The organism is Jeotgalicoccus sp. S0W5, from assembly GCF_011634875.1.
In the GTDB taxonomy this organism is placed as follows: domain Bacteria; phylum Bacillota; class Bacilli; order Staphylococcales; family Salinicoccaceae; genus Jeotgalicoccus; species Jeotgalicoccus marinus.
This window is the reverse complement of record NZ_SIRQ01000006.1, coordinates 57,672-115,342: the sequence shown is the minus strand read 5'-3', so window position 1 is coordinate 115,342 and position 57,671 is coordinate 57,672. Positions and strand designations below refer to the sequence as shown.

General features: G+C 37.3%; 64 protein-coding genes (2 of these 64 cut by a window edge). 54 read left to right on the top strand and 10 right to left on the bottom strand.

The window, feature by feature from the left end; genetic code table 11:
- Positions 1-955, top strand: partial view of a metal-dependent hydrolase family protein gene (locus tag EYB29_RS08720; RefSeq protein WP_026866781.1) — the 3' portion only. 272 nt of this gene lie to the left of the window's left edge; 955 of the gene's 1,227 nt are visible here — the last part of the coding sequence; its start codon lies beyond the left edge, outside the window; its stop codon occupies positions 953-955.
- 100 nt (positions 956-1,055) lie between these two features.
- Positions 1,056-1,949, top strand: coding sequence for a YitT family protein (locus EYB29_RS08715; RefSeq protein ID WP_084145747.1), 894 nt, complete (start codon positions 1,056-1,058; stop codon positions 1,947-1,949).
- Positions 1,950-2,018: 69 nt separating this feature from the next.
- Here the strand turns inward: EYB29_RS08715 and EYB29_RS08710 are convergent, their stop codons facing one another.
- Positions 2,019-2,447 (bottom strand): N-acetyltransferase, encoded by a 429-nt coding sequence (locus tag EYB29_RS08710; RefSeq protein ID WP_026866783.1) that lies wholly within the window; start codon positions 2,445-2,447, stop codon positions 2,019-2,021.
- 143 nt (positions 2,448-2,590) lie between these two features.
- On the opposite strand from EYB29_RS08710, the gene EYB29_RS08705 reads away from it, so the two are divergent.
- The 22 genes from EYB29_RS08705 to EYB29_RS08600 all read left to right on the top strand — a co-directional run bounded on the left by EYB29_RS08705 (position 2,591) and on the right by EYB29_RS08600 (position 23,706).
- Entirely contained in the window at positions 2,591-3,025 is a 435-nt protein-coding gene (locus EYB29_RS08705; protein ID WP_026866784.1) for a hypothetical protein, read from the top strand.
- A gap of 7 nt (positions 3,026-3,032) precedes the next feature.
- A complete protein-coding gene (gene pxpB / locus EYB29_RS08700) occupies positions 3,033-3,761 on the top strand; it encodes a 5-oxoprolinase subunit PxpB (RefSeq protein WP_026866785.1) in 729 nt (242 codons plus the stop codon).
- A complete protein-coding gene (locus tag EYB29_RS08695; RefSeq protein ID WP_156889152.1) occupies positions 3,706-4,746 on the top strand; it encodes a 5-oxoprolinase subunit C family protein in 1,041 nt (346 codons plus the stop codon). The genes pxpB and EYB29_RS08695 overlap by 56 nt, the downstream gene beginning before the upstream one ends.
- A gap of 3 nt (positions 4,747-4,749) precedes the next feature.
- Positions 4,750-5,178, top strand: coding sequence for an acetyl-CoA carboxylase biotin carboxyl carrier protein (locus EYB29_RS08690; RefSeq protein ID WP_026866787.1), 429 nt, complete (start codon positions 4,750-4,752; stop codon positions 5,176-5,178).
- Positions 5,179-5,181: 3 nt separating this feature from the next.
- Positions 5,182-6,528: an acetyl-CoA carboxylase biotin carboxylase subunit gene (locus tag EYB29_RS08685; protein WP_026866788.1), complete on the top strand. Its 1,347-nt coding sequence runs from the start codon at positions 5,182-5,184 to the stop codon at positions 6,526-6,528.
- A gap of 11 nt (positions 6,529-6,539) precedes the next feature.
- Positions 6,540-7,304, top strand: a complete 765-nt coding sequence (locus tag EYB29_RS08680; RefSeq protein WP_035856243.1) for a LamB/YcsF family protein — start codon at positions 6,540-6,542, stop codon at positions 7,302-7,304.
- Between the two features lie 14 nt (positions 7,305-7,318).
- Positions 7,319-8,530, top strand: coding sequence for an NRAMP family divalent metal transporter (locus EYB29_RS08675; RefSeq protein WP_026866790.1), 1,212 nt, complete (start codon positions 7,319-7,321; stop codon positions 8,528-8,530).
- Between the two features lie 8 nt (positions 8,531-8,538).
- Positions 8,539-9,306 (top strand): putative hydro-lyase, encoded by a 768-nt coding sequence (locus EYB29_RS08670; protein ID WP_166627068.1) that lies wholly within the window; start codon positions 8,539-8,541, stop codon positions 9,304-9,306.
- A 223-nt stretch (positions 9,307-9,529) separates the two neighbouring features.
- Positions 9,530-10,012, top strand: coding sequence for a 5-(carboxyamino)imidazole ribonucleotide mutase (purE, locus tag EYB29_RS08665; RefSeq protein ID WP_026866792.1), 483 nt, complete (start codon positions 9,530-9,532; stop codon positions 10,010-10,012).
- Positions 9,999-11,120 (top strand): 5-(carboxyamino)imidazole ribonucleotide synthase, encoded by a 1,122-nt coding sequence (gene purK / locus EYB29_RS08660; protein ID WP_026866793.1) that lies wholly within the window; start codon positions 9,999-10,001, stop codon positions 11,118-11,120. The genes purE and purK overlap by 14 nt, the downstream gene beginning before the upstream one ends.
- 4 nt (positions 11,121-11,124) lie before the next feature.
- Positions 11,125-11,841: a phosphoribosylaminoimidazolesuccinocarboxamide synthase gene (gene purC / locus EYB29_RS08655; RefSeq protein ID WP_026866794.1), complete on the top strand. Its 717-nt coding sequence runs from the start codon at positions 11,125-11,127 to the stop codon at positions 11,839-11,841.
- Positions 11,828-12,085 carry a phosphoribosylformylglycinamidine synthase subunit PurS gene (gene purS / locus EYB29_RS08650; protein WP_026866795.1) on the top strand — a complete coding sequence of 86 codons (258 nt, stop codon included), beginning with the start codon at positions 11,828-11,830 and terminating at the stop codon, positions 12,083-12,085. Before purC ends, purS begins: the two co-directional genes overlap by 14 nt.
- Positions 12,086-12,748: a phosphoribosylformylglycinamidine synthase subunit PurQ gene (purQ, locus tag EYB29_RS08645; RefSeq protein ID WP_026866796.1), complete on the top strand. Its 663-nt coding sequence runs from the start codon at positions 12,086-12,088 to the stop codon at positions 12,746-12,748.
- Position 12,749: 1 nt separating this feature from the next.
- Entirely contained in the window at positions 12,750-14,927 is a 2,178-nt protein-coding gene (purL, locus tag EYB29_RS08640) for a phosphoribosylformylglycinamidine synthase subunit PurL (RefSeq protein WP_035856246.1), read from the top strand.
- Positions 14,906-16,324: an amidophosphoribosyltransferase gene (gene purF, locus EYB29_RS08635; protein WP_026866798.1), complete on the top strand. Its 1,419-nt coding sequence runs from the start codon at positions 14,906-14,908 to the stop codon at positions 16,322-16,324. The genes purL and purF overlap by 22 nt, the downstream gene beginning before the upstream one ends.
- Positions 16,325-16,326: 2 nt before the next feature.
- Complete coding sequence (gene purM, locus EYB29_RS08630; protein ID WP_026866799.1) at positions 16,327-17,346, top strand: phosphoribosylformylglycinamidine cyclo-ligase; 1,020 nt, start codon at positions 16,327-16,329, stop codon at positions 17,344-17,346.
- Positions 17,339-17,908, top strand: a complete 570-nt coding sequence (gene purN, locus EYB29_RS08625) for a phosphoribosylglycinamide formyltransferase (protein WP_026866800.1) — start codon at positions 17,339-17,341, stop codon at positions 17,906-17,908. Before purM ends, purN begins: the two co-directional genes overlap by 8 nt.
- A 2-nt stretch (positions 17,909-17,910) precedes the next feature.
- Positions 17,911-19,386 (top strand): bifunctional phosphoribosylaminoimidazolecarboxamide formyltransferase/IMP cyclohydrolase, encoded by a 1,476-nt coding sequence (gene purH / locus EYB29_RS08620; RefSeq protein WP_026866801.1) that lies wholly within the window; start codon positions 17,911-17,913, stop codon positions 19,384-19,386.
- A gap of 11 nt (positions 19,387-19,397) precedes the next feature.
- Positions 19,398-20,648, top strand: a complete 1,251-nt coding sequence (gene purD / locus EYB29_RS08615) for a phosphoribosylamine--glycine ligase (RefSeq protein WP_026866802.1) — start codon at positions 19,398-19,400, stop codon at positions 20,646-20,648.
- Positions 20,649-20,758: 110 nt separating this feature from the next.
- The gene (locus EYB29_RS08610; protein WP_166627067.1) at positions 20,759-22,336 is read left to right on the top strand and encodes a glutathione ABC transporter substrate-binding protein; all 1,578 of its coding nucleotides are present in this window, start codon (positions 20,759-20,761) and stop codon (positions 22,334-22,336) included.
- A gap of 130 nt (positions 22,337-22,466) precedes the next feature.
- On the top strand, positions 22,467-22,967 hold the full coding sequence (locus EYB29_RS08605; RefSeq protein ID WP_026866804.1) for a GNAT family N-acetyltransferase: 501 nt from the start codon (positions 22,467-22,469) through the stop codon (positions 22,965-22,967).
- 247 nt (positions 22,968-23,214) lie between these two features.
- Positions 23,215-23,706, top strand: coding sequence for an FAD-dependent oxidoreductase (locus EYB29_RS08600; protein WP_026866805.1), 492 nt, complete (start codon positions 23,215-23,217; stop codon positions 23,704-23,706).
- A 407-nt stretch (positions 23,707-24,113) separates the two neighbouring features.
- On the opposite strand, the gene EYB29_RS08595 is transcribed toward EYB29_RS08600, so the two are convergent.
- Together EYB29_RS08595 and EYB29_RS08590 are read right to left on the bottom strand one after the other, a co-directional pair.
- A complete protein-coding gene (locus EYB29_RS08595; RefSeq protein ID WP_026866806.1) occupies positions 24,114-25,583 on the bottom strand; it encodes a sensor histidine kinase in 1,470 nt (489 codons plus the stop codon).
- A complete protein-coding gene (locus EYB29_RS08590; RefSeq protein WP_026866807.1) occupies positions 25,576-26,247 on the bottom strand; it encodes a response regulator transcription factor in 672 nt (223 codons plus the stop codon). Before EYB29_RS08590 ends, EYB29_RS08595 begins: the two co-directional genes overlap by 8 nt.
- Before the next feature lie 136 nt (positions 26,248-26,383).
- Between EYB29_RS08590 and EYB29_RS08585 the strand changes: the two genes are divergently transcribed.
- From EYB29_RS08585 to EYB29_RS08570, 4 genes are all read left to right on the top strand, one after another.
- Positions 26,384-27,583: a DUF418 domain-containing protein gene (locus EYB29_RS08585; RefSeq protein ID WP_026866808.1), complete on the top strand. Its 1,200-nt coding sequence runs from the start codon at positions 26,384-26,386 to the stop codon at positions 27,581-27,583.
- Positions 27,584-27,676: 93 nt separating this feature from the next.
- Entirely contained in the window at positions 27,677-28,282 is a 606-nt protein-coding gene (locus EYB29_RS08580) for a pyroglutamyl-peptidase I (RefSeq protein WP_026866809.1), read from the top strand.
- Between the two features lie 9 nt (positions 28,283-28,291).
- A complete protein-coding gene (nagB, locus tag EYB29_RS08575) occupies positions 28,292-29,011 on the top strand; it encodes a glucosamine-6-phosphate deaminase (protein WP_026866810.1) in 720 nt (239 codons plus the stop codon).
- A 50-nt stretch (positions 29,012-29,061) separates the two neighbouring features.
- Entirely contained in the window at positions 29,062-29,247 is a 186-nt protein-coding gene (locus EYB29_RS08570) for a hypothetical protein (protein WP_026866811.1), read from the top strand.
- Positions 29,248-29,430: 183 nt separating this feature from the next.
- Here EYB29_RS08570 and EYB29_RS08565 read toward each other — a convergent pair whose 3' ends face one another.
- The 3 genes from EYB29_RS08565 to EYB29_RS08555 all read right to left on the bottom strand — a co-directional run bounded on the left by EYB29_RS08565 (position 29,431) and on the right by EYB29_RS08555 (position 32,052).
- Complete coding sequence (locus EYB29_RS08565) at positions 29,431-29,799, bottom strand: DUF6176 family protein (protein WP_026867165.1); 369 nt, start codon at positions 29,797-29,799, stop codon at positions 29,431-29,433.
- Positions 29,800-29,963: 164 nt separating this feature from the next.
- Entirely contained in the window at positions 29,964-31,160 is a 1,197-nt protein-coding gene (locus tag EYB29_RS08560; protein WP_026867164.1) for an ABC transporter permease, read from the bottom strand.
- The gene (locus tag EYB29_RS08555) at positions 31,153-32,052 is read right to left on the bottom strand and encodes an ABC transporter ATP-binding protein (RefSeq protein ID WP_166627066.1); all 900 of its coding nucleotides are present in this window, start codon (positions 32,050-32,052) and stop codon (positions 31,153-31,155) included. The genes EYB29_RS08560 and EYB29_RS08555 overlap by 8 nt, the downstream gene beginning before the upstream one ends.
- A gap of 142 nt (positions 32,053-32,194) precedes the next feature.
- On the opposite strand from EYB29_RS08555, the gene EYB29_RS08550 reads away from it, so the two are divergent.
- The 6 genes from EYB29_RS08550 (at position 32,195) to EYB29_RS08525 (ending at position 37,911) form a co-directional block, all read left to right on the top strand.
- Positions 32,195-33,892, top strand: coding sequence for an ABC transporter ATP-binding protein (locus EYB29_RS08550; protein ID WP_035856786.1), 1,698 nt, complete (start codon positions 32,195-32,197; stop codon positions 33,890-33,892).
- Positions 33,893-33,906: 14 nt separating this feature from the next.
- On the top strand, positions 33,907-34,455 hold the full coding sequence (locus tag EYB29_RS08545) for a VanZ family protein (protein ID WP_026867162.1): 549 nt from the start codon (positions 33,907-33,909) through the stop codon (positions 34,453-34,455).
- Positions 34,456-34,487: 32 nt separating this feature from the next.
- Positions 34,488-34,865 carry a PH domain-containing protein gene (locus EYB29_RS08540; protein ID WP_051220546.1) on the top strand — a complete coding sequence of 126 codons (378 nt, stop codon included), beginning with the start codon at positions 34,488-34,490 and terminating at the stop codon, positions 34,863-34,865.
- A 135-nt stretch (positions 34,866-35,000) separates the two neighbouring features.
- Positions 35,001-35,933 (top strand): ABC transporter substrate-binding protein, encoded by a 933-nt coding sequence (locus tag EYB29_RS08535; protein WP_026867161.1) that lies wholly within the window; start codon positions 35,001-35,003, stop codon positions 35,931-35,933.
- Positions 35,934-35,936: 3 nt separating this feature from the next.
- Positions 35,937-36,791 carry a M23 family metallopeptidase gene (locus EYB29_RS08530; RefSeq protein ID WP_026867160.1) on the top strand — a complete coding sequence of 285 codons (855 nt, stop codon included), beginning with the start codon at positions 35,937-35,939 and terminating at the stop codon, positions 36,789-36,791.
- 1 nt (position 36,792) lies between these two features.
- Positions 36,793-37,911 (top strand): CapA family protein, encoded by a 1,119-nt coding sequence (locus EYB29_RS08525; RefSeq protein WP_026867159.1) that lies wholly within the window; start codon positions 36,793-36,795, stop codon positions 37,909-37,911.
- On the opposite strand, the gene EYB29_RS08520 is transcribed toward EYB29_RS08525, so the two are convergent.
- Entirely contained in the window at positions 37,908-38,087 is a 180-nt protein-coding gene (locus EYB29_RS08520) for a hypothetical protein (protein ID WP_026867158.1), read from the bottom strand. The two genes, EYB29_RS08525 and EYB29_RS08520, sit on opposite strands and share 4 nt — an antisense overlap.
- A gap of 80 nt (positions 38,088-38,167) precedes the next feature.
- Between EYB29_RS08520 and EYB29_RS08515 the strand changes: the two genes are divergently transcribed.
- From EYB29_RS08515 to EYB29_RS08495, 5 genes are all read left to right on the top strand, one after another.
- Entirely contained in the window at positions 38,168-38,473 is a 306-nt protein-coding gene (locus tag EYB29_RS08515; RefSeq protein WP_026867157.1) for a thiamine-binding protein, read from the top strand.
- Between the two features lie 64 nt (positions 38,474-38,537).
- A complete protein-coding gene (locus EYB29_RS08510) occupies positions 38,538-38,852 on the top strand; it encodes a TIGR04104 family putative zinc finger protein (RefSeq protein WP_084145796.1) in 315 nt (104 codons plus the stop codon).
- 17 nt (positions 38,853-38,869) lie between these two features.
- Positions 38,870-39,976, top strand: a complete 1,107-nt coding sequence (locus EYB29_RS08505; protein WP_026867156.1) for an iron-containing alcohol dehydrogenase — start codon at positions 38,870-38,872, stop codon at positions 39,974-39,976.
- Positions 39,977-39,986: 10 nt separating this feature from the next.
- The gene (locus EYB29_RS08500) at positions 39,987-40,403 is read left to right on the top strand and encodes a (deoxy)nucleoside triphosphate pyrophosphohydrolase (protein ID WP_026867155.1); all 417 of its coding nucleotides are present in this window, start codon (positions 39,987-39,989) and stop codon (positions 40,401-40,403) included.
- Between the two features lie 20 nt (positions 40,404-40,423).
- Positions 40,424-40,594, top strand: a complete 171-nt coding sequence (locus tag EYB29_RS08495) for a hypothetical protein (RefSeq protein WP_166627065.1) — start codon at positions 40,424-40,426, stop codon at positions 40,592-40,594.
- Positions 40,595-40,624: 30 nt separating this feature from the next.
- Here the strand turns inward: EYB29_RS08495 and EYB29_RS08490 are convergent, their stop codons facing one another.
- Positions 40,625-41,560, bottom strand: coding sequence for a metal ABC transporter solute-binding protein, Zn/Mn family (locus tag EYB29_RS08490; RefSeq protein ID WP_051220545.1), 936 nt, complete (start codon positions 41,558-41,560; stop codon positions 40,625-40,627).
- Positions 41,561-41,799: 239 nt separating this feature from the next.
- Here EYB29_RS08490 and rpmG point away from each other — a divergent pair, with 239 nt between their 5' ends.
- Both rpmG and EYB29_RS08480 read left to right on the top strand, forming a co-directional pair.
- Entirely contained in the window at positions 41,800-41,949 is a 150-nt protein-coding gene (gene rpmG / locus EYB29_RS08485; protein WP_035811226.1) for a 50S ribosomal protein L33, read from the top strand.
- Positions 41,950-42,061: 112 nt separating this feature from the next.
- Positions 42,062-42,943: a bifunctional 5,10-methylenetetrahydrofolate dehydrogenase/5,10-methenyltetrahydrofolate cyclohydrolase gene (locus EYB29_RS08480; protein WP_026867153.1), complete on the top strand. Its 882-nt coding sequence runs from the start codon at positions 42,062-42,064 to the stop codon at positions 42,941-42,943.
- Here the strand turns inward: EYB29_RS08480 and EYB29_RS08475 are convergent.
- The gene (locus tag EYB29_RS08475) at positions 42,940-43,326 is read right to left on the bottom strand and encodes a YolD-like family protein (protein ID WP_026867152.1); all 387 of its coding nucleotides are present in this window, start codon (positions 43,324-43,326) and stop codon (positions 42,940-42,942) included. The two genes, EYB29_RS08480 and EYB29_RS08475, sit on opposite strands and share 4 nt — an antisense overlap.
- Positions 43,327-43,441: 115 nt before the next feature.
- Here EYB29_RS08475 and EYB29_RS08470 point away from each other — a divergent pair, with 115 nt between their 5' ends.
- Positions 43,442-43,726, top strand: a complete 285-nt coding sequence (locus EYB29_RS08470; RefSeq protein WP_026867151.1) for a hypothetical protein — start codon at positions 43,442-43,444, stop codon at positions 43,724-43,726.
- A gap of 221 nt (positions 43,727-43,947) precedes the next feature.
- Here the strand turns inward: EYB29_RS08470 and EYB29_RS08465 are convergent, their stop codons facing one another.
- Complete coding sequence (locus EYB29_RS08465; RefSeq protein ID WP_026867150.1) at positions 43,948-44,871, bottom strand: manganese-dependent inorganic pyrophosphatase; 924 nt, start codon at positions 44,869-44,871, stop codon at positions 43,948-43,950.
- A 174-nt stretch (positions 44,872-45,045) separates the two neighbouring features.
- Here EYB29_RS08465 and EYB29_RS08460 point away from each other — a divergent pair, with 174 nt between their 5' ends.
- The 12 genes from EYB29_RS08460 to gatA all read left to right on the top strand — a co-directional run.
- Entirely contained in the window at positions 45,046-46,497 is a 1,452-nt protein-coding gene (locus tag EYB29_RS08460; RefSeq protein WP_026867149.1) for a nicotinate phosphoribosyltransferase, read from the top strand.
- A gap of 5 nt (positions 46,498-46,502) precedes the next feature.
- Complete coding sequence (gene nadE / locus EYB29_RS08455) at positions 46,503-47,321, top strand: ammonia-dependent NAD(+) synthetase (RefSeq protein ID WP_026867148.1); 819 nt, start codon at positions 46,503-46,505, stop codon at positions 47,319-47,321.
- A gap of 27 nt (positions 47,322-47,348) precedes the next feature.
- Positions 47,349-48,002, top strand: a complete 654-nt coding sequence (locus EYB29_RS08450) for a DUF2179 domain-containing protein (protein WP_026867147.1) — start codon at positions 47,349-47,351, stop codon at positions 48,000-48,002.
- Complete coding sequence (locus EYB29_RS08445) at positions 47,968-48,162, top strand: NETI motif-containing protein (RefSeq protein WP_026867146.1); 195 nt, start codon at positions 47,968-47,970, stop codon at positions 48,160-48,162. Before EYB29_RS08450 ends, EYB29_RS08445 begins: the two co-directional genes overlap by 35 nt.
- A 16-nt stretch (positions 48,163-48,178) precedes the next feature.
- Entirely contained in the window at positions 48,179-49,474 is a 1,296-nt protein-coding gene (gene purB, locus EYB29_RS08440) for an adenylosuccinate lyase (protein ID WP_026867145.1), read from the top strand.
- Complete coding sequence (locus EYB29_RS08435; protein WP_026867144.1) at positions 49,475-50,152, top strand: M15 family metallopeptidase; 678 nt, start codon at positions 49,475-49,477, stop codon at positions 50,150-50,152.
- A gap of 98 nt (positions 50,153-50,250) precedes the next feature.
- A complete protein-coding gene (locus EYB29_RS08430) occupies positions 50,251-50,922 on the top strand; it encodes a geranylgeranylglyceryl/heptaprenylglyceryl phosphate synthase (protein WP_026867143.1) in 672 nt (223 codons plus the stop codon).
- An 18-nt stretch (positions 50,923-50,940) separates the two neighbouring features.
- The gene (gene pcrA / locus EYB29_RS08425) at positions 50,941-53,112 is read left to right on the top strand and encodes a DNA helicase PcrA (RefSeq protein WP_035856705.1); all 2,172 of its coding nucleotides are present in this window, start codon (positions 50,941-50,943) and stop codon (positions 53,110-53,112) included.
- A gap of 6 nt (positions 53,113-53,118) precedes the next feature.
- The gene (gene ligA, locus EYB29_RS08420; protein ID WP_026867141.1) at positions 53,119-55,089 is read left to right on the top strand and encodes an NAD-dependent DNA ligase LigA; all 1,971 of its coding nucleotides are present in this window, start codon (positions 53,119-53,121) and stop codon (positions 55,087-55,089) included.
- 2 nt (positions 55,090-55,091) lie between these two features.
- Complete coding sequence (locus EYB29_RS08415) at positions 55,092-56,297, top strand: CamS family sex pheromone protein (protein ID WP_026867140.1); 1,206 nt, start codon at positions 55,092-55,094, stop codon at positions 56,295-56,297.
- 71 nt (positions 56,298-56,368) lie between these two features.
- Positions 56,369-56,659 carry an Asp-tRNA(Asn)/Glu-tRNA(Gln) amidotransferase subunit GatC gene (gene gatC, locus EYB29_RS08410; RefSeq protein WP_026867139.1) on the top strand — a complete coding sequence of 97 codons (291 nt, stop codon included), beginning with the start codon at positions 56,369-56,371 and terminating at the stop codon, positions 56,657-56,659.
- 16 nt (positions 56,660-56,675) lie between these two features.
- Positions 56,676-57,671: the 5' portion of an Asp-tRNA(Asn)/Glu-tRNA(Gln) amidotransferase subunit GatA gene (gene gatA / locus EYB29_RS08405; RefSeq protein WP_026867138.1), read on the top strand. Its footprint extends 483 nt past the window's final position; only the first 996 of its 1,479 coding nucleotides appear in the window; it begins with the start codon at positions 56,676-56,678; its stop codon lies beyond the right edge, outside the window.

Below are 57,671 nucleotides of genomic sequence, written 5' to 3'. Positions count from 1 at the left end.
TGAAAGAACAATTGATGCGGGAGTGACAACAGTTAGAGACGCCCTAGGCAGTCCGCTTGGTTTTAAACAAGCAATCAATGATGGGCTGGTTCGTGGGCCACGCATGCAAGTGTCTATTAATGCCTTATCTATTACAGGTGGTCATGGTGATGGATTAAACTATTCTGGTATTGATTTAAGTTTGGTAAGACCTTATGAAGGTATGCCGGACGGTATTGCAGATGGAGTGGAAGAAGTAAGAAAACGTACAAGAGAAATGCTAAGAGCTGGAGCAGATGTCATCAAAGTCATGGCAACTGGAGGCGTATCAAGTCCAACAGATCACCCTAAATTTACTCAGTATTCTCTAGAAGAACTAAAGGTCATTGTTGAAGAAGCAAAGTTTAGAAATGGTGTCAAAGTTATGGCGCATGCTCAAGGTTTAGAAGGAATTAAAAACTGTGTTGAAGCAGGTATTCATTCTATTGAACATGGTATTTATTTAGATGATGAAGTGATTGAAAAGATGAAAGAAAAAGGCACGTATCTCGTACCAACATTACTTGCACCAGTATCAGTTATTGAGTTCGCAGATGAGTTAGGTATTTCAGAAGTTGGACTTAAAAAGTCTAAGGAAGTAATGGATGCCCATAGAGCAAGCTTTAAAAAAGCTTATGATGCAGGGGTGAATATTGCTATGGGTACAGACGCAGGTGTGTTCAAACATGGTACGAACTTAAGAGAGCTTGAGCTGATGGTTGAAGCTGGAGCCACTCCGATGGACGCAATTGTTATTTCGACAAAAAATGCAGCAGAATGTATGGAAATAGAAAATCTTGGACTTGTTCAAGAAGGATACATTGCTGACTTTATTCTGACAGACGGTAATCCACTTGAAGATATTGGACTTCTTAAAGATAATGACCGAATTAAAGTTGTTGCCAAGGATGGGAAAATCCTTAAAAAAATTGTATAAAGATTCAAATAGCCGCCCTTGGCGGCTTTTTTGTTGCGTTGAAAAGTCGGGTGAGTTGCTATAACATAGTAAAAGTATAGTAGCAGAAGGGGGAGAAGGTATGAAACTTAGAAACACTTTGAAAAATATTCAGTTTGAAAAAATTCGTTTATCTTTGAATTCAAAGTTCACCGTGCAAACTTTAATTAATGTATTAACCATTATTGTCGGTTCGTTTTTATTTTCCATAGGTGTAAATAGTTTTATGATTGCCGGTAATTTAGGTGAAGGTGGATTTATTGGTATTTCTATTATTTTATACTACGCATTTGGTCTACCGACAGCCCTAACAAACTTAATTATGAACTTTGTGATTTTGATTATTGGTTTTAAGTTTTTAGGTAAACGTGCCATGTATTACACGATTTTTACCATACCAATGACCTCCCTCGCACTTTGGATAACAGAAACCTGGCAAATTCAAACTGATGAAATACTGATCAATACTGTCTTTGGTGGGCTCTTTATAGGGACAGGAATTGGGTTGATTATTCGTGTCGGGTCTACAACGGCAGGTACGACAATCTTAGCCAAGATGGCGAATAAGTTTTTAGATGTCAACGTATCTTATGCCTTACTGTTCTTTGATTTAATTGTTATCACGATTGGTTTAACTGTGATGAGCATTGAGCAAGTCTTGTTAACAGTAATCGCTTTATATGTAGCAACAAAAGTGATGGACTTCATTATAGAAGGTATGAATCCGAAAAAAGCAGTTACGATTATTTCTCAAAAACCGGATGTTGTGGCGAACTTAATCAATACAAAAATCAACCGTGGAGTGACGATTTTAGATGGTCGTGGATACTATTCTAAAGAAGATAAAGACATTCTGTTTGTAGTCATCAACAAATCACAGCTCAATAGACTAAAACGTCTAATTAAAGCGAATGATGATCAAGCCTTCGTTGTGGTGCATGATGTAAACAGTGTATTAGGTAACTACTTAATTTAGACGCATATTATTTTAAAATAAATGTATAAAAAATCGTCCGCAAACGTTTGCGGACGATTTTTATGTCATTTAGTACTTTAAATGACGATCGTACAAATAGACAATGACGTTCTCATTTTCAGCAATGATGCTGAAGCCTTTATACTGTAGCCAAGTTTTCGAAAACGTTGTGCGATAGTAAACGTGGGAAAGTATATAAATCTTACTGACTTCATGGGTACATTCTAAATATTTATCAATTAGCTTTGAACCAAATCCCTGGTTAGGTAATGCGGCATGGAGAATGATTTCGGATATGTATTGATTATTTGTACCATCGCCATTCGACCTCATAAGGGCAACAAGTTTACCTTTTTGTCGTAGTGTAATGACAAAATCTGAGTTTATAATGTCTGCTCTGAGTTTATTATAATCACTATATAAATCACCACCACCAGAAGTGTACAGTTCCCTAACATCATCTAGTGTGATCAGTTTATCAGTTGATATCGTATCCATATTCTTCACCTCTAAATTATCAATAATACAGCTGATTTGAGAATGTTCTAATATTGAAAGAAATCAGCTGGTTGTTTATAATCATAACTGTATGCGGTTACATTTAAAAGAAAAATTAAATTATTCAGAAAAAGGTGAGCGATTTGGAACTTCAGCTACAGTTGTATTTTTACCATAAAGAGATTGAACAATCTCCAGAGTACGTGTTTAGCGTTCTAAAAGACGATCAAGAAATCATTGACAGAGTACAAAAACTAACAGCAATTACTTATAATTCAGACGTTACAAATCAAAGATCAGTCGGAACAGAGGGAATATTAGTATACAATGAGGCTAATATTAATACAGAAGTAATATTTTACACAGATAATCGTCGACTTGAGTTTGAATCATACGTCCCAGCGGGTAGATTATGGACAATGGTTAATATTGTACCGGTTGAAGGTCGCTCTGAGTTAACCATTTCGACGAAACTTATTACGGATTCTCCAGTAAGTTTTGCACTTTATGCCTTAAAGATTCCTAGAGTTAAGAAACAATTCAATGACATTGTAGGACGTTTAGAAGCGGGGGAATAATTGTACTATGAGAGTTCAGCAGTATGCAGAGGATGCTTTAACAGTTACGTTTGGTCAAGATATTGACGAGACCATCAATACTCAGCTTGTGCAGCTAAAAGAAAAATTTGTTGAGCTAGATTTTGAAGGGGTTCTGGATATTGTTATATCCTATACCAGTTTAATTATTTATTTTGATGTTTTACGAGCGGATGTTAAGGCGATGAAATCAGCCTTAGAAGAAATGAAGCAAGAAGAATTATCGACCACACCATCAAGTTATAAGGTCGTTGAGATACCTGTGTGTTATGGCGGTAAATTTGGTCCTGATATCAAAAAATTTGAAAAATCTGGATTGTCTGAAACTGACGTCATAGAACTACATAGCAACAAAGAGTATTTAGTATATATGCTCGGTTTTATGCCGGGCTTTCCTTATTTAGGTGGCCTAGACAAAAGGCTTTATAAAGATCGATTGGATTCACCTAGAACACGTATTCCAGCAGGTTCTGTTGGTATTGGTGGGCAACAGACAGGAATGTATCCATTTACTTCACCAGGAGGCTGGAACTTATTGGGACGTACCCCAATTCCCCTCTACGATAAAAACCGAGATCACGCTATATTGTATGAAGCAGGGGATCGTATTGTCTATAAGGCGATTGATGAAGACGAATATTATCGGTTAGAACAGGCCTATTATGATGGGGCGTACGAAGTTAAAGTTATCGACAGAGGTGAAGCAAATGACGATTAAGATTACTGAGCCAGGACTGTTTACAACAGTGCAAGATTTAGGTAGAAGAGGCTATGAGTCTTATGGTTTTTCTCCAGCAGGCGCTATGGATTATAGAAGTTACTGTCTAGCAAATGCTTTAGTTGGTAACGATTTTACAAAAGCGACTATAGAGATGACTTTCCAAGGTATACAATTTACTGTACTTAAGAAAACAACAATCGCAACTGCCGGCGCCTCGATGAACCTAACAGTAAATAATCAGCCGTACAGAATTGGTACGATTATCGACTTGGATAAAGGAGACCAAGTCGTTTTTGGTAGTGTGGAAAGTGGCGTTAGAACTTATGTCGCTTTTACAGGTGGATTAGATTTACCTAGTGAACTTGGTAGTTATGCGACACATACGAGAAGTGGAATTGGTGGATACAAGGGACGAGTCCTTCAATCAGGTGATATCCTAAAAACTATTGGCGGTCATGCTGACATTCCTTTGTTAGAAGTAGATGAAGCAATAGAGACGCATGAAGTTGAAGAAATACGTGTCATACTCGGCCAAGAAAGTGAACGCTTTAATACCGAATACCAAAATTTGTTTAAGTCATCTGAGTATACGGTTTCTAAAGATACGGACCGTATGGGTGCGAGGTTAGAAGGTCCAGCTATCAAATCGGATAATGGGCACGATATTTTAAGTGCACCGACCCAATTTGGTAGCATTCAAATCCCTAAAAATGGACAGCCGATCATTCTTCTAGCAGACAGACAAACAGCAGGTGGATACACTAAAATTGCCACCGTTGCTAAAGTCGATCTACCCAAAATTGCTCAGAAGCAACCTGGGGATAAAATTCGTTTTAAAGAGATTAGCATCGAAAGTGCAAGTGCGCTCTACAAGGAAAGTTTAGAGCAGTTACAAAACAAGGTCGATTTAGTACCATCAAAAGATTTTGAAGCAGTAAGAAGAACAGATGCCAATAGCGTGTCGAAATTAATTGGAGGATAAGTCATGAATTATAAAGATATAAAGAAATTAGTGAAACTCTTAAAAGAGGAAGATTTATCAGTTTTAAGTTTTTCAGATGAAAGTACTTCTATTCATCTAGAAAGAAATATGAGTAATGGTGTGGTTAGTGCAACTAGCACATCTGCTTCAACTGACACGAGTGCAAATGAAGAAAGTTCTGATTTACTAGAAATCAAAGCGTCGCAACTTGGCACATTTTTCATTAACAAAGATGAGAACAGCGAGGAAACATTTGTTGCTGTTGGTGATACAGTACAAAAAGGTGATCAAGTTGGCTTTATAGAAGCAATGAAAGTATTTAATGACGTGAAAAGTGATGTTGCTGGTACCGTTGAAGAAATTTTAGTATCCAATGGAGATACTGTTGAATTTGGTGATGTGTTGATTCGCTTACGTCCAGAAGGAGCATGAGTTATGAGAAAAGTGTTAATTGCTAACCGCGGAGAAATTGCAGTTCGTATTATAAGAACTTTAAAAGAAATGAATATTAAGAGTGTCGCGATTTACTCAGACGGTGACCGAGATAGCTTGCATGTTGCCTTGGCAGACGAAGCATATTGCATCGGTGGACCAAAGAGTGCTGATAGCTACTTGAACATTGACCGTATTTTACAAGCTGCGACGGTCAGTGAATCAGATGCGATTCATCCTGGTTACGGGTTTTTATCGGAAACACCTGAATTCGCAAAACGTGCTGAGGAAGCGGGGTTCATTTTCATTGGGCCTGATGCGTCGACGATGGAAAAAATGGGTGATAAGGCGATGGCTCGTCAGACAATGGATGAGGCTGGAGTGCCTGTCATACCGGGTAGTGAGGGTGTCGTAGATTCGATTGAGTCGGTAAAAGCTATTGCTAACGAAGTGACATACCCAATTGTAATCAAGGCCGTATCCGGCGGTGGCGGTAAAGGCATGCGTTTTGCTTTTAATGATGATGATGTCGATAAATTGTACAATCAAGCGAAGAAGGAAGCTAAAAGTTCTTTTAATGATGACCGGTTATATGTTGAAAAATATATTCCAAAAGCGAGACACATTGAAATTCAGGTTATCGGTGATGGTAAAGGTGAAGCGGTGCATTTATTTGAAAGAGATTGCTCGATTCAAAGAAATAATCAGAAGCTTCTAGAAGAGGCGCCAGCGACAATATTAAGTGAAAAAGAGCGAGCTGACATTACGGAAACTACACGTCAAGCAATCGCAAAACTGAAATACCGTGGAGCTGGAACGATTGAATACTTATATGTACCAGAAGAGAAGCGTTTTTACTTCATTGAGATGAATACGAGAGTTCAAGTGGAACATACCGTATCTGAAGCGGTGACAGGCATCGATATCATTAAGTCACAGATTAACGTGGCATTCGATGGAGAAATTGGTTTTACTCAAGATGAAGTGCAGTTGTCTGGTCACGCTATTGAAGCACGAATTAATGCAGAAGACCCGGCTAACAATTTCTTGCCTTCGCCTGGTAAAATCGAAAAACTTCACTATGGCATGGGTCGGAATGTCAGAGTGGACAGTCACATCTATTCGGGTTATGTGATTCCACCTTTTTACGATTCGATGATTGCAAAAATAATTGTAACTGCAAATAATCGTACTGATGCTCTAGATAAGTTGAAGTTAGTCTTAGGTGAAACAGTAATTGAACCAATTAAAACAAATTTGAATTTACAGTATTTCTTGGCTGGACATCCGAAAGTGCATGCCAACGACTACGATATTAAATTTATTCATAAGGAGAACATCATTGATTAAGGAGGATTCACATGTCTGAGTTAACAATAGATTTAAATGCTGATTTAGGTGAAAGTTATGGTAATTACAAGATCGGCAATGACGCTGAAATTATTCCTTTGATTTCATCTGCTAACGTCGCTTGTGGCTTTCATGCAGGAGATCCGAGTGTGATGATTGAGACAATTAAACGCATTAAAGAATCTGGGACAACTGGAATTGGAGCCCATCCTGGTTATTTAGATTTGATGGGCTTTGGTCGTCGATTTATGAAATTATCTGACGATGAAGTGCATGCCTTGGTACTTTATCAATTATCTGCACTGGATGGTTTAGCGAAGACTTATGGCATGGAACTAAATCATGTGAAACCTCACGGCGCGCTTTACAATGCAACGTTTACAGATGCACACCTCGCTGATGTGATTGCTGGTGCAGTTAATGACTTTAATCCTAATTTAAAATTAATGGGCTTAGCGAATAATAACCTAGTGAAAAGTGGAGAAAAGCTTGGTTTAAATGTTGTGCATGAGGTATTTGCAGACAGAGCCTACAAGGATGACGGTACATTAGTGTCACGTTCAAAAGAAGGTGCAATGATTACAGATAGTGAAAGCGCAGTCTCTAGGGTGCTACGCATGATTACTGAAGGTAAGGTTGAAAGCATCAATGGCAAAGACATAGATATTAAAGCAGATAGTATCTGTGTCCATGGTGATGGTGCCAAAGCATTAGAATTTGTTAAAGAGATAAGAAAACAATTACAGGAGAAAGGTGTTACTATCGATACGATGTAAGAAGAGGTGAAATTATGGAGAATAAACCTAAGATAACTGCTGCTCAGCGCAGGTTATTATTTGGTGCAGTGTTCTTGATGGCAACATCATCAATTGGGCCTGCATTTTTAACGCAAACAACAGTGTTTACCCAACAATTTATGGCAAGTTTCGCATTTGCAATTGTTGCGTCAATTGTGATTGATATTGGTGCACAGTTAAATATTTGGAGAGTTTTATCAGTTAGTGGAAAACGTGGACAAGATGTCGCCAATGAGGTATTACCAGGACTTGGTTCGGTTGTTGCCGTATTAATTGTTATCGGTGGCTTAGCATTTAATATTGGTAACGTCGCGGGTGCAGGGCTCGGTTTTAATGCCATTTTTGGATGGGATGTTAGAATTGGAGCAGCAATTACAGGTATTTTTGCAATTATTATTTTCTTAGTAAAAAATGGACGTGCGGTCATGGATATCGTGACACAAATACTCGGGGTGCTCATGATAGGTATCATTGCCTACGTCATGATTATTTCAGAACCGCCTGTTGCAGAAGCAGCGAAACGCGTAATTTTACCAGAAGAGCCTATTGCGATGCTCTTACCAATTATCACGCTGGTTGGGGGAACAGTTGGTGGTTATATCACTTTCGCTGGTGCCCACCGTTTAATCGAAGCGGGAATGACTGGTGAGAGAAACCTACGCTTTGTGAGTCACGCAGCAAACTGGGGTATTTTAACAACAGGTTTAATGCGCGTGCTGTTATTCTTAGCAGTACTTGGTGTCTTAGCTCAAGGTGCAGTATTAGATTCTGAAAACCCTCCAGCATCCGTTTTCCAATTTGCTTTAGGTGATATCGGTATGAAGATCTTTGGTGTTGTGCTCCTAGCAGCAGCATTATCTTCAGTTATTGGAGCGGCTTATACAAGTGCAAGCTTCATGCGCTCGTTTAATAAGGTTTTCGATAAGTATAATAATATTGTAATTGTGGTCTTCATCCTTACATCGACACTTATTTTCCTATTCGTTGGAAGACCAGTCACATTACTTATTCTTGCAGGTTCATTTAACGGTTTAATTTTACCAATAACACTGGGTGCGATTCTATTGGCTTCACGTAAGAAGAGCATTGTCGGTAACTATCATCACCCGACTTGGATGATCATATTCGGTATCATTGCAGTCATTGTAACCTTGATTGCAGGATTTATGTCGCTACAAGGACTCGCGGATCTTTGGAATAGATAGGTGATTAAATGAATACAGAAGAAATTAGACAGCGTATTAGAACTGGTGAACATACAGGGCCGACTTCAGGAATTTCTGGTGATAAAGTCCAAGCAAACTTGGCTATCTTACCTAAAAAATATGCCTTTGATTTTCTCTTATTTGCTATGAGAAACCATAAACCTGTACCGATTATTGAAGTGTTAGAAGCAGGTGAGTTTGTCAGTCGCTACGCTAAAAACTCAGACATTCGAACAGATGTCCCGCTCTATAATATTTATAGAGACGGTGAGCTTGTAGATACAGTAGATGATATTAGACCTTACTGGTCAGATGATCTTGTCACTTTTTTGATCGGTTGTAGTTTTACTTTCGAACAGGCAATTTTAGATGAAGGTATTCCGATTAAACATATAGACCAAGGTGTTAACGTTGCTATGTATAAGACAAATATAAATACAGAACCTGCTGGAATTTTCCACGGGGAAACAGTGGTATCTATGAGACCATTTAAACAGTCAGTCGTAGATGATGTCATCAGAATCACGAACGAATTCCCTAGCATGCACGGCGGACCCGTACATGCAGGAGATCCAGAAATGATTGGTATTAAAGATATCAATCAGCCTGACTACGGTGATCCGATTGATATTGCCGAAAACGAAGTGCCCGTATTTTGGGCGTGTGGTGTGACACCTCAGAATGTGGTGTTAAATGCAAAACCTGAGATTTTGATTTCACATGCACCAGGTCACATGTTCATTACAGATATTAATAATGAAGAATACAAAAACTAAGTTTCATATAGACTCAAGAATCTCTTAATCGAGGTTTTTGAGTCTTTTTTTGTTTTGAATGGATGGGCTTCAAAAATAAACTAAGCTCATCATAGCAGCAATCTCAGTAAAAATTACTTAAAAAACGTACATTAAAATAAAATAATCAATTGTTGACATTTAAAATACGCACATTATAATTATAAATATAAACAATGTTCGTTAAATTAGGAGTGTTATTGAAATGACTGTCGGAATAATTATGGGAAGTTCATCAGACTGGGAAACGATGAAACATAGTGCTGACTTGCTTGATTACTTTGGAATTAAGTATGAGAAGAAAGTAGTTAGCGCGCATCGTACTCCAGAAATGATGTTGGATTATGCTAAGGAAGCAAAGTCTAATGGTATTGATATCATCATTGCGGGTGCTGGGGGTGCTGCACATCTTCCTGGCATGGTTGCATCTTCGACTCACGTGCCTGTAATCGGGGTGCCTATTCAATCTAAGGCACTAAGCGGTATGGATTCTCTATTATCTATAGTGCAGATGCCGGCGGGCATACCTGTTGCCACACAAGCGATTGGTGATGCGGGGGCTAAAAATGCTGCGATTCTTGCTGCACGAATTTTAGCTGTAAATTCTAAAGAAATATACGAAAAGTTAGAAGCTTATCAAAAATCCTTGGAAGAAAAAGTGGAGGCTATGCAAAATGACCTTAAGTAAACGTCTATATCCTGGCAGCTCCATCGGTATTATAGGTGGCGGTCAACTTGGTAAGATGCTTGCACAAAGTGCTTTAAGAATGGGCTATAAGGTAATTGTTCTAGATCCCTCTCCAGATGCCCCTGCAAGCTCAACATGCCACACCTTTATACAGGCAGATTTTAGTGATCAAGAAGCGATGGAAAAATTAGCGAGTTTGTCTGATGTGGTGACTTATGAATTTGAAAATATTGATGCTCATATTCTTCACTCACTAACAGATAACTTTTATGTTCCACAAGGTGCTGAAACAGTGCTCACGCTTCAGAATAGAAGTTCTGAAAAAGATGCTATTAAAGCAACGGGTGCTAAGGTTGTACCTTTTGAAAATGTTCAGAGTAAATCGGAAATTGAAGCTTTTGCAAATACACATGGCTATCCCTTAATCGTTAAAACAAAAACGGGCGGTTACGACGGTAAAGGTCAGTATTACTTAAACAGTCAAGCAGCCTTAGAAAGTGAAGAGATTCCTTTTGACCAAGTTGATTTTATTGCAGAGAAATACATTGACCTAGAAGCGGAAGTCTCGCTCACCATCGCAAGAAATACAGACTCCAAATGTATCTATTTCCCACTGCAGGAGAATTTACATAGAGATCAAATTTTGTACAGAACCATTGCACCGTCTAGATTTGATTACTTTGAACAGGCTAAAAGCGAAGCGGAAAAAATAATGACACATCTCCATTTTGTTGGTGTCTTTACGATTGAGTATTTCATTTCTAAAGACGGTGAACTTTATGTCAATGAAATTGCGCCAAGACCACATAATTCTGGACATCATTCAATTGAATCTTGTAATATCTCACAATTTGATGCCCATATCTTAGCCATTACTGGTGCACCGATGCCTGAAGTTTATCAGCATCAAGATGCAATTATGATGAACTTACTTGGTCAAGATTTAGATCGCTTAGAAGGTGATTTATTTTATTATCCACATTGGAATGTTCATTTGTACGGAAAAAGTAAAAGTCTGCCAGCTCGTAAAATGGGACATGTAACTCTATTAACAAACGATATCGAAGCATCACTTAAGACTTTAAAAACAGACTTTGAAAAGGAGTGAAAATATGTCGTTATTGTATGAAGGTAAGGCAAAATCAGTATACACAACAGCTGAGTCGGAAGTTCTTTTAATAGAGTATAAAGATGAGGTTACAGCGGGTAATGGCGAAAAACATGACTTTGTACCAGGTAAAGGGCGCTTAAATAACTTAATTTCAGCCAGTATTTTCAAACATCTGAAAGCACACGATATTAAATCTCATTTTATAGAAGAGACTGGAGAAACTAGTCAGCTTGTAAAAAAGGTCACGATTATTCCACTAGAAGTCGTTGTTAGAAATATTGCTGCTGGCAATATTGTTAAAAGACTGGGATTTAAAGAAGGTCATGTTTTTGACACACCTCTAGTTGAGTTTTACTTAAAAGAAGACGATTTAAAAGATCCACTCGTTACAGAAGATCATATTCATCATCTTAAAATTGCGACATCAGATGAATTATCAGAACTGAAGAATCAAGCACTTAAAATTAATTCAGCACTGACACATCTTATGGATGAAATGAATTTAAAGCTTGTCGATTTTAAAATTGAGTTCGGTCGAGACGACCAAGGTAACATTCTATTAGCGGACGAGATTTCACCAGACACCTGTAGATTATGGGATAAAACCACTAATAAAAACTTAGATAAGGATGTTTACAGAAATAATACCGGATCATTAATTGAGACATATAATATTTTTTATAACAAGTTGGAGGAAATTAAAAATGAAAAAAATTGAACTTATTATAACTTTACAACCCCAAGTGTTAGATACTCAAGGCGAAGCTTTAGATAGAGCGGTTAAGGAACTCGGTACGGGTCAGGTTGAGAATATTAGAGTAGGTAAAGTATTGTACTTTGATATTGATGAAACTGATCATAAGAAGATTGAAGAGATCGTCCGTCAACTCTCTGAAAAATTATTTACCAATACAGTCATTGAAACTTACGAATATAAAATCTTAGACGAGGAGACAGTATAAATGAAGTTTGCAGTTATTCGTTTTCCAGGGTCAAACTGTGACCGTGATTTATACAATGCCGTTGTAAAAAGTGGTGCTAAAGCAGATTACGTGGATTATAGAGAAACTGATTTAACTAACTATGATGGCGTTTTAATACCTGGTGGATTTTCATTTGGGGATTACTTACGGTCTGGAGCTATGGCAAGTGTGGCCCCAGTGACTGTTGAGATTAAAAAACTAGCTGCAAGAGGTAAGCCTGTTCTTGGCATCTGTAATGGCTTCCAAATTTTAACTGAGATTGGGCTTTTACCCGGTGCACTTATACATAACGACAACCATAGTTTTGTCTCTAGAAATGAATCTTTAAAAATCGTTAACAATCAAACGAAATATACAGAACTTTATAACGATGGAGAAGATGTTATCTTTCCAATCGCACATGGTGAAGGCCACTACTATTGCTCAGATGACATATACGATCAACTCGTTAAAAATAAGCAAATTATCTTAACTTACAATGACAACCCGAATGGCTCAAGAAACGACATTGCTGGCCTTGTTAATGAAGATGGAAATGTGTGTGGTATGATGCCGCACCCAGAACGTGCCATTGATCTTTTACTCGGTAGTAAAGATGGTTTTAGAGTTTTTGAGAGTCTAACAAATTGGGAGGGCAATTAAGATGAGATTTATTGAGCCGACTAGTAAGGATATCAGAGAACAAAAACTGTATCAGGAAATGGGTCTGACTGATGATGAATACAAGAAAGTTGTTGAAATTTTATCGAGAGAGCCTAACTATACTGAAATCGGAATTTTTTCTGTCATGTGGAGTGAACATTGCTCTTATAAGCATTCGAAACCATTTTTAAAACAGTTCCCAACAACAGGCGAACACGTTTTAATGGGGCCTGGTGAGGGTGCAGGAGTTGTCGATATCGGTGACAACCAAGCTGTCGTATTTAAAGTAGAATCACACAATCACCCATCAGCTGTTGAGCCTTATCAAGGGGCTGCTACGGGTGTCGGTGGTATCATTCGTGACATCGTATCCATCGGTGCACGTCCGATTGGGCTATTGAATTCACTTAGATTCGGTGAACTAACTAAAGCCAATAATCGCCGTCTATTAAGAGGTGTCGTTAAAGGAATTGGAGGTTACGGTAACTGCATTGGGATTCCGACAGTTTCAGGGGAGGTTGAATTCGATCCGTCATATGACGGCAATCCACTTGTGAACGCTATGTGTGTCGGTATTATTGAACACGATAAAATCCAAAAAGGCACTGCAACAGGCAAGGGAAATAAAGTCATCTATGTTGGACTAAAGACAGGACGCGATGGCATTCACGGTGCGACATTTGCATCTGAAGAACTAGATGAAGAAGCGGATGCAAAACGACCATCTGTTCAAATTGGTGATCCATTTACAGGGAAGAAGTTAATGGAAGCAACATTAGCTGCAATTGAAATGCCAGAACTCGTCGGTATTCAAGATATGGGTGCAGCAGGATTAACTTCTTCAAGCTCTGAAATGGCCGCTAAAGGTCAATCAGGCATGACGCTATATTTAGATAGGGTCCCTGTTCGTGAAGCAGGTATTTCACCATACGAAATGATGCTTTCAGAAACTCAAGAACGAATGCTTCTTGTTGTGGAAGATGGTTCAGAAGATAAGTTCCTTAAATTGTTTGATGAACATGAGCTAGACTCAGCTGTTATAGGGGAAGTGACGGATTCAAAACGTTTACTACTTTACTTTCTTGATGAACTCTACGCGGACATTCCAGTCTTACCACTTTCAGAAGAAGCACCAGAGTATATTTTAGAAGGTCAAGAAAGTGAACAGGATGAAGCGCGTGAAGACTACTCAAATGAAGATCTAGAAGATGTATTTATGAAGTTGATTAGCCATCCAACTCACGGCGATAAGTCGTTTATCTTTGATCAGTACGACAGTCAAGTAGGTGCGAATACGGTACAACAATCTGGCTTCGGACCTGGGGTAGTCCGTGTTGAAGGGACCAACAAAGCAATCTCTATGGCAATCGATGGAAAGAGCCGCTATGTTTATAGCGACCCTTACAACGGTGGTAAGGAAGTCGTCGCACAAACCTTTAGAAATATTATAGCTACTGGTGCAACACCACTTGCGATGACGGATTGTCTGAACTACGGTTCACCTGTCAAACCATTAATCTACAATCAATTAAGTGAATCAACCAAAGGTATGGCAGAGGCTTGTAAAGCATTATCAACGCCTGTTGTATCAGGAAATGTTAGCCTCTATAACGAGAATAGCCAAGGATCGATTTTACCAACACCAGTGGTTGGAATGGTCGGCTTAATAGAAGATGTAAACTTCATGAAAGATTTAAAAGTGAGTGAAGGAGATGTGCTTTATCTTGTTGGAGAACTCACTCCTTCTTTTGCAGGAAGCCAAATAGAAAAAATATTAGAGAATACAATTCGTAAAACTACAAGATATATTGATTTAGGTGTGGAATATAAAAGAGGAATGTACCTAAAAGAAAAACTTGTAAAAGGTGAAATAAACAAAATTGCACCACTCGGCCGAGGCGGCTTGATTACTAAAATCGCACAACTTTCAAGTTTTTATCAACTTGGTGTAGATGTGAATATGGATATTCCTCCAGACTTACTTTTTAGTGAAGGTGGATCAAACTACCTGGTTGTTGCTAAAGGTGGTCTAGATATAGAAGATGCTGTTGAAATCGGTAGGCTAGTGGGTGAAACATTTAAAGTTACCGCACAAGATTTTGAAATAAAGAAAAAAGTAAAAGAAATAAAAGCTGAATGGGAAGGGGCAATCCCGACATGTATGAACTCCGTGGACTAAATGAAGAATGTGGAGTGTTTGGAATTTGGGGCCATAAAGAAGCAACGGAATTGACTTATATTGCCTTACACAGTCTTCAGCATCGTGGGCAAGAAGGGGCAGGAATCGTTGCTTCAAATAAAGAATATCTATTTGGTGCTCGTGGCATGGGCCTCTTAACTGAAGCCTTGTCTAAGACCCAATTAGAATCTTTAAGAAACTTTCCTTGTGCTATTGGTCACGTCCGTTACGCAACAACAGGGGGTAGTGAACTTTCCAACGTCCAACCCTTTCTTTTTAAAAGTCATATCGGGGATCTCGGGCTTGCACATAACGGAAATCTAGTGAATGCTATTCAACTAAGAAAAGCATTAGAAGACGAAGGGGCAATCTTTCAGACATCTTCAGATTCTGAAGTTTTCGCCCATCTCTTAAGACGTGCTAAAGGTCCTTCTAGAAAGGCGAGAATTAAGACAGCATTACAGCAATTAAAAGGGGCCTTTGCCTACGTGATTTTACATGAGGATGAACTCACAGTTGCCTTAGATGATCACGGGGTGAGACCGCTGATGTTAGGTGAGGTCGACGGGGCATACTGTGTTGCGAGTGAGACCTGTGCCTTTAGTGCAATCGGGGCAACTTACATCAGAGATATCGAGCCTGGTGAACTGATTACTATTAATGATAAGGGCATCGACTTTGATCGTTATTCAGATTACGAAAATCCGAATTTATGTTCCATGGAATATATTTATTTTGCCCGTGCAGATTCTGAGTTTAGAGGCACGTCAACCTATACAATTCGTAAAGCACTCGGTGAAGCCTTAGCAAAAGAGATGACAGTGGATGCCGATATCGTCATCGGTGTGCCGGACTCAAGCTTGGCCGCTGCAAAAGGATTCAGTGATTACAGTGCTATACCGAGTGAGCAGGGACTCTTGAAGAATCGTTATGTTGGTCGTACTTTTATTGCATCAGGTCAAGAGGCTCGAGAACGAGCGGTCAGAATGAAGCTTTCACCAGTGAGGGATATTGTGGAAGGGAAACGTGTCATTGTTATCGATGATTCCATTGTCCGGGGTACAACGAGTAAGTATATTGTGAAGGCTTTAAAAGATGCTGGTGCAAAAGAGGTGCATATGGGTGTGTCATCACCACCATTAAAGAATCCTTGTTTTTACGGTATTGATGTCTCTACACATGCGGAAATAATTGCTTCATCGAAGTCAACAACTGAAGTATGTGAAGAAATTGGTGCTGATTCACTGACCTACTTATCTGTCGATAAAATGCACGAGGTCTATTATAAATTCGGATCTAGAGGACAATGTGATGCTTGTTTTACAGGACAATACCCGATTGAAAACTTAGATGGTTTAATGCCTCAAGAAAAAGATGCTAAAAAGAAAGGGGTTTAATCATGTCGAAACAATATAAAAATGCTGGTGTAGATATTGAAGCTGGTTATGAAGCGGTTGAACAAATGAAAAGACATGTTAGAAAGACACTAAGACCCGAAGTCATTGGTGGAATCGGTGGCTTTGGTGCTGTCTTTGATTTGTCGACGTTGAATTTACAACAGCCTGTCTTGGTTTCAGGTACAGATGGAGTAGGCACGAAATTAAAGCTTGCGATCGATCATAATCGTCATGACACGATAGGAATAGATGCCGTGGCCATGTGTGTCAACGATATTATTACGACTGGTGCAGAACCACTTTACTTTCTAGACTATATTGCCGTCAATAAGGTGGTTCCGGAACATGTTGCTGAAGTTGTAAAGGGGATTTCAGAAGGCTGTAAACAATCAGATTGCGCCTTGATTGGTGGGGAAACCGCTGAAATGGGTGAAATGTATGCAAAAGGAGAGTATGATTTAGCTGGCTTTGCCGTTGGTGCTGTTGAAAAAGAGCAGTATATTGATGGTTCGACTGTTAAAAGTGGCGATAAGGTTATTGGTTTAACTTCAAGCGGTATTCATTCGAATGGCTACAGTTTAGTCAGAAAGATTTTAGTAGATCATAATATTGATGTTAATGATGAACTTGATGGAGATAAGCTGCTGGACCTATTAATTGAGCCAACAAGAATTTACACGAAAGCAGTCAAAAAAGTTAAGGATAAAATTAACATTAAAGCAATGAGCCATATCACTGGTGGCGGCTTCTATGAAAATATCCCAAGAGCAATCCCAGACCATCTAGGTGTTGATATTAATACAAAAGATATTCAAACACCAAAAATTATCTCTTGGTTAATTGAAATATCTGGTTTAGATAAGAAGGAAGCATATAATGTATTTAATATGGGCATTGGCTTTATTATGATTGTGGATAAAGATGATGTTGATGAGACACTTAGCTTATTAAAAGAAGTAAATTATGAAGCGACTATGATTGGTGAAATTACGTCTCAAGAAGGACTTGTCATCAATGACTAAAAGCGTCGTAATATTTGCCTCTGGTGGCGGTTCAAATTTTGAGAATCTTGTCCTGAAATCAAAAGATATTGGCATGGAAGTCTCAAGCCTAATTGTTGATCAAGCTAATGCTTATGCGATTGAAAGAGCGAAACTTCTAAACGTTCCATATCATGTGATTAATAGAAAAGACTACCAATCAAAAGAAGAATTTGAGGACAAAATAAAAGGAACCATAACTGTTGAAGAACCAGATTATTTAATTTTAGCCGGTTTCATGAGAATTTTATCGGAAGCATTTGTTGAACAATATGATAGAAAAATAATCAATATTCATCCATCATTACTGCCGGCTTTCAAGGGTGCTAATGCAATTCATGATGCCTATAATTATGGAGTGAAAGTAAGTGGTGTGACGATTCATTATGTAGATAGTGGCGTCGATACTGGTGAGATTATTGCTCAAGAGCCAATAATTATAGATGATAATGACAGTTTAGATATATTTGAAGAAAAAATACATCTGCTTGAATACGACTTGTATCCGAGTACTTTAAAAAAGTTATTTAAAGGAGACGTTTAAGAATGAAAGCCTTACTTAGTGTTTCAAATAAAACAGGTATAGAGGATTTTGCCAAATCACTTGTTAAAGAAGGCTATGAATTATACTCCACGGGTGGTACTTACCAGACTTTATTGGATGCTAATATTGAAGTTAAATCAGTGAGTGACTTAACTAATTTTAGTGAAATCATGGATGGACGTGTCAAAACTTTACATCCTGCAGTTCATGGTGGAATCTTGGCAGATCGAGATAATCCGAAGCATCTAGAAGAACTAAAAGAAAATAACATCGAGACAATTGACCTTGTAGTTGTTAATTTATATCCGTTTAAAGAAACTGTTAGGAAAGCTAACGTGACTGAAGACGAAGCAATTGAAAATATCGATATTGGTGGACCGACTATGCTTAGAGCAGCAGCGAAAAACTTTAAGCATGTGACGACGGTTGTTGATCCGTTTGATTATGACGAAGTCATTGAACGTATCCAAAATAATAATTTAGATGAAGCTTATAGAAAGTCGCTTATGATTAAGGTGTTTCGTCATACCAATGACTATGATCAAGCGATTGTGAACCATTTTTCTCAAAATGAAGACATCTTAAGATATGGTGAAAATCCACATCAAACTGCACGTTCAGTTAAAACAAGTGATGATAAGAATACACTGTTAAATGCTGAAATTTTACATGGTAAGGCTCTGAGCTATAACAATTTAAGAGATGCTGATAGTGCACTTAGCTTGGTAAGAAAATTTGATGACCCTGCTGCAGTTGCTGTCAAGCATATGAACCCTTGTGGGGTGGGTACTGGAAAAAATCTAGCGGAGGCCTTTCAAAATGCCTTTGATGCGGATAGTCAGTCTATCTTTGGTGGCATAGTTGCCTTGAACAAAACTGTAGATCAAGAGACTGCTGAAAAATTAAGTAAGGTCTTTTTAGAAGTGATTATTGCACCTAACTATACTCATGAAGCCATGGAAATACTAACAGTCAAAAAGAATATTCGATTGTTAAAAATGGATTTTACAGATGAGGTTCAAAGCGAAGAAATGGTGAGTGTATCAGGTGGATATTTAGTGCAATCAAAAGACCGAGGCAAACTTGACATGAGTCAGTTGGAGTTTGTGACTGAAAAACAACCGAGTAATGCTGAATTAAAAGCTCTGGCACTTGCTTGGGAAGTATCAAAACATGTGAAATCCAATGCAATTGTCTTAGCGAATTCTAAACAAACAACCGGTATTGGTGCAGGCCAGATGAATAGAGTAGGTGCCTTAAAGATTGCTGCAGAACGTTCAATTGATTCTGATGAAGAAGTTGTACTCGCAAGTGATGGCTTCTTGCCAATGCCAGATACAGTAGAACTTGCCTATGAACATGGGATTAAGGCAATTATACAACCAGGTGGCTCTAAGCGTGACCAGGAGTCCATAGATTTCTGCAACGAGCATGGTATGGCAATGGTGTTTACAGGCATGCGTCATTTCAAACATTAAGGAGATGTCTTATGAAGGTCTTAGTAGTAGGTAGTGGCGGTAGAGAACATGCGCTTGTAAAAAAGCTAAGTGAGTCAAAATATGTTGATGAAATTCATGCCGTCCCAGGGAATGATAGTATGAAACAGTATGCTGAAATTTACCCTGAAATCTCAGACGTTGATACAGAAAAAATCTCAGAAAAATGTAGAGCACTTGAAATTACTTGGGCAATTATCGGGCCAGAGGCTCCGCTTAATATTGGTCTTAGTGATGTTTTAGAAGAAGCTGGAGTTAAGGTTTTTGGACCAAGAAAATTAGAAGCTCAACTTGAATCATCTAAGGAATTTGCTAAGAAGATTATGCAGAAATATGATATTCCAACCGCAGACTACCAAGTTTTCTATAATAAAGATGAAGCTAGGGCATACATTGAACATAAAGGAGCACCTATAGTACTTAAAAAAGATGGCCTTGCTGCGGGTAAAGGTGTCTTTGTTGCTATGACTATGGATGAGGCACTTCAAGCGCTTGACTACATTTCTGATGAATCTTCAGAAGAAGGACTCGTAATTGAAGAATTTTTAGAAGGTGAAGAATTTAGTTTGATGGTGCTAGTCAACGAAGATTATATTATACCTTTTGATATTATTGCTCAAGATCATAAACGTGCCTATGATAATGATCAAGGTCCTAACACAGGCGGTATGGGTGCCTATGCGCCAGTCCATCACTTGGGTGATTCAGTGATTGAAGAAGCGGTAGAGACTATTGTTCAGCCTATGGCAGATGCGATGGTTAAAGAAGGTTTGAAGTATTTTGGTGTTATGTACCTTGGCGCTATCATTACTAAAGATGGTATTAAGGTCATTGAATTTAATGCACGTTTTGGTGATCCAGAGGCTCAAATTCTTTTATCATTATTAGATTCAGACTTAATTGAAGTGCTAGAAGCGGTTAAAGCGAAAGAGAAATATCAGTTAAACTTCTCTAAGGATTATATGCTTGGAGTTATCTTAGCGTCTAAAGGCTATCCTGAATCATCTACTAAAGGATTAAAGGTGAAGATACCAACTGAACTTAATGATCAGGTGTTTAATAGTGGTCTAAAACAAGTCGATGATGATATTTTTGAAACTAACGGTGGACGTGTCTTGTTGGTCACTGCTAGAGGTGAGAATTTAGAAGTAGCTAAAAACTTAGCTTACGATAATCTCAAAAAAGTAGACTTTCATGGTGATGATCTATTCTATAGAACGGATATTGGGACTAGGGGATTATAAAAAACCTTTCACATCAAAAAAGATGTGAAAGGTTTTTATCGTTAAATTGATATAGCAAAAATTTTAAAATCATAGTATAATAATAGGGATTAATATTAGGAGGCGTCAGAATGAAAAAGTACATATTACCAATTATTGCTCTATTTGTTCTCGTACTTGCTGCTTGTACATCTGATAGCGAGGTTGACGAGGAATTAACAGAAGGTGAGGGAGAAGGTGAAGAGACTACTGGAGAAGCGATTGATTTCAGTATCATGTCGCTACCAAACTCTCTAGACCCACATGCTGCTAATGATGGCTATTCATTATATGTTATGACAAACATTTATGAAACTTTAGTAAAACTGAATCAAGACTTGGAATTAGAACCAGGACTTGCTGAAAGTTATGAGCAAATTTCAGATACAACTTGGGAATTTAAGCTCAGAGAAGGGATCAAATTCCATGATAGTAGTGATTTTAATGCAGAAGTCGTTAAAGCGAACTTAGACCGTGTACGTGATGAGGAAGTTGCATCACCATTATCTTTCTTGTTTACAGAAATTGATGAAGTTGAAGTTGTAGATGACTACACTGTTCAAATTCACACGAAACAACCATTTGCTGCCTTACCTGCTCACTTAGCACATCCAGGTGGACACATGATTAGTAAAGAAGTTATTGATGCGGATTATGCTCAAATGGAAGAGGGCGGTAATCCTTTAACAGAAGTAAACCGTACACCAGTAGGCACAGGTTTCTTTAAATTTGAAGATATTAAAGAAGGCGAAGAAATTACTTTAGTTCGTAACGAAGAATATTGGGGAGATTTAGCTAAGCCTGAATCTATCACTTTTAGAGCAGTTCCAGAAGATCAGTCAAGAATCGCTGAATTAACTTCAGGTACAGCAGACATCATCTATCCGATGGACCCGAATGATGTTGAACAAGTGGATTCTAATGAAGGTAGTGAAGTGCAACAACGTCCAAGTGCGAATATGACTTACTTAGGATTTAATACTGAAAAAGAACCATTTAATGATGAAAATGTGAGACTTGCGATTGCTTCAGCTATTGATAAAAACTCAATCATTGAAAATATTCTTGTCGGTATTCACGAGGTGGCAGAAACACCGTTAAACCCAACTGTTTTTGGCTATAGTGAAAACTTAGACCCAATTGAATATGATCTTGACCAGGCGAAAGAATATCTTGCAGAAAGTGATTATCCAGATGGTTTTTCAGCAGAAGTTGTACTAAACTCAAGAACGCATCAAGATGTTGCAACGTATATTCAAGAAGTACTAAAAGAATTAAATATAGACCTAGAAATTTCCTTGATGGAAGCGGGAGCATATCAGGAATATACTGCCAACGGTGACCATGAAATGTTCATGGGTGGCTGGGGAACAGTAACCTTAGATGCAGACTATGGTCTATATCCTATGTTCCACTCTGATAATATCGGAGCTGCAGGAAATAGAACACGTTACTCTAACTCAGAAGTTGATGAACTGCTTGATAATGCCCGTGTTGAGCTAGATGAAGAAACACGTCTACAAATGTATGAAGACGCTCAACAAATTATTATCGATGAAGAACCATTAATTCCGATCTTCCATACTAAATTGTTAACAGGAATTAACTCTGATTTAGATGGCTATTATCAATACCCAAGTAGTTTCCCTTATTTAAAAGACTTGCATTAAAAAAAGCTTCTACTCAAAAATTACATTTTGAGTAGAAGCTTTTTGCATGTATTTACAAGTAACTAAGCAAATTTTATACTTTAATTAACAAAGAACGAATAAGTATTAAGACTATATAAGGAGAATAAAAATGAAAATAAGAGCACTAGAAGAAACTGACTTAAACTTTATTCATACATTGAATAACAGATACTCTACTATGGCATATTGGTTTGAAGAACCATATGAATCATTAGGCGAATTAAAATCGCTTTACCAGAAGCATATCTTAGATGAATCCGAGAGGAGATTTATCATAGAAGATGAGAATGAGAAGGTAGGCATTGTAGAATTAGTAGAAATAAACTTTATTCATAGGAATTGTGAAATTCAGATTATAGTGGATGAACAATTTGCTGGAAATGGATATGCCAAAAGGGCAATGAAACAAGCAATAGACTATGCATTTAACATTTTAAATTTGCATAAAATATATTTATATGTCGATGTTGAAAATGAAAAAGCCATCCACATATATAAAAATCAAAATTTTGAAATTGAAGGCACCTTACAAGAACATTTTTATACTAAAGGGGAATACCAAAATTCTCACATTATGGGACTTTTAAAGAAAAACTGGAGAAGTGAATAGATAAAACTTTTTCCATAGATAGACACCACCCACTTCAACAAAAGAAGGTTGAAGTGAGTGGTTTTTTAATATGATGTTTTACTTTTTTAATTCTCAATTGAGGCATTATTCAGGCAAGTGTACAAGAGCGTCTACTTAAGTGGCACTTTCAAGTTTACATATGTTAACAAAAAGGAAATTAAGTGATAGGTAGGTACAGATTTGTATATGTCAGGTAACAGTATTTTAAATAAAAAGAGGAGAGTTTTTGATACATGATGTATCTGTCCATCAACAATATCAGTTAGCAAAAAAAGATGAACTTAAAATCTTAATCGTCGGTGCAGGTATAGCGGGATTAACTGCGGCACAAATGCTTAGAAAGCAAGGAAATAACCCAGTATTAATAGAACGAAATAAAAGTAATAAAAGTTCTGGTTATATGTTAGCTTTGATGCCCATGGTAGATAATGCAATTTCAGAACTCAAAGTAACTGAAACATATTTAAATAAAAGTGTTTCTATTAATAACTTTAATTTTTACAGTCATCAAGGCAGTCTTTTACGCAAAAATTCCATACATGAATTAATGAGTAAATACGGTACCTACAGAGGTATTTCTCGTGGACGCTTGATAGAGGTACTTACTGATGATGGTTGCATGTTAACGTACGATACGAAAGTGAGCGATTTACATCAAAAAATAATAAAGTATCTGTTTCTTTTGAAGGATATGAAGATTTATTTGATTTTGATCTAATAATAATTTAAAAACATCTTAAATAATTATGAAAAAATATAACGACCGCGGGTTGAAAAAGCTCAATCTGCTTCTAGGAATCTTGCGAAGTTGATGTTTAATGAGAGTAGTATTTTTGCTTTTGTCAGAGATGAGGTATTGAGATTTATGACAATTGAAAGAGGTCTTAAATCAATATTGAAACTAATAGAAAATCAGCCTAAACCTTAAAATGTTATTACTTTTTAGGAAAATAATATTGGAACGATGACCATACTAAAAGTAGACTGATTCTTACCTAAATAAAATTTGAAACGGCATGCACAGATATTTTTAGTATGTACATGCCGTTTCTCGTATATAATATAAAAGTTATTTTTGTGCCAATTAAAGTGACTATTTAACTGTGTGTTATCGTGTATAAACTTTTAGCGGAAATTAATGATGAATTTTACACCATGTTCAGTTGGATCTGCTGTAAAGCTGCCATTATGGAAATTTACAGCATCCATAATAATTGAAAAGCCAAGACCGTGCTGGTCTTTATCTTCCTTAGTCGTTTGTTTACTCTGTATCAGTTTACTGAGATCTTTTTGGTCTATACCTTGACCATTATCTTCATAAGTGATGACGATACCTTCTTCATTATCTTCTAGAATAATGTTAATGATCGGATTTTTTTCATTATGATCCAGGCTGTTCTCAATCAGGTTGATAAACATACGCTCTACATACAACTTATTTCCATAGAATTCATCATCGTCTAAATTGTTATCTATATTGATATCTTTGTAGCCGACAGTTTTAATGATTTCCTTAAGCGCACGGGCTAGTGAAAAGGATTCCTTGTCTAGTTCCATCTGACTTGTTTCGACTTTAAAAGTGCTATTTAAACTATCAATCAGCTGTTCCATATATAAGGCTTTATCAGAAATTAAAGTGATATATTCCTTTTGGTCATCTGGAAAATAAGGCATTACTTTAGAATAGCCATAGATGGAAGTTAAGGGTGATTTTAAGTCATGAGAAATTTGGTTTAGCCACTTCGTTCTATAGTAATCAATTTGATTTTGGTACAATCGATCTTCTAATAGTTGAGCATTTAGAGAATCAACAGCTTCATCAAGCTCCTTGTAGATTTTCTTAGATTTTTTCCTGTTATATGAAGCACTCGGTTTATATAACAATCCATTAGATAGTTGGGTCAGCCAATCGACATAGAAGAACAAAGGTTTACTTAGTCTTCGAGTCATAATGATGGATAAGATAATTGCCAAGAGAATTATAAAAATAGGCACAACGATTAACAGGATACCTATTAATTTGAAGACAGTAATATCCGTATCTGTAAATTCATCAACATAGGCATAGTCCATAGTCGTTGCTGATTCAAAAAACTGTAGCTCATCACCAATGATATGATAGTTATAATCGTTATAGTTTTTCGTATACAGACTATCAATCAGCATTAGAGTATCGACCTCATCTTCATTTGAGATATCGATATTTGTGTCATCATTCTCATTGATCATTAGAAAGTGTGCATTTTCTTTATAGGGGATGGCAATTGTTGTTGTAATATTATCGATGATCAGCGATTTTAAATTACGGTTACTCTTCGGATATATCGTATTTGCTTCATCATCGATAATGAAAGCTGTATAGCCTTCTTCTTTAAGAGATGATTTAAGATTATCAGACAGTATATAACCATCTTCATCGTCATCATTGATTTCAGTAATTAATTCATAGTTATCAATCTTAGCCGGTGAGTTATTAGAGAACAATGAGTTCACGTTTATACCAAAAAGAAAAAGACTTATGATCACAACAAGTAAACTCAAGATCAGAAAAGTAATGATGTACTTTAAAAATATTAAAGCAAAACGCCTATTCATTAACATCACCACGGAAGATATATCCTTTCCCTCTAACGGTTTGAATTAATTCAGGTTGTTCTGGACTATCTTCAATTTTTTTACGCAAGGTTCTAATGTGCACCATCAATGTATTATCATCCACACCTTTGTCATAACCCCAAACATTTAGGTAGAGTTGCTCTTTCGTAAGTATTTGATTATTGTTTGTCATAAAACAGGTTAAGAGATCGTATTCTCTTGTTGTTAGATGAATTTTTATGTCTGCCTTGAATACCTCTGCTGTCGACGTGTCCACTGTTAGGTCTTTATATTTCATATGATGTACTGGCTCTAAGTGCACTTTTACTCTATAGGCAAGTTCGATAGGGTCAAATGGTTTTTTGACATAATCTATCGCACCTTGTTGAAAGCCTTTATAGACATCAATTTCAGAATCTTTAGCAGTGACAATAATGACTTTTGTCATATTTAAATTGATGAATTTCATTAACTGGTAGCCACTTTCTGATTTTAAATTTAAATCTAATAGTAAGACTTGAAAATTGTGTCTTAAGATTAAGTCTTTTGCCTCTTCTAAGTGGCTAGCAGTGTATACATTATTTATATTTTGAGACGATAAACTTAAAGTTATCAATTGTAAAATATCATTATCGTCTTCAACGATTAAAATTTTATTAGTCATAGTGACACCTCAATTATATTGTAAAAATAAAAGCTCTACTTGACCACCTTTATAGAATAAATTAAGACACATTTAAGGTAAGTTTAAATTTCTCTTAAAGTCTGAAGGATACAATGGTTTTGAGGTGAATTATAAAGTGAAAAGAATCGAAAGTGCAGATGTTATAAGAGGATTCAGTTTGTATGGAATCTTAATGGCTAATCTACTTATTTTTCAATTTGGTTTAAGTGGAAAAGACCACATGGAATTTTATGAATTGAACACGATTAATGAGTTTCTATTTAAGGCTGTAAAGGTGATATTTGAAGGTAGTTTCATGCCTATTTTTGCCATACTGTTTGGTTTTTCCATGGATAAATTATTTGAATCCATGAAGAATAAGGAAATGAAATGGAAAAGGTTTAAACTTCTATGTCGAGCAATTGGCATTTTAGTAATTGGTTTTCTTCATGCTACATATATTTGGGAAGGGGACATTCTTTTAGCATATGGACTCGCCATGTTAGTATCCATTATTTTTATAGGTTTACCTTCTTGGTTTTATAAAATTATATCCGGCATCATCATCGTCATTCTATTGTTAATGCTTGGGAGTGGTTTTCTATCTAGTGAAATTGATGAAGCATCAACGGTTAGTGAAGCGGAGACAAATGAATATATGACTGAATTACTAACGGTCTATCAGACTGGAACTTACGGTGAAATTGTCGATGCTAGAGAGAATATGGAAGATCCTTTTTACAATGAAATGATGAGTGAATTCAAGGATTCAAAAGGGTTATTCATGATTTTAGGACTTTTTATGCCAGCACTTGGCTTTATGTTTGGTATCAACCTGTCCCGTTCTGATTGGTTCCAAAAGGATGGCGCAAAATTTTGGAATAGTGCACTATATATTTGGCTTATTCCAGTAAGTATCATAATGAAATCAAGTATTTACTGGCTAAATGATGAGACATTAGCAAGTAACTTAAACCTAGTTTTTGGCCTATTTTTAGCGTTTGGTTTAATGAGCTTAATGAAACTTTTATACCAGAGATATGAGAATAACATCATTATGACCGGTATGAAAAATATCGGTAAACTGTCGCTAACTATGTATATCTTACAAAGTATCTTTGGCACATTCGTGATGTACGGCTATGGGATTGGCATGTTTGGTACTAATACTGTAATCTTTACGGTTATCTTGTTTACACTCTTCTACGTACTTCAGTTGATCCTTGCGACTTGGTATATGAAACACTTTAGATATGGTCCTTTAGAATATCTACTTAGAATGGTCACTTACCTACGTATCCGTAGTAGGAAATGGCAGAATAAGACTTCAAAATAGATCTGTTTTTATAATAAAATCTGACAGTTTAAATGCTTTTATGCTAAAATTTAATTAATTACGACTTTAATCTAGTTAGGTAAGGATGATGTTATGAAGACTTTGCTTCTCACAGGATACGAACCATTTTTAAAGTTTAAAACCAATCCAACACAGTCTGTTGTTGAAAGCCTTGAAGGTAAAACAATTGGTGGTTATAAGATTGTCGGTAGAATTTATCCTGTTGTTTTTGGTGAGATTAATAGTTTAATCGAAAAAGACATTGAAGATGTAGAACCTGATGCTATTGTTTCACTTGGACTGGCTAATGGTATTAAAAGCATCCACCTTGAACGTATTGCAATCAATACGAGAGATGGTCGTGAGGATAATTCAGGTTTTAAACCAAGCGGAGAAAGAATCTATAAAGATGGTGCGGATGGGCTATTCTCTAAATTGCCTTTAAAGCGATTAGAACAAGCACTTTTAGATGCAAATATTCCAACAACAATTTCTAATTCAGCAGGGACATATCTCTGTAATAATTTAATGTATAGTAGTCTTTATTATTTAAATCAGAAAGGCTTAGACATTCCAGCAGGTTTTGTACATGTTCCACCGAGTCATGAAATTGGAATTGCAGTTGGGTCTGCAAGTTGGTCTCAAGAAGATATCACAAAAGCAATTCATATCTTAATAGAAAATCTTCAAGATACTTAGGAGGGCATTATGGACGTTTTAAAAGTAAATTCATATGAAGAAATGAGCGATAAGGCTGCGGGTATTTTGATGGATGTAATCCAATCTAAGTCAGCACCAGTTATCGGTTTAGCAACCGGTTCAACACCAGAAGGTACGTATCAAGCACTTGTTAAAAAACTTAATGATAGTGATGTCGATCAAGATCAGATCACAACATTTAATTTAGATGAGTATGTTGGACTAGACGCCTCACATGATCAAAGTTATTCATATTATATGCATAAAAACTTTTTTGATCATGTTTCTATTAAGGAAGAAAATATTAATCTATTAAATGGTATGGCAGAAAGTGAAACAGCAGAAGTTGAAAGTTACGAGAGAAAGATTGACGAGAAAGGTATCGACATTCAACTACTCGGTATCGGACGTAATGGTCACATTGCTTTTAATGAACCAGGCACTTCATTTGATTCATTAACACATAAAGTTGAATTAACACCAGAAACGATTGAAGATAATTCGAGGTTCTTTGATGATATTGATGATGTACCTAAGGCTGCATTTTCTATGGGCTTAGCGTCAATTATGAAAGCGAGAAAAATTCTTATTTTAATCAATGGTGAGAATAAGAAAGAAGCCTTATCAGCACTACTTAGTGGTGAAGTTTCAGAAGAAAATCCGGCTTCTATTCTAAATAATCATCCTGATGTAACGATAATTGCAGACAGTGCAGCAATTGGTGAATAAGGCTAACATATGAGATAATACTCCTAATACATCGTGTTAGGAGTATTTTTATGAATGAAAACAAACAAAAAATCATATACACATTAGCGATGCTTTTCATATTTTTAGTTATCGCAAATACTATGGTAGAAGTAAACTGGGCCTTACAAGTATTAGCAGTGCTGTTTGCAGCTTATTATATTTATATGGCGTATAGAGAGATCAAGAAAAACAAAGATAAAAACGAACCAGATTAACCATCGAGATGGTACATAAAAAGGCATGCTTCCTGATGTTTTGTTTCAGGAAGCATGCCTTTTAATTAGTGACTTCAGTCGGTTGAGCACGTAGACGTGCGAAACAAATAAACCACACGCTATGCGGAATGAGCCCTTATAGGGCTGAAAAAAAGCCACCCGTTATACGGGTGGATACTTACTTTACGAGAACTGCTCTTCTGCAGCAGCTTCTATTTGGTTCTTAATTCTTTTCGGTATCATAACAACTTCAGTTTTTAGGTTTTTAGGACGATAAGTCTTATCGATACATTTCTCGAAGTATTCTAAGTGTTTTTGATCAATACATTTCTCAGATTCTGTACTGGAGTCTCCATCATCTGCCTGAATAGAATACCAGTAAAGATAATCGAATTCGCCCATATGGTCACGCATAATCGTCTCGACAAACATCTTTTCATCATCGAGTGTGAGGAGCGCATCATTCATATGCTCATTGAGGAATTCCATCCATTGATCGACTAATTCTTCCTTACCTTTTTTCACCCTAAATCTTGTTAATTCTACTTGCATATTCAGGACTCCTTTGTTTTAGTCAACATCATATTACACCTTTTTTGGGCAATGTCAATGACCTTATCAAAGAATCTTTTTAAGAAAGTATCTTAAGAATTTTGAGAAAGTTATAGAAATAAATTTTTACTGTATATTATTCATTAAAAGTAGTCTCAAATTGCTTATTTTCTAAGCCTTCTAATGTTTTTCATAATACCACTTTCAGTCGACAATACACTTCTTTTATAAACATAAGCAGCAACCATAAGTGTTACGATAATCAGAGCGATGAGAATTACAACGCCTATAATCATCTCAAGGTGACCTGTATCATTAGTGAGTAATCTGAGTGGCATAACGAATGGTGTGAAGAACGGGATGTAGCTCGCTACTGTGATTAAGAAATGATCTGCAAAACTGATACCTGCCAATGCAATAAAGTAACCAATCATCGTAATAAAGGTGACTGGCATTAAGCCTTGTTGTATATCTTCCATACGGTTGATGAATGAACCGAGCATAGCTGCAATCGAAAGGTAAAGTATTAAACCAAGGACAACAAAGATGACGCAATAAACGATTAATAGTGGTGTTTGGTCGTTTGGCTCTAAACCAAATCTTTCAAGTAAGGCTGTGTGATCTGATGTGTAAAAAGCAATAAGCCCACCGATCGTTATGGCCGCAACTTGAATGATACTCACTGCCATCATTGCTAAAATTTTTGCCATCAAGTGTTGAACGGGTCGTATACTTGAAACAATCATTTCAATCACTCTTGAAGATTTCTCATTTGCAATCTCCATAGCAATCTGTGATGCATAGTTCAGTATGATGATAAACATCAAAATGACTGAGAAGTAGAATATAACCATATTTAATATATTGGTATCATCTTCACTTGCTGCTTCAAATTCTCCTGAATCTTCAGCTTGGACTAAGAAGTTAACAGGCACTTCTTTGTACATTAACGCTAGCTCTTCTTCACTTAAATCTAAAGTCTGCAGTACGTAGGCGCGGTTGGTATCATTTAAAGCAAGTTGAATGTTTTGTTCTTCTGTAGAAGATAGGGCTTCATCACTTCTAATTTCTGCTTCTAGTGGATCTGTACTTGTAACCTCTAGAACCGTATCGCCATCTTCTTCTACAATCTCTATCTCTTCGTCATAGGTTTGAATAATCGGTTCAAACACTTCTATAAAGGACTGATCTGCTTCAATCTGAAGCGTAGAGGACTCATCTGAATCAAATAGACTGATAATTTTATCCAGGTTAAATGCTAAAAACATTCCTGCGATAATAATCAAGGTTGTGATAATAAATGATTTTGCTTTTAATTTTGAGAAAAATGTTAGGTTGAAAGTCGTCATAAATTTATTCATAGTCTCGACCTACTTTCGAAATGAAGATATCGGTTAGTGAAGGTTCGTTAACTTGGAAACGTTTAAAGAAACCGAGTTCAGTCACTTTGTTATAGATTTCTTCAGCATACTTTTCCTCTTCAATTTTTAAGGTAGTCTTCTTACGTACTTGTTTGATATCAAGTACACCAGGAAAATCTTTTAAGAAGGACACATCATGATCGCCTTCAATAATAATTTCTTTTTGTCCAAAGTCTTTTTTAATTTGATCAATATTACCGCTGACTACTTGTTTACCACGGTCTAATATACATAGCTCCTCACACAGTTCTTCGACGTGTTCCATACGGTGAGAACTAAAAATAATCGTTGAACCATTTCTATTTAAATCCTTAACTGCATTTTTAAGAAGTTCAACATTAATCGGGTCAAGCCCACTGAAAGGTTCATCTAGAATGATGAGTTCTGGATTATGGATTATTGAAGCGATAAGTTGTATTTTTTGTTGATTTCCTTTGGAGAGTTTCTCGATTTTCTTAACCTTGTTCTCCGTTACTTTAAATCGGTCTAACCAATAATCTAAAGCCTCATTGGCTTCTTTTTTGGACATGCCTTTAAGCTCTGCTAGGTAGATGACTTGTTCTTTAACCGTTAGTTTTGGATGTAAGCCGCGTTCTTCCGGTAGATAGCCAATCTTGTTCGTCATGTGATAGCCGATTTTATCTCCGTCATATAAAATGGTGCCTTCTGATGGTGTGAGCAACTGCAAAATCATTCTAAAGGTCGTTGTCTTTCCCGCACCATTACCGCCAAGAAAGCCATACATGCTACCACTTGGCACATTGATGTTGATAGAATCTACTGCTTTGTGGTCACCGAAGGTTTTCTGGATGTTACTTAACTCCAAAGCCATGGTATGTTCCCCCTTTATTTTGATGTTTACATTTTACCACACCACTTGTTAAAGAAAAGTTGTTATAATATAAAAGGTTAAATTTATAAAGTGAGGTGTCGTCTTGGAAACAGTAGAAGAAAGAGCATCATTTAAAAAGTTTATGGATTTAATAAAACGCACGAATGTAAAGAAAAGTATATTTTTTTTTGGTGTGTTCCTTACTTTAATTAGTACCGCAGGATCATTAATCGTGCCACTTTTAACACAGATGTTCATAGATGGCTTTGATCCTTCAGTAATTAGTACACCTCTCATCGTACTGATTATTGCTGTCTTTCTCTTAAGCGCAGTCGTTGATGGTGTTGCTTATTATATGCTCGCAAAAATTGGACAGTCAGTCGTCAAACGGTTAAGAGAACTCGTATGGGATAAGTTTCTTAAATTACCAGTAACATATTTTGATAAGACGAAGAGCGGTGAGTCTGTTAGTAGAGTGGTAAATGATACAAGTATTATTCAAGGCTTAATTACGAGTCATTTCCCTCAATTAATTTCAGGTGTGATGAGTATAATTGGGTCGGTTGTTATTCTCTTCTTCTTGGATTGGAAACTTACGCTAATTATGTTCATAGCCTTACCAATTTCTATCGCAGTGATTCTACCTTTAGGAAATAGAATGCAAAAAGTATCGAGGAAATTACAGGATGAAACGGCGACATTTACAGGTTCTATCCAAGAAACTTTGGGAGAAATCCGCTTAATGAAGTCCTTTAATGCTGAAAACTACGAAAAGGTAAAAGGCCGAAAAGGTATTGGTAAACTTTATAAATATGGAATGAAAGAAGCTGTTATCAACGCGCTTTTATCACCTATAATGTATACAGTAATGATGTTAGTCATCATTTTAGTCATTGGTTATGGAGGCATACGTGTTGCTGATGGAACGATGACAATTGGTACACTTGTCGCATTTCTACTGTACCTCTTCCAAATTATTATGCCGATGACGATGTTTGCGATGTTCTTTACAGAATATAATAAAGCCCTTGGCGCAACAGGTAGAATTATCAATATAATGGAACTGGATGATGAAAAATCAGGAGTAGAGAAACCGAATCTTGACTATAACAACTTAAGATTTGAGCAAGTCACATTTGGATATGATGAAACACCTGTTTTAGAAAATATTTCATTTACGGCACAAAACAATCAAAAGGTTGCTTTTGTTGGTCCAAGTGGTAGTGGTAAATCTACAATTTTTGCTTTAATAGAGAAGTATTATGAAGTCTGGAGTGGACAAATACTTGTTGATGGTATTAATATCAATAATCTAAGTCTAAGTTCATATCGTAGTGGCATTGGTTATGTCGCGCAGGAAAGCGCCATTATTTCAGGTACAATACGCGATAATATTACTTATGGTTTAGATCCATCTTTTTATACAGAAGCAGATATTGAAAAAGCTGTTGAACAGTCATACACTAAAGAATTTGTAGTCAATCTAGAAAACGGACTCGACACCGAAGTAGGTGAACGTGGTGTTAAATTGTCAGGTGGACAACGTCAGCGTATCGGTATTGCTCGAGCGTTTTTAAGAAACCCTAAAATATTAATGCTAGATGAAGCGACTGCCAGTTTAGATTCAGAGTCAGAGAAATATGTTGGTGAAGCTTTAAACGAACTTATGGCCGGTAGAACAGTCCTTGTAATTGCGCACCGTTTATCAACAATTGTAAACTCAGATAAGATATACTTTATCGATAATGGATTACTTACTGGAGAAGGAACACACGAATCCCTAATATCCAGTCATGAAAAATATAAAGAATTTACAAACCAGCAATTTGGAGAAGATTAGAGGCAGTTTTATAAATGGGAATTTTAATAGAAGCATTTAGTCCAATCATACCGATATTTATCTTTATTTTTATGATCATCGTTGTGGTGACCTTATTGATTAATATTAGGAGTGGCTATCAGCTCGATACAATCGCAAAAAAGATCAGATATTTTTCAATCATTGGTTTGACGATGAGCATAGTGGGTATTTTTCTCGTAACGCTGATGCGGACTTCAAATGGAAGCGACATCGTTCAGCTCACACCTTTTGAGAGTATTGAAGACCTTTGGTATTATGCAACAACAGAAGCATTAATCAATAGTGTGTTAATGAATATTGTTCTATTCATACCAACATCTTTCTTTTTATATTTTATAATTCGAAGAGAGTTGTTAACCACAATTCTTTGCTTATGTTTGTCAGTCTTTATTGAAACAACGCAGTATTTATTACCGATAGGAAGAATTACAAGTATCGATGATATTATTTTAAACTCAATTGGAGGTATCATAGGCGTATTACTTGGGGTCCTATTTTTAAAGATAAAAGATGTTTATTACTTGATGTTTGGTGGTAAATAAAAAAATAACAGTTAAAAAAGGGGATGTTGTCTATGTACAACAAATTAAAAAACATCGAAGGTGTTACTTTACAACCTAAAGAAGTTGTAGGACCTGCACTTGTAGGATCAGTAGAGTACTTTAATGGGGAGAAAAGTACTTACCATGGTTCACTCGTTGCAACGACACAAAGATTGTTTTTGAATCTTGAAGATCATGGTGTTGTTTGTATTGAAGATTTTGACTATGAGAAAATTACAAGAATTACCATAGAAGATTTGCTTCTTGTAGGTCACATTGTACATCTGTGGACAGATGACCAATTAATCGTCAGCGTAAAAAGCATTTCCGAGGGTAAGCTTGATAAGTTCTTAGAATTTGTCTACAAGTACAAAGGTAAAGTTACAGTAGAAAATGAAGCACTAGCATAAAAGTATATAGAATATTGAAGGCTCCGGTAAGCTCCGGGGTCTTTTTTATATTTGAAATGAGGTAATTTTTTCTAATGGTACCGAATACGTATTATATTTGTGTATAATGACGGTATAAATAATAAAGGGGAAGCTATGAAATTTAAAATGATATTCCTCCTTACACTGGTACTCATGCTCACGGCATGTTCTAGTTTTCGTGAAATTGATGTGACAGATGATGGGGAGTTAAGAAGAATTACAACAGAAGATACATCAGAAATTGATATCCCGGGTAAGCCAGAAAATATTGTCCTGTTTCGTACCATTGATCCAGGAAATGCAGCCCTTTTAGGATATGAGCCAACTGCAGTGAACAGAGCACTAGAGGGGAATGAAACACTGACTAATGAGGTTGGACAGTCACTGACATTTTTAGAGCCTGGTGATATTGAGGGATTAAAAGCAGTTGACCCTGATTTAATTGTGACCTATTCACCTGATGAATATTTTGATCAGTATAGTGAGGTCGCACCAACGATTAGAATGTCTTATTCAGGGGGGATACTGAGTCCGTTTAGTCCACGCGTCTATTTAACACAACTCTATTATTTAGGTGTAATTTTAAATAAAGAAGAAGAAGCAAACAAGATTGGTGACGAGTGGGAAGGACAGACAACAGTCTTAAAAAGAGAACTTAATACGCAAGTTGATGATAAGAATGCTGTCGTTGCTGTCGCTAATGAAGATGGTTATTTGCTCTATAATGAATATATGAGCTATGGCACTGAAGCGGTATATGATGTGCTCGGTTTCCAGATGGACGGTGCACTACAAAGTCATTTAGAAGACAATTTATTTGATGTGAAAACACCAAGTGACCTTAGTGAGTTTGAAGCAGATTATGTCTTTGTTAATACACCTGACTATGAAAATGAGGATATTAAAAGTGAATTTGCACAGGCAATGGATATTGATAAGGATCATGTAATCTTACTCAATTCAGAAGATACCATTACTAATGATTTGATTTCTATACAAAAACAAACGGAGTATATTGTCGATAAAATAAACGAAGCGGGTGAGTAACGAGTGAAAATAGAAGGGGCTTTGATTGGAGAGCTTTTTAACGCACAAAAATTCGAAGACATCTATCTTTCCACTATGCCTGAATGGCAAGCATTGATGCCAAAAGAAGAATTTCTAAATGAAGCACGCCATTTTTATCAGGGTACGGTTCACTTTTCCTTGTACAGAGAAAATGAATTAGAACCTGGTGTGAGACGTTATGCTTTTGTAGATGACAAGACGAAAAAAATGTTGACGGTCGCGGTTAAACAGTCGCTTATCATTGGTCTAAAGTTTGGTTACTTGGAACAATATCATGAGTATAAAACGTCTTCAAAAGTGAAGTATCGCCTACCGTTTAAAGATGATTGGTTCGTCTTATTTGGTGGAGAAGATAACTTTTTAAACTATCATTATTCCTATGAAAATCAGCGCTATGCCTTTGATTTTATCGTTAAAGAAAATGGTCAAGCGGTCAGAGGAAATACTTCAGTTTTAGAAAATTATCACAGTTATGGACGTCCAATTGTCTCACCAGCATCAGGTACTATCTTTAAAGTATATGATGGGGTGAGAGATAATCCACCGATGTCGATGAATATGGATGATCCAGAAGGTAATGCCGTCATTATTCAACATGGCGTGAATGAGTACAGTATGCTTGCGCATCTAAAAGCAGATTCTATCCTAGTCAGTGAGGGGACCTACGTAAATCGTGGGCAAGTATTGGCAGCCTGTGGTAACAGCGGGGCGAGTGATACTCCTCACCTACACTTTCATGTGATGGATGGGCCGAACCCAGACACTTCACAGTCATTAAAAATTAAATTTGAACATGGTCTTGAACCTGAGCAGGGACAAACATTAAGGGGAGAATGAAATGAAGATATTGTTGTCAGTACTAATGTTTTTCAGTTTCTTTTCTAATAGTGAAACAGAGCCACTTCAAGGGAATACTAAAAACTTTGAAACAATCGATCAGGATGCTTTCTTACAAAATTTGAGTCAGTACTTAGATTCTTCGTTTACCTTTGCGGCAACGGGTGACATCTTAGTGCATGACTATCTTTATGAAGACGTTCAAACAGAGGATGGATACGACTTTGTATCTCGCGTAGAGTCAGTTGCACCTTATTTACAACAACAAGATCTGGTCTTCTTAAATCAAGAAACACCTATAGGTGGAGAGGAATTAGGTCTTAGTGGTTACCCTACCTTTAATGCACCAGAAGAAGTCGCAGATTTACTAAGTTACTTTAATGCAGACATTGTTAACTTAGCTAATAACCACACACTAGACCGTAGCGCGGAAGGTATAGCTGCAACGACTGAAAACTTAAAAGAGAGAGATATTGATTACGTCGGTGCAAATGTAAGTGAGGAAGATAAAGACCGTGATCGTATTTTCAATGTCAATGGGATTGATGTTGGATTCCTAGCTTATACATACGGAACCAATGGTATTCCTGTACCAGAAGGACAAGAGTACTTAGTGAATTTAATTGATATGCCAAGTATTGTAGAAGATATTGAGCAGTTAAGAAATAAAGTGGACGTATTAATTGTCAGCTACCATCAGGGTATTGAATATGATGAGTTTCCTAGAGATGAGCACATACCTGAGTATCACTCTATGGCAGAGGCCGGTGCAGATATTATTGTCGGTTCTCATCCGCACACCTTACAACCGATTGAACACTATGAAAGAGAAGACGGAAGTGAAGCGGTAATTGCATACTCTATGTCTAATTTCTTAAGTGCACAACAAACATTAAATACTCGGCTCGGTGGTATTTTAGAAGTCACTGTGAAACAAGAAGGGGAGAATATTGATGTCGGCGATGTTAGATTCATGCCGACCTACGTTGATAGTAATGAATATGAAGACTTTTACCTCCAGCCACTCGATGCAATGGATATGACTGATGTCTATAGTGACGTGAGTGAGCACATGACAAGTTATAGTGACAAAGTCGAGGTTGTACCTTACCTCGACTAGTCTTCAGGCTCTTCTTTTCTAATAATCGACATGATCGAGACGATACCTAATAAGATTAAAGTTAATATTAATGGTATGTTAAGTGAGGATGGTAGAAAATCCTGACAGAAATAATAAATCATGCCTAGCGCAATTAAAATGAGAATAATATTTAAACCCTTGCTAACTTTAAACATTTGAAACCACCTTTAAATGTTTGTTTTCTAACAATAATAGTATCATAATAGTGGTAGAAATGAATTGAGGAGAGAGAAATATGAATTATATTATGAGCATTCAAGTGTTGCCTTATCACCCTGGTGACAAAAAACTTTACTCGCATACTAAAGGGGCGATTGAGTTAATAGAAAACAGTGGTTTTACTCACTTTGTTGGCCCAAGTGAGACAACAGTTGAGGGGAATTTGGATGAGCTATTTAATCTCGCTAAAAAGATTAACCTCTACCTTGCAGAAGAAGGTTGCGAACATGTGACAACAAATATTAAGCTTGTTCAGTCTAAAGAAGAAAATCAGATTAAAGACATTCTAAAAGATTACTATGAATTTGAAGATGATGAATAAGAAGAGCGAATGTGCTCTTCTTTTTTGATATAATCGTGAGTAATACTATAAAAAAGGTGATTGTATGGGAGAATGTCCGCACTGTAAGCATGAGTGGACTTACAAAGAAAAACTATTAGGTTATGCATTAAAACCTCGGACACGTATCAGGTGCCCGAAGTGTAGAGAATACATAGAACCATCGACTTTATCGATAATCTATGATTACATCGCGATATTTCTTGTTGCCTTGTTTATATTTATATTAATACCAATTATGCAATGGCCGATGTGGCCGTCGCTGCTCATTAGTTTTATCTTGTTTTTATTATATGTATTTTTATTCCAACCTTTAACGATACGTTTTAAGCATTATGAATACAATATAAAAAAGAAATAAAACTTAAGGGGGATTATATGTTTTCTTTTCACAATACAACGGATATTCACTTTGGTGCTGGTGTGATTACTACGATTGAAGAAGTGTTACAGGATGCCGGTTACGAATCTATTATTCTCGTTGCTTCAAACTCACAAGTGAAGAATGGGGTTAGCGACTTATTAAAGTCATTATTATCGGGCAAAATTAAAGATACTGTTTCAAATATTGAACCCAATCCTACAGTAGATAATGTAGACAGTATCATTGAAGCATGTCATAGCTTTAAGGCTGATGCTATCATTGCTGTAGGTGGTGGCTCGACGATGGATGCTGCGAAAGCGGCAGCGGCAGCAGTTGTTCGTGATGTAGACGCTCGGACAATTATCGATGATAAGCGAGTCAACGGGGCGCTTGATGTGATTGCATTACCGACGACGAGTGGTTCTGCATCTGAAGTTACACCGTTTAGTGTCATCAGTGATAAGGAACGCGGCTTAAAAGTATCGTTAAATAGCCCAGATTTATATCCAAAACATGCTTTTGTTGACCCGGAACTCACATATACGTGTCCACCATCAGTCACAGCGATTTCAGGTATTGATGTTATTTGTCATGCACTAGATTCTATTGGATCTAAGAATCACAATCCAATTTCTGATGCAATTCATTTAAAAGCTTTAAAGCTTGCCTTTGGAAATCTAGAAACAGCATTTAATGAGCCAGATAATGTGACTGCTAGAAAAAACATGGCCTTGGCAAGTACTATGGCGGGTATTGGTTTTAGTCAGACTATGACGAGTGGATCACATGCGACGAGCTACTACCTAACTTCTGAATTTGACATACCTCATGCAGAAGCTTGTGCCTTTACGCTTGATCAATGGATCTTATATAATGCGGAAATAGATAATCGAATGGATAATATTAGTGCTGAACTCGGTTTTAAAAACACACGTGAGATGTCAGACGCAATTAATGACCTAAAAGAAACATTAGGACTTCGTATGACATTTGAAGATTTAGCTATTGAACGCGAGCATATCCCAGAAATTGCACGTCAAGCGATGGCCGCAGGAAATTTCAGAAATAATCTTGCAGAGCTAACTGAGGACGAAATGATTGAAATGTTGGAGAGAAAGTAGGTTATTTAGAGTGACAAAAAAGAAAATCCACGTTGTTGGTGCAGTAATAGAAAATGATTTAGGTGAAATCCTATGTGCTCAAAGACCAGAAGGTAAAAATCTAGCCTTAAAATGGGAATTTCCAGGTGGTAAAATTGAGGCAGATGAATCGCCTGAAGATGCTTTAAAAAGAGAATTGATTGAAGAGATGGCACTAGATATTACAATTGAAGATAAGATCACAACGACCACTCATGAATATGATTTTGGCATTGTTGAGCTGACAACTTACTTTTCTAAGATCAAGAGTGGCACAGTGGAATTACTTGAACATGTACAGATGAAATGGTTGCCTGCAGCTGATATTGATAGTTTGGACTGGGCACCGGCAGATATTCCTGCAATTAAGATTATAAAAGAGAAAAAAGGGAATAGAATAGAGAATTAATTCACAGGAGGGGTCACTCAATGGACTTAATTAAAGGTTTACTCGGTTTTATATTTAAAACTTTTGTTATTTTATTTGCATTAACGGCAGTGGCTGTCGTGGTTCTAGCATTTTTCCTTAAAAAGGATGTAGATGAAATCCGTGAGTTTACTGAAAGCATTAAAAACGACTTATATCGCGGAAGAGCATAAAAAATTGTCCGGAAGATTCCGGACAATTTTTCATTTGTCATTGAGTGCTTGATCTAAGGTCTCGATATTTTTAGCCATCATCGATTGATAAGTTGCATCTTCAGGATCGTTATCAGTCAATGTTTCTAAATTGTTGAAGTAGAGTGGCTCAGTGTTGGTTTCATCTCTGATGACATCAGTGACGGTCGATGTGACATTCGGTTCATATAATATATAAGGAATATTTTGCGCTTGTATCTGATCGATAATTTCAGTCAGTTCCTTTTGTGAAGGTTCTTGGTTGCTTAATCCATTAATACCAACCTGATGAAAACCATATTGTTCGGCTAAGTAACCGAGAGATTCGTGGGAAATGTAGACATCTGTATAGACAGGATCCTCTGTAATTTCAGTGAGCTGCTTATCGATATCTTCTAAGTCTGTTCGTAAATTATTAAAGTTTTCTTCGTACATATCACTATGTTCGGGCTGAGCATCAATTAGCGCATCTTTGACAGATTCTGCCATAATTATAGCGAGATTTGGATTTAACCAAATATGGGGATCTCCACTACCGTGATCATGATTGTGGTCGTCATCGTGTTCGTGATCATGGTCATCATGACTCGTTGAAATTAAATCGTCTTCATTGATGTTCGCTGTAGTTTCAATGACGTTCGTGTCTTCATTAATTGTATCTGTGATGTTTTTGGCGATAGGGTCTAAGTCATTTGATGTCATCATGAAAATATTACCATCAGCATACTCCATCATATCTTTTTGTGTCGGTTCATAAGAATGCATATCCGCACCAGCAGGGTAAATGGATTCGACCTCAACAGTATCCCCACCGATTTCCTCAACAAAGCTCGTTAAGGGAAAGACAGTTGTATAAATATTTAGTTTACTATTGTCTTCTTCGCTTAAGTTGCTACATGCTGTTAAGAAGAGCAGGGCGGTTATAAGATAGGGAAGAAATTTGATCATGTTTATAGTACTCCTAATTCCGTAATGATTACGATTTAAAATTATAGCGGACTGCTTGATATTATGCAAGTGATATTTAACCAAGAAAGTCTTGAAATTTTAGGAGAATCCTAGTAAAATAAATAAGGTGATTTAAAAAGCATATACTAATCATCTGTGAAATGGATGATCAACTGGCCAGTTGATTCGAGTATATTATCATTAATTATCGATTTCACTTAACAAAGGAGGCGACAGAAATGAGAGTAATCGTTACATTAGCTTGCACTGAGTGCGGAGACCGCAACTACAGCACTAAGAAAAACAAAAGAAACAATCCAGAGCGTATCGAAATGATGAAATTCTGCCCTAGATTGAACAAGTACACGTTACACCGTGAAACTAAATAATTACTTATAGCTATCATCAATTGATGATAGCTTTTTTTAATTTAACCCTTTGATTATGTTATAATGAGTCTGGGTCATTGACTAGTAAAATATTAATAGGGGAGTGCAATATATGACAGTAGTTATGGACGGCAAAAAGGTTGCCGCACACTTGTCCGATGAGATTCGTGAAGCACTAGAGGTTTCAGAATCACATGGTATTCAGCCTAAAGTGGCGTTTGTGAGAATTGGAGATTTATCCGATTCGATCTCTTATGAAAATGCCGCGGTTAAACGTTTTGAAAAATTGGGAATCCAGACTTCTCAGTTCCATTTTCCAGAAGATGTATCGACGAAAGTATTTTTAACAAAGTTTAGAGAAATTAATGAAGATTATTCAATACACGGTATCTTACTCTTACAACCTTTACCAAAACACATTCCAATGAAACGTGTAGCAGAGGTTATGAATTCATTTAAAGATATCGATGGAATGAAAGCATCAAATCTAGGTAAGGTACTCACGAACGATCCTGATCGTTTGGAACCATGTACACCTGCCGCTGTAATGAATATGCTTGATTACTATGACATCGACTTAAAGGGTAAAAATGTCACAGTAGTTGGTGCGAGTGCAGTAGTTGGTAAGCCGTTATCACTGTTAATGATGAACAGAGAAGCGACAGTTACCACATGTAACTTATACACTGACGATCTTGTTGAGAAATGTAAGAATGCGGACGTCATCGTTTCTGCAGCGGGAGCAATTAACTTGATTGATGAACCACACGTCAAAGAAGGTGCGGTTGTTGTCGATGTGGGTATTAACTTTAATGATGAAGGTAAGATGGTCGGCGACGTGAACTATGAAGCAGTTAAAGATAAAGCTTCATTCATTACACCAGTTCCGGGTGGAATCGGTGCAATTACAACGACAGTGCTTGCTTATCATTTAGTTAAGGCAACAGAACACCAGAAAGAACCTGTCTTGTTCTTAGAAAAACAAGAGAACTAATATTTATCGATTAAGATAATATCTAAAATATCTATAAAAGGGACGAAGATTAAATCTTCCTGTCCACACTTTTGACCAATGAGCATCAAGCTCCATTGGTCTATTTTTATAACTTCTAAATCTACGGAGAAGCGAGAACCATCATAGTAGTAGAAAATACGAACTGCACGTTGTTCATTGAGCGCTTTTTGGAAAGTAAATTCCATTTCACTTAAACGATCATCGGACAGTTCAGGGCGTTCAATTTTAGTCTGATCATCCATGAGTTGCTGCACATTTTCAAACTGCTCAGGCATAGTAGCAAAAGGCGCCCACTTGATCATGCCGCGTCCATTGGGAATATTTGAGTTGAGTTGATCCACGGGAAGTTGACGATAATCCATAACTTCAACCTTCTTTCTTAACTGCTTGTTCTCATTATACGAACATACGTTCTATTTTTCAAGTGGTGGATATATGGTAAGTTAATAGTAATAATAAGCTGAGTGAGGACGAAGAATGCGTAAAAAATTAGTTTGGGGAATCATTACTGTCATTGTCTTGTCAGTATTGCTACTTCCTTTAGTTGATAAAACAGCAAGTACGACGCGGGTCATCATTGATAACACAACCAAAGAAATTGTCCATCCGTCCTGCTACGATCAAGCGGACTTAACGAATTGGATAGACGAAGTCTCATTTGGTAGAGCAATAGATGAGTTAGAGTACGATGTTAGAGATGAGTGTTCAAAAGAACGCTTAGAAGAAGGTAAAACAAGCGTGTTGATGAGAATACTGGAGTAAATGGATTATTGTGGGCGGGTCGGCTGGGTCACTGTGAAGTCAACAGCGGTCCGCTAGGAAAATAACGGGTCGCTGTGAAGTTGACAACGGACCGCTAGGAGAAAATCGGGTCACTGTGACCACCACAAGTCGCACAACCATCAACAACCAATACTCAAACAACAAAAGAGAGCACCCAACTGAATTAAGTTGGATGCTCTCTTTTTCATAACAAACAAAAATTATTCTGATAAGGCTTTTGTAATGTTTGGAACGACTTGTTTTTTACGAGATACAACACCTTCTAGAATTGCTGTATTCTGGTCAAGCGCAACATCAAAGGCACGTTCTACTGATGAAAACTCATTTCCTAGTGCGAGTACCTTAGAGTTTGAGTTAAGAATATCCGTAACGATCAACGTAAATAGATCGTAATTTTCTTTGTCGATTTCTGAATTGATTGCTGCTTCAATTTCCTCACGACGGTTGAATACTTCGTCCACATCTACAACGTTGACTTGAGCGATACGTACGCTTTTCTCACCGATATCAAACGTTTTTGCATCTTCAGTGATTAACTGAACTGCTGATTTGTCTTTAGTAGATGCACCGGCTTTAAGCATTTCAAGACCGTATGTTTCAAGATCAACACCTGCTACAGCTTTTAATTCTGATGCTGTATCGATGTCTTCTTCAGTTGTTGTTGGTGATTTGAAAAGTAAAGTATCTGAAATAATTGCAGATAACATAAGTCCTGCCATTTCCTTAGATAATTCCAAGTTTTTCTCTTTGTAAATTTTGTTTAGGATTGTTGCAGTACAACCGACAGGTTCAGCACGGTAGTAGAGTGGGCCTTCAGTTTCAAAGTTCGCAATTCTGTGGTGATCGAAAACTTTTGTAACGACCGCATTTTCGATACCTTTTGCAGATTGTTGTTTCTCATTGTGATCGACTAAAATAACTTCGTCTCCATTTGCCACTTCTGTTAGTAAATCCGGTACTTCTACTCCGAATTCATCTAGGGCGTACTGTGTTTCACTGTTAATATCTCCAAGGCGATATGCCTTTACATCTGAACCGATTTGTTTCTCAATATCTTGGACAACAAGTGCAGAAGTTATCGTATCAGTATCTGGGTTTTGGTGACCGAATATTTTAATTGCCATTTACAGTCAATCTCCTTTTTCATGTGTGTAATATTTTCTTCACTTAATATTTTAACATTTCTTAAGGGTGTCTTCTATATCTTCATATAAAGAGCGATATAACTGTACTTTACCAGGTTATTTTATGTGATAAAATTAGATTATCTATAATTGTTACTCATAGGAGAGAAACGAATGTATAAATATCAAGATGACAGTTTCATGCTTCACACAGATCTATATCAAATAAACATGTCGAAAACGTATTTTGAACATGGGATTCACGAAAAGAAAACGATTTTTGATCTGTACTTTAGACAGATGCCTTTTGGTAATGGTTATGCAGTTTATGCTGGCTTAGCACGTATTATTGATTATTTAAAGAATCTACACTTCTCAGATAGTGACATTGAATATTTAAAATCAATTGGTTATGAGGATGACTTTCTTGATTATTTAAAAACAGTGCGTTTTACAGGGACCTTACGTTCGGTAGTAGAGGGGGAAACGGTCTTTAACAATGAGCCGCTTGTACAGGTAGAGGCGAGTTTAGTAGAAGCACAGTTAATTGAAACAGCGCTTTTAAATATTGTTAATTTCCAAACGCTGATTGCGACAAAGGCAAGTCGTATTCGTGAGTTAGTACCAGGGGATAACCTCATGGAATTTGGTACGCGCCGTGCGCATGAGTTGGACGCAGCGATGTGGGGTGCGAGAGCATCGATCATTGGTGGGTTTGATGGAACGAGTAATGTCAGAGCAGCTAAATTGTTTGACTTAAAAGCAAGTGGCACCCACGCACATGCGATGGTTCAAGCCTACGGCAATGATTACGATGCCTTCACAGCTTATGCTAAAACCCATAAGGATTGCGTCTTTTTAGTCGATACGTTTGATACATTAAAGTCAGGAATTCCAACAGCAATCAAGGTTGCCAATGAATTTGGTAATAAAATTAACTTTGTCGGTATTAGAATAGATTCTGGTGATATTGCTTACTTAACGAAGAAGGCAAGAATCATGTTAGATGAAGCGGGTTATCAAGACGCTCAGATTATCGTGTCTAATGACTTAGATGAAGTGACAATTCTCTCTTTAATTTCGCAAGGAGCAAAAGTAGACGGTTGGGGTATCGGTACAAAACTGATTACTGCCTTTGACCACCCGGCACTTGGTGCGGTTTATAAGCTAGCAGCTATTGAAGGAGAAAATGGGGAGTGGTTAAACCGCATTAAAATTTCAGGTAATATTGAGAAGGTAACCACACCAGGGAAGAAAAAACTATATCGAATTATTAATAAGGATACAGGCATGTCTGAGGGGGATTACATTACATTGTACGATGAGAAATTTGATTACTCTAATCCACTGTTGATGTTCCATCCCATTCATACGATGAAGCGCAAGCTCATCAAGTCTTATGAAGCAGTCGATTTATTACACGACATTATCGTCGATGGAGAAGTCGTCTATGAGTCACCATCTGTTGATGAAATGAAAGAAAAATGTAGTGAAAGTCTCAGTGAAATCTGGGAGGAAACAAAGCGTTTCTTAAACCCACAAGAATATCCTGTAGACTTATCTAACAAGCTCTGGAACGTTAAAAACGATTTAATTGAAGAATTGTCAAATAAGACCTTGGAGTGATTTTGATGTCAGATATCCAAAAGGAAATTATCGAGCGTCTTCATGTTAAAACAGAAATTAATCCACAAGAAGAACTCTCAGAAATCATTAACTTTTTAAAGGATTATGTCACTGATCATCCTTTTATAAAAAGTTTCGTCTTAGGTATTTCTGGGGGGCAGGATTCCACGCTTTTAGGCAAGATTGCCCAGTTGACTGTAGCTGCTTTAAGAGAAGAAGGTAAGGAAGTTAAATTCTACACAGTCAGATTGCCTTATGGCGTGCAAGCAGATGAAAGCGATGCAAGAGACGCGGTCGACTTCATTGAACCCGATGAACGTGTCACGGTCAATATTAAAGATAGTGTGGATGCCAGTGTTGACGCTTTATTGGATAGTGGCTTTACATTAAGCGATTTTGTTATCGGTAATGAAAAAGCACGAGAGAGAATGAAGGTTCAATATGCAATTGCAGCACATACAGGCGGTATTGTGCTCGGGACAGATCATGCAGCAGAAGCGCTCACCGGTTTTTATACTAAGTTTGGTGACGGTGCTTGTGATGTCGCGCCACTAATGGGCTTAAACAAGCGTCAAGGGCGTCAGCTACTTGAATTTTTAAAGGCACCACCACACCTCTATGAAAAAATTCCGACAGCAGACTTAGAAAGCAACAAACCGCTCTTAAGTGATGAAGCAGCATTGGGTGTTAGCTATAGAGAAATCGATGATTTCCTAGAAGGTAAACCAGTATCTCAGCATGCTTTTGATACAATCATTAACCATTATAAACGGTCAGCTCATAAAAGAGACTTACCATATAACCGTTACAATTTACCTAAATAGATAAATAAAGAAAGAGGGCTAACAACCATGTTACAAATGATTAACGAAAACCCAATGTTAATGATTTTAGTCATTTTTATCATCAACATTATTTACGTCACGTTCTTAACGATGCGTACCATCATGACCTTAAAAGGCTATCGCTTTGTTGCAGCTGCCTTTAGTATTTTAGAAACGTTTGTTTACGTCATTGGTCTAGGACTTGTGCTCGATAATCTAGATCGACCACAAAACATCGTTGCTTATGCACTTGGATTTGGTGTCGGTATACTCGTCGGTACTAAGATTGAAGAGCAACTTGCTCTTGGTTATACGGTTGTTAACGTTACGACAGGTAAAAAAGATATCGATTTGCCAAATGACTTAAGGAACTTAGGTTATGGTGTGACACACGGTCATCAATATGGACGTGATGGACAGCGGACAGTCATGCAAATACTGTCACCTAGAAAATATGAAAGAAAATTAATGGAAACGATTCGTGAGCTAGATGATAAGGCCTTTATTATCTCTTATGAACCGAAAAATATACATGGTGGTTTCTGGACTAAAGGACTTAGCCGTCGTCGTATGAAGAACTATGAACCAGAAAATGTAGAAGAAGTATTAGAAGAAATATATGAGCTACAAGAACAGGATGAGGCTAATGGCGCAACAGAAGCAACGAAAGAAAACATTTAAGGTTGGCCCTGATGATACACTTTCAGAAGTCTTAGAAAGAATGAAGGAAGAAGGCTATCAAGTCACTAGACGCATGGAAGTTCCGGTGTTTAAAGAAGAAGGCGGCGAGGTCGTCGTCTCACATCAAGAGACTGTTTTTGAGGGTAAATTAATCAAATAATGAGGATGAGTAATTAATGATCAGTAGGTATACAAGACAAGAAATGGCAGACATCTGGACCGAAGATAATAAGTACCGCGCCTGGTTGGAAGTAGAAATACTCGCAGCAGAAGCATGGGCTGAACTTGGTATCATTCCAAAAGAAGAAGTGAAGAATATCAGACCGAATGCTCGTGTTGACGCGACTAGAATCCAAGAAATTGAAAGAGAAACAAGACACGATGTTGTCGCCTTTACAAGACAAGTATCTGAAACTTTGGGCGATGAAAAGAAATGGGTTCATTATGGATTAACATCAACAGATGTCGTCGATACTGCACAGAGCTATGTACTTAAACAGGCAAATGAAATTATAGAAAAAGATATAGAGAACTTTATTGAAATTTTAGCGGATAAGGCAAGAGAACATAAACACACTATCATGATGGGCCGTACACATGGTGTGCACGCTGAACCGACTTCTTTTGGCATAAAAATGGCGCTTTGGCATCAAGAAATGGTTCGCAATTTGAAACGTTTTAGAGCGGTTAGAGAAGAAATAGAAGTAGGTAAAATGAGTGGCGCTGTCGGCACATTTGCAAATATTCCACCAGAAGTTGAAGAATATGTTTGCCATCATCTTGGTATAGGATTTGCGGAGGTTTCAACACAAACACTACAAAGAGATCGCCATGCACACTATATAGCGGTAATCGGCTTAATTGCAACCTCAATTGAAAAGTTTGCTGTAGAAATTAGACATCTTCAAAAAACAGAAACAAGAGAAGTAGAAGAAGCATTTGCTAAGGGTCAAAAAGGCTCAAGTGCCATGCCACATAAGAGAAACCCAATCGGTAGTGAAAATGTATCTGGCCTTGCGAGAGTGATAAGAGGGTACATCACAACAGCATATGAGAATGTGCCGCTATGGCATGAAAGAGACATATCTCATTCCTCAGCAGAACGTATTATGCTCCCAGATGTGACAATCGCTTTAAATTATATGTTGAACCGCTTCGGTAATATCATTAAAAACTTAACAGTCTTTGAAGAAAACATGAAGGCCAATATCGATAAGACATTTGGACTTGTATATTCTCAACAGATTCTTTTAGCCCTAATCGATAAAGGCATGTCGAGAGAAGAAGCATATGACTTAGTGCAACCGAAGGCGATGGAATCATGGGAAAGTAAGGTGCCTTTACAAGAACTCGCAAGTCAAGATGAGAAAATCACAGCAGCACTAACGAGTGAAGAATTGCAATCATGCTTTGATGAGTCACATCATTTACGCCGTGTAGATACAATATTTAAGCGAGCAGGTTTAGAGTAAATGAAAGCAATTAAATTTACTTTCGTCCTTAGTCTATTATTAGCTCTCAGTGCTTGTAGCGGCGAGGCATCAACTGAGGCAGAGGCAATTGACTACAGTAAAAATTATGAGGCGCTTACGTTTTCAGACTTAGACATTCCAGTCAATGTTGAAGTAATTGATGGGGTGACTTATGCGGATGGTGTGTTAATCGTAAACAAAGAGATTCCGCTACCTGATGATTACAACCCAGGTATGCAACCAGAAGCGGAGAACGCTTATATGACAATGTTTGAAGATGCTAAAGAAGAAGGGCTCAACTTTGAATTGGTGAGTGACTTTAGAAGTTATGATTATCAGGCTGAGCTATATAATAATTATGTAGCTAGAGATGGTAAGGAAGCGGCTGACCGCTATAGTGCCGAACCAGGTCATTCAGAACATCAGACAGGTCTTGCAATTGATGTCGGATCATATGATAGTGCAGTACTCTTACAAACTTCATTTGAGTACACGCCAGAATTTGAATGGTTAGAGGAAAATGCCCATCACTATGGATTTATTATTCGTTACATGAAAGGTAAAGAAGATATTACCGGCTACATGTACGAACCTTGGCATTTGAGATATGTTGGAGATAAGGCGACGGATATTCATGAAAGTGGCTTAACTTTAGAGGAGTATTTCGACCTTATTTAAGAGCTCGTGTGGTGCGTAAAGCACCCACGGGCTTTTATGTTTTTTAATAGGTAAAAATGCTATAATTATCATATGATTTTTATAAAGGACTTGTGACTATGTTAAGACAAACAAAACATGTATTTAAGCTAGATCCACAGAAAAATATTACAGATGCATCACTTGAAGCGACCCTAACATCTCAGACAGATTTAATCATGATAAGTGGTACAGATGGTGTCACCAGACAAAATATCTCGGATTTACTTGAGCGTATCAAAAGCTTCAATTTAGACAAGTCTATAGCGCTTGAAATATCTCATCCTGATGCTGTTGTACTAGGCTTTGATTATTATTACGTGCCAAGTGTGATCAACACTAAAAATATTAAGTATGCACATGGCCTCTTAATTGAGGCGTTAATGGAATATCATGAGTTTATTGAGTATGAAAACATTAGACTCTTACCTTATATCGTGATGAACGAACACTGCAAAGCTTTTAATCGAGCAGAGTGTACTTTGATGAATGACGAAGAATTTCTAGCTGCTATACACATGTTAGATAAGTTATATAAAATGGATTTTATATATGTAGAGTACAGTGGCGCATACGGAGATTATGCACTTGTTAAAGAAGCATTTGATGCGTGTGAAAATAGTCATTTATTATATGGCGGTGGTATTCAGTCCCACTCAGAGGCAACTCAGATGGCCAAGGTAAGCGACACGATCGTCGTAGGAAATATTATCTACGATGATATAGAACAAGCATTGACAACAATCATTTAATAAATGGAGTTTTTTAAAATGGATTTAAGTGGAATGAATAAGGAACAACTACAAGCGATTAAAACTACGGAAGGGCCACTCTTAATCATGGCTGGAGCAGGGAGTGGTAAGACGCGAGTTCTAACACACCGCGTAGCCTATCTTCTAGATGAAAAACAAGTCCCATCTTATAATATTTTAGCGATCACTTTTACAAACAAGGCAGCAAAGGAAATGCGTGAACGTGTAGATAGGTTAATTAAAGAAGATGCAAACAGAATGTGGATTTCAACATTCCACTCCATGTGTGTCAGAATTCTAAGAAGAGACATTAGCTATCTCGGATACGATACGAGCTTTTCTATTTTAGATCCGCTAGACCAACAATCCGTCATTAAAGACATTTTAAAAAATAGAAACCTAGATGTAAAACAGCATAACCCAAGAAGTATATTATCAGTGATTTCAGCCTATAAAAACCAATTGATAAAACCAGACCAAGCGATTCAAGAAGCAGGCGGCTTCCTAGATGAACTCTACAGTCAAATATATAAGGACTATCAAGAGGTGCTCTATCGTAATAGTTCTTTAGATTTTGATGACTTAATCATGCTAACAATTGAATTGTTTGAAAAAGAAGCCAGTGTCTTAAGCTACTATCAGTCGCGTTTTCAGTATATTCATGTTGATGAGTATCAAGATACGAACCATGCACAGTACCGCCTAGTACAGATGCTTGCGGATAAGTATCGAAATATTTGTGTCGTTGGGGATTCTGACCAGTCTATTTATAAGTTCCGTGGCGCAGACATTCAAAACATTTTAAACTTTGAAAGAGACTATCCTGAAGCCACAGTTATAAAACTAGAAGAAAACTACCGTTCGACTAAGATGATTCTAGATGCTGCCAATGCAGTCATTGATAACAACACAGAAAGAAAACCGAAGAACTTGCGCTCTAACAAAGGAGAGGGGGCGAAGGTGGAAGTGAACGTTTCCTTTAGTGAACGTGAAGAAGGGCAAGCCGTTGTCCGAAAAGTTCAAGAGTTGAGTGATGAATACTCATATGGTGATATGGCAGTGCTGTATAGAGCGAATGCTCAATCTCGTGCGGTAGAGGATGCCTTCGTTAAGTCAAGTATTCCCTATAAAATGGTTGGCGGTATGAAGTTCTACAGCCGCATGGAAATCAAGGATTTAATGAGCTACTTAAAAGTCATTCAAAATCCTTTTGATGATATTAGCTTCAGTCGCATTATTAATGTGCCTAAAAGAGGCATTGGGGCAAAGACCATTGAAAAGCTTCAAGCCCATGCAGATCAGTTGAACTCCAGTATTTACGATGCGATTCGTGACGCAGACTTTTTGGGTATACCACAAAAGACTGTTGTTAAATTAGTGTCTTTACTAGAAGTATTGGATAACTTAAAGGAAAAGTCCAAATACTTAACGATGACAGAACTCGTAGACGAAGTATTAAAAGATACCGGCTATCACGACATGTTAGCACAGGATAAAACACTCGAGGCGAGAAGTCGTTTAGAAAACTTAGAAGAGTTTAAGACGGTCACGAAAGAATTTGATAATGAGCACCCTGTCCAAGATGATAATCTATTTGAGTTCCTAAGTGATATGGCTTTAGTTTCCGACCAAGATGGTGTGGACGATACAGTGGGCGTGACGATGATGACCATGCACGCTTCAAAAGGCTTAGAGTATAAAGTCGTCTTCATTGTCGGTTTAGAGGAAGGCGTCTTTCCATCTAAACGTGTTCAATTTGACGACAAAGAACTTGAAGAGGAACGTCGACTCATGTACGTTGGTGTCACACGTGCCATGGACCGACTCATCTTATCAAGAGCAGAGTCAAGAATGTTATATGGCCGTACTGAATCCAATATGATGAGTCGGTTTTTATCGGAGATACCTGAAGCGTTAGTAGAGAATCAGGGTGGAACAAAATTATTCGGTAACACGAATCAGCCCACACCATCTTATGCTAAAGGTCCGAAAAAACGGTCACAGGTTATTCAAAAAAAACCAAATGCCACATACAGTATCGGCGACAAGGTATCTCATAAAGTATTTGGTGATGGTATCGTTTCTCAAATTAAGGGTGAGGGTGATGATACGGAGTTAGACATTGTCTTTCATACCGCAGGGCCAAAACGTCTTTTGGCGAATTTCGCACCACTAGAGAAGAAGGATTGAGACTAGATGAAAGAAAAAATTAGAGCCTTACAAAAACAGTTAAATCAATATAACTACGAATACCATGTCCTGGATCAACCATCAATTCAGGACGTCGACTACGATAAATTACTCAGGGAATTAATTGAATTAGAAGAACAATATCCTGAGTATAAAAGTGCGGATTCACCGACCGTTAGGGTCGGTGGCGCTGTCTTAAGTCACTTTGAGAAAGTGCGTCATAATACACCGATGTTAAGTTTGGGTAATGCCTTTAATGAAGCGGACTTAAGAGCATTTGACAAGCGGGTCAAACAAGTTGTGAACAGTCCAACATATATGTGTGAATTAAAAATTGATGGTCTCGCCGTGTCGCTTACATATGACAATGGGAAATTCACCATTGGTGCGACACGCGGTGATGGTACAGTTGGAGAGAATATTACTGAAAACTTAAAGACCATTCATGCCATCCCACTTTCAGTGCCTACAGACTTATCCTTTGAAGTCCGTGGTGAAGCATACATGCCAAAATCTTCTTTTGAAAAATTAAATGAAGGTCGCCTTGAACGTGGTGAACAAGAATTTCAGAACCCAAGAAATGCAGCAGCGGGATCACTGAGACAGCTAGATCCAAAGCTTGCTGCTAAGAGAAACTTATCAGTATTTTTATATAGTGTCACTTCACCAGAAGCATTAGAAGCTACGACTCAAAACGGTGCTTTAGATGCATTGGATAAGCTCGGCTTCAAAACCAATCATGAACGTCAGCTATTAAATAGCATAGACGAAGTTTTAGAGTATATCGATTACTGGACGACACACCGCTTTGAACTTCCCTATGAGATTGATGGTATTGTCATTAAGGTCAATGATCTACAAGAACAAGATGAGCTCGGATTTACAGTAAGATCTCCCCGCTGGGCAATCGCTTATAAGTTCCCAGCTGAAGAGGTGATTACCGAGGTCTTAGATATTGAGCTGACAGTGGGACGTACAGGTGTCATTACACCAACAGCAATTCTAGAACCAGTTAAAGTTGCAGGTACAACAGTTGGACGTGCCTCGCTTCACAACCACGACCTCATTGAAGAAAGAGATATTAGAATTGGTGATAAGGTCGTCATTAGAAAAGCAGGAGATATTATTCCTGAAGTGGTTAAATCACTTAAAGAGGAACGAACAGATCAAGCGGTCTATGAAGCACCAACAACTTGCCCATCGTGCGGACATGATGCGGTACATTTAGAAGATGAGGTTGCGATACGTTGTATTAACCCTGCCTGTCCAGCTCAGCTTCAAGAAGGTATTATTCACTTTGTTTCTAGAGGGGCAATGAATATCGATGGTCTTGGAGAAAAAGTGGTTAGGCAGCTATTTGAAGCGGACTTGATTAAAGATGTTTCTGATTTATATAGCTTAAAATATGAGGATCTAATTGAACTTGAGCGTATGGGAGATAAGAAGGTTCGGAATTTGCTCCAGGCGATTGAGGCATCAAAAGAAAATCCTTTAAATAAAGTATTATTTGGTTTAGGCATTCGGTTCCTAGGTGCCAAAGCATCCAGACTTATAGCAGAAGAATACGGTACAATCGATAAAATCCTCGAAGCCAGAGCTGAATCATTAATTGAAATTCCTGAAATTGGTGAGAAAATTGCAGACTCTATAGTGACTTATACTTCGAATGAGGACTTTAGAAAATTGATTAAGAAATTACAAGACCATGGATTAAATTTCACTGAAGAAGTTCAAGAAGTAGCTGGTAACCTGTTTTCTGATATGACAGTGGTCTTAACTGGTAAACTAGAAGAAATGACACGTCAAGAAGCAGGTGCATATATTGAATCCCAAGGTGGTAAAGTCACGAGTAGCGTATCTAAAAGTACGGATCTTGTCGTCGCAGGTAGCGATGCTGGTTCGAAATTAGAGAAAGCCAAGCAACTCGGAATCGAAGTTTGGAATGAAAGAGAATTTATTGAGAAATTGGGGCAATGACAATGAAGTTTAAAACTTTAATGCTCGGCGGTGTCGTAGCCTTCTTACTAAGTGCTTGTGGTGAGAATGAGGCAGAAATCACAGAGCAGACCGAAAATTCTGGCCTTGAAAATGAAGTGTCAAATGTTCAGGTTGAAGAACAAGAGGATAGAATAACTTCAAGTGGTGACGAATTTTATCGATCAGTGGTACCTTATGAATTGTCACCAGCTAGAGGCTTATCAAGTCAAAACATGGTGTCTTCATACAATGTTGAGGAGTTTGAAAAAGGCTTATTTGAAGTGAGTAAAGGAGAGTTTCCGACGGATCAGTTTGTCTTTAGAGAAGGACAGATTATCTCAGAGGAGATGACTAGAGGCTACTTAGGCCGTCAATATACGAGTGAAGAGTTAGAAAATATGGAAGAAGATGAGCTATTAAGTTCCGATGCCTTCAGTAACCTAGGTTTAAATCCATCGACAAATGGTGAGACAGATCCTGAAGTAATCGCCGAAGAAGCACCGCTTTACCTCTCACATATTTTAGAGCAGAACTACTTGTCTGAAGATGAAGAAGGTAATTTAAACTTTGATGGTATTACGATTGGACTTGCGATGAATAGTGTTCACTATTATCAAACTGAGGAATATGGTCAAACACAAGAACAAGAATTAGACCCAGAAGTCGTCAAAGAGGAAGGCGAAAAGATGGCAACTGAGATTTTATCACGTATTCGTGCGAACGATGAATATGTAGATAAGAAGATTGTTTTCGCAATATTCATCCAATCATCAGATACTGATATTGTACCCGGTAATTTCGTCTCACAAGCCACAGTTGAACCAGGTGAAAATTCAATCAGTGAATTCACTGATATCAACGTACAAAATGTACTCTTACCTTCTAATGAAGCGTCTGAAATCTCAAGTGAAGTAAACAGTGAATACGAAACCTTTAACAGAGAGTTATCGTCATATTTCGATAGTTTTACGACATCGGTTGGACGTGGGAAATTTGTCGATAATAATTTAGATACGTTGACTGTTGAAATCCCCCTTGAATATAATAGCCGCGGAGAAATGATAGGTATGTCGCAGTTCGTTAGAGACTTAGTAGATGAACACTTTACCAATACTGATGTTGAAGTAGAGATTAAAGATAAGTCACAGGTCTATAGTGTCATCACGAGAGAAGGCGAAGGACAAGCGAACTTATACATCTTTGAATAGTGAGTTCACATGGTAAAGTCAAGGTAGATTTGGTAAACTAATAATATTGTAAAAACTTAGGAGGGTCATTCATGATAGAACTTAACCTTGATAGAATTCGCCATGTTGCGAACCTATCAAAAATTGAGATTAAAGATGATGAGGAACTAAAGAACCTATCAACAAAAATTCAAAGCATTGTTGCACATGCAGATCAACTTAACGAACTTGATCTAGATCAGGTTGAGCCGATGACCCATGCACTTCAGGTTGAATCTAAACTGAGAGAAGATAAGGCAGGTCAGCCGTTAACACAGGAAGAAGCTTTAAGTAATACTGAACATACAGAAAACGGACAATTCAAAGTTCCTAAAATGATATAAAGGGAGGGTCAATGAAGTGAATATTAATGAATTAACAGTTGAAGAATTATACTCAAAAATTCACAGTAAAGAAATTAAACCCTCTGAAGTAATAGAGGCTTTATTCAATAGAATTGAAAAGTACGATGGAGATATTAAAGCGTTCATTACACTGACAAAAGAAGAAGCAACAGCTAAATCAGAAGAACTTGATCGTATGCAGGCTGAAGATCAAATGGATCAGGCATTATTTGGTGTACCATTTGGTATTAAGGATAATATTGTGACAAAAGATGTCTTAACGACTTGTGCGAGTAAGATGCTACACAATTTTAAACCAGTCTATGATGCAACAGTAATGAACAAGCTGAATAGTGAAAATGGTATTATGCTTGGTAAATTAAACATGGATGAGTTTGCGATGGGCTCAACTTCTGAGACATCTTACTACCAAACAACTAAAAACCCATGGAACTTGAACTGTTCACCAGGTGGCTCTTCAGGTGGTTCAGCAGCAGCAGTTGCCGCAGGTTTTGTACCCTTTGCTCTTGGAACAGATACGGGTGGATCAGTAAGACAACCTGCATCCTTCTGTGGCGTAGTTGGTATGAAACCAACTTATGGTCGAGTATCTCGCTTTGGTTTAATTGCCTTCGCATCCTCACTTGATCAAATTGGACCTATTACACGTAATGTACGTGATAATGCAAAAGTCCTAGAGCTAATCGCAGGAGAAGATACTGAACACGACATGACAAGTGTTCAAAATCAGGAAATAGACTTTTTATCTAATATAGATGAGGACGTAAAAGGGTTGAAGATCGCTTTACCTAAGGAGTTTTTAGGTGATGATGTGGACGAAGAAGTGACACAGGCTGTATTAGATGCTAAAAAACGTTTTGAAGATTTAGGTGCAACTGTAGAAGAAGTGGAGATGCCTAATCTTAAATACGTAGTAAGTTCTTATTACTTGATTGCTTCGAGTGAAGCGAGTGCCAATCTCGCACGCTTTGACGGTATCCGTTTTGGTTAC

Excerpts from the sequence above, each read along its gene's own strand:
- EYB29_RS08715 (WP_084145747.1), top strand. The coding sequence starts at position 1,056 with ATGAAACTTAGAAACACTTTGAAAAATATTCAGTTTGAAAAAATTCGT.
- EYB29_RS08710 (WP_026866783.1), bottom strand. The coding sequence starts at position 2,447 with ATGGATACGATATCAACTGATAAACTGATCACACTAGATGATGTTAGG.
- pxpB (WP_026866785.1), top strand. The coding sequence starts at position 3,033 with ATGAGAGTTCAGCAGTATGCAGAGGATGCTTTAACAGTTACGTTTGGT.
- EYB29_RS08695 (WP_156889152.1), top strand. The coding sequence starts at position 3,706 with ATGATGGGGCGTACGAAGTTAAAGTTATCGACAGAGGTGAAGCAAATG.
- EYB29_RS08690 (WP_026866787.1), top strand. The coding sequence starts at position 4,750 with ATGAATTATAAAGATATAAAGAAATTAGTGAAACTCTTAAAAGAGGAA.
- EYB29_RS08685 (WP_026866788.1), top strand. The coding sequence starts at position 5,182 with ATGAGAAAAGTGTTAATTGCTAACCGCGGAGAAATTGCAGTTCGTATT.
- EYB29_RS08680 (WP_035856243.1), top strand. The coding sequence starts at position 6,540 with ATGTCTGAGTTAACAATAGATTTAAATGCTGATTTAGGTGAAAGTTAT.
- EYB29_RS08675 (WP_026866790.1), top strand. The coding sequence starts at position 7,319 with ATGGAGAATAAACCTAAGATAACTGCTGCTCAGCGCAGGTTATTATTT.
- EYB29_RS08670 (WP_166627068.1), top strand. The coding sequence starts at position 8,539 with ATGAATACAGAAGAAATTAGACAGCGTATTAGAACTGGTGAACATACA.
- purE (WP_026866792.1), top strand. The coding sequence starts at position 9,530 with ATGACTGTCGGAATAATTATGGGAAGTTCATCAGACTGGGAAACGATG.
- purK (WP_026866793.1), top strand. The coding sequence starts at position 9,999 with ATGACCTTAAGTAAACGTCTATATCCTGGCAGCTCCATCGGTATTATA.
- purC (WP_026866794.1), top strand. The coding sequence starts at position 11,125 with ATGTCGTTATTGTATGAAGGTAAGGCAAAATCAGTATACACAACAGCT.
- purS (WP_026866795.1), top strand. The coding sequence starts at position 11,828 with ATGAAAAAAATTGAACTTATTATAACTTTACAACCCCAAGTGTTAGAT.
- purQ (WP_026866796.1), top strand. The coding sequence starts at position 12,086 with ATGAAGTTTGCAGTTATTCGTTTTCCAGGGTCAAACTGTGACCGTGAT.
- purL (WP_035856246.1), top strand. The coding sequence starts at position 12,750 with ATGAGATTTATTGAGCCGACTAGTAAGGATATCAGAGAACAAAAACTG.
- purF (WP_026866798.1), top strand. The coding sequence starts at position 14,906 with ATGTATGAACTCCGTGGACTAAATGAAGAATGTGGAGTGTTTGGAATT.
- purM (WP_026866799.1), top strand. The coding sequence starts at position 16,327 with ATGTCGAAACAATATAAAAATGCTGGTGTAGATATTGAAGCTGGTTAT.
- purN (WP_026866800.1), top strand. The coding sequence starts at position 17,339 with ATGACTAAAAGCGTCGTAATATTTGCCTCTGGTGGCGGTTCAAATTTT.
- purH (WP_026866801.1), top strand. The coding sequence starts at position 17,911 with ATGAAAGCCTTACTTAGTGTTTCAAATAAAACAGGTATAGAGGATTTT.
- purD (WP_026866802.1), top strand. The coding sequence starts at position 19,398 with ATGAAGGTCTTAGTAGTAGGTAGTGGCGGTAGAGAACATGCGCTTGTA.
- EYB29_RS08610 (WP_166627067.1), top strand. The coding sequence starts at position 20,759 with ATGAAAAAGTACATATTACCAATTATTGCTCTATTTGTTCTCGTACTT.
- EYB29_RS08605 (WP_026866804.1), top strand. The coding sequence starts at position 22,467 with ATGAAAATAAGAGCACTAGAAGAAACTGACTTAAACTTTATTCATACA.
- EYB29_RS08595 (WP_026866806.1), bottom strand. The coding sequence starts at position 25,583 with ATGAATAGGCGTTTTGCTTTAATATTTTTAAAGTACATCATTACTTTT.
- EYB29_RS08590 (WP_026866807.1), bottom strand. The coding sequence starts at position 26,247 with ATGACTAATAAAATTTTAATCGTTGAAGACGATAATGATATTTTACAA.
- EYB29_RS08580 (WP_026866809.1), top strand. The coding sequence starts at position 27,677 with ATGAAGACTTTGCTTCTCACAGGATACGAACCATTTTTAAAGTTTAAA.
- nagB (WP_026866810.1), top strand. The coding sequence starts at position 28,292 with ATGGACGTTTTAAAAGTAAATTCATATGAAGAAATGAGCGATAAGGCT.
- EYB29_RS08570 (WP_026866811.1), top strand. The coding sequence starts at position 29,062 with ATGAATGAAAACAAACAAAAAATCATATACACATTAGCGATGCTTTTC.
- EYB29_RS08565 (WP_026867165.1), bottom strand. The coding sequence starts at position 29,799 with ATGCAAGTAGAATTAACAAGATTTAGGGTGAAAAAAGGTAAGGAAGAA.
- EYB29_RS08560 (WP_026867164.1), bottom strand. The coding sequence starts at position 31,160 with ATGAATAAATTTATGACGACTTTCAACCTAACATTTTTCTCAAAATTA.
- EYB29_RS08555 (WP_166627066.1), bottom strand. The coding sequence starts at position 32,052 with ATGGCTTTGGAGTTAAGTAACATCCAGAAAACCTTCGGTGACCACAAA.
- EYB29_RS08550 (WP_035856786.1), top strand. The coding sequence starts at position 32,195 with ATGGATTTAATAAAACGCACGAATGTAAAGAAAAGTATATTTTTTTTT.
- EYB29_RS08545 (WP_026867162.1), top strand. The coding sequence starts at position 33,907 with ATGGGAATTTTAATAGAAGCATTTAGTCCAATCATACCGATATTTATC.
- EYB29_RS08540 (WP_051220546.1), top strand. The coding sequence starts at position 34,488 with ATGTACAACAAATTAAAAAACATCGAAGGTGTTACTTTACAACCTAAA.
- EYB29_RS08535 (WP_026867161.1), top strand. The coding sequence starts at position 35,001 with ATGAAATTTAAAATGATATTCCTCCTTACACTGGTACTCATGCTCACG.
- EYB29_RS08525 (WP_026867159.1), top strand. The coding sequence starts at position 36,793 with ATGAAGATATTGTTGTCAGTACTAATGTTTTTCAGTTTCTTTTCTAAT.
- EYB29_RS08520 (WP_026867158.1), bottom strand. The coding sequence starts at position 38,087 with ATGTTTAAAGTTAGCAAGGGTTTAAATATTATTCTCATTTTAATTGCG.
- EYB29_RS08515 (WP_026867157.1), top strand. The coding sequence starts at position 38,168 with ATGAATTATATTATGAGCATTCAAGTGTTGCCTTATCACCCTGGTGAC.
- EYB29_RS08510 (WP_084145796.1), top strand. The coding sequence starts at position 38,538 with ATGGGAGAATGTCCGCACTGTAAGCATGAGTGGACTTACAAAGAAAAA.
- EYB29_RS08505 (WP_026867156.1), top strand. The coding sequence starts at position 38,870 with ATGTTTTCTTTTCACAATACAACGGATATTCACTTTGGTGCTGGTGTG.
- EYB29_RS08495 (WP_166627065.1), top strand. The coding sequence starts at position 40,424 with ATGGACTTAATTAAAGGTTTACTCGGTTTTATATTTAAAACTTTTGTT.
- EYB29_RS08490 (WP_051220545.1), bottom strand. The coding sequence starts at position 41,560 with ATGATCAAATTTCTTCCCTATCTTATAACCGCCCTGCTCTTCTTAACA.
- rpmG (WP_035811226.1), top strand. The coding sequence starts at position 41,800 with ATGAGAGTAATCGTTACATTAGCTTGCACTGAGTGCGGAGACCGCAAC.
- EYB29_RS08480 (WP_026867153.1), top strand. The coding sequence starts at position 42,062 with ATGACAGTAGTTATGGACGGCAAAAAGGTTGCCGCACACTTGTCCGAT.
- EYB29_RS08475 (WP_026867152.1), bottom strand. The coding sequence starts at position 43,326 with ATGGATTATCGTCAACTTCCCGTGGATCAACTCAACTCAAATATTCCC.
- EYB29_RS08470 (WP_026867151.1), top strand. The coding sequence starts at position 43,442 with ATGCGTAAAAAATTAGTTTGGGGAATCATTACTGTCATTGTCTTGTCA.
- EYB29_RS08465 (WP_026867150.1), bottom strand. The coding sequence starts at position 44,871 with ATGGCAATTAAAATATTCGGTCACCAAAACCCAGATACTGATACGATA.
- EYB29_RS08460 (WP_026867149.1), top strand. The coding sequence starts at position 45,046 with ATGTATAAATATCAAGATGACAGTTTCATGCTTCACACAGATCTATAT.
- nadE (WP_026867148.1), top strand. The coding sequence starts at position 46,503 with ATGTCAGATATCCAAAAGGAAATTATCGAGCGTCTTCATGTTAAAACA.
- EYB29_RS08450 (WP_026867147.1), top strand. The coding sequence starts at position 47,349 with ATGTTACAAATGATTAACGAAAACCCAATGTTAATGATTTTAGTCATT.
- EYB29_RS08445 (WP_026867146.1), top strand. The coding sequence starts at position 47,968 with ATGGCGCAACAGAAGCAACGAAAGAAAACATTTAAGGTTGGCCCTGAT.
- purB (WP_026867145.1), top strand. The coding sequence starts at position 48,179 with ATGATCAGTAGGTATACAAGACAAGAAATGGCAGACATCTGGACCGAA.
- EYB29_RS08435 (WP_026867144.1), top strand. The coding sequence starts at position 49,475 with ATGAAAGCAATTAAATTTACTTTCGTCCTTAGTCTATTATTAGCTCTC.
- EYB29_RS08430 (WP_026867143.1), top strand. The coding sequence starts at position 50,251 with ATGTTAAGACAAACAAAACATGTATTTAAGCTAGATCCACAGAAAAAT.
- pcrA (WP_035856705.1), top strand. The coding sequence starts at position 50,941 with ATGGATTTAAGTGGAATGAATAAGGAACAACTACAAGCGATTAAAACT.
- ligA (WP_026867141.1), top strand. The coding sequence starts at position 53,119 with ATGAAAGAAAAAATTAGAGCCTTACAAAAACAGTTAAATCAATATAAC.
- EYB29_RS08415 (WP_026867140.1), top strand. The coding sequence starts at position 55,092 with ATGAAGTTTAAAACTTTAATGCTCGGCGGTGTCGTAGCCTTCTTACTA.
- gatC (WP_026867139.1), top strand. The coding sequence starts at position 56,369 with ATGATAGAACTTAACCTTGATAGAATTCGCCATGTTGCGAACCTATCA.